The 57520-nt window shown below is 71.8% G+C and carries 47 protein-coding genes, 1 tRNA gene and 1 pseudogene (2 of these 49 running past the window's edge); 29 read left to right on the forward strand and 20 right to left on the reverse strand.

The genetic code is table 11. The features are described 5' to 3' along the window. Nucleotides 1–485, reverse strand: the 5' portion of a protein-coding gene (locus tag AB0J57_RS29665; protein WP_366131417.1) for a serine/threonine-protein kinase. Its footprint begins 1327 nt before the window's first position; 485 of the gene's 1812 nt are visible here — the first part of the coding sequence; its start codon is at nt 483–485; the stop codon falls past the left edge of the window. A gap of 172 nt (nt 486–657) precedes the next feature. Here AB0J57_RS29665 and AB0J57_RS29670 point away from each other — a divergent pair, with 172 nt between their 5' ends. The 3 genes from AB0J57_RS29670 to AB0J57_RS29680 all read left to right on the forward strand — a co-directional run bounded on the left by AB0J57_RS29670 (nt 658) and on the right by AB0J57_RS29680 (nt 2272). After that, nucleotides 658–1161: a DinB family protein gene (locus tag AB0J57_RS29670; protein WP_366131418.1), complete on the forward strand. Its 504-nt coding sequence runs from the start codon at nt 658–660 to the stop codon at nt 1159–1161. A gap of 216 nt (nt 1162–1377) precedes the next feature. Next, nucleotides 1378–1575: a MerR family transcriptional regulator gene (locus tag AB0J57_RS29675; RefSeq protein ID WP_366131419.1), complete on the forward strand. Its 198-nt coding sequence runs from the start codon at nt 1378–1380 to the stop codon at nt 1573–1575. A 103-nt stretch (nt 1576–1678) separates the two neighbouring features. Continuing rightward, nucleotides 1679–2272: a GNAT family protein gene (locus tag AB0J57_RS29680; RefSeq protein WP_366131420.1), complete on the forward strand. Its 594-nt coding sequence runs from the start codon at nt 1679–1681 to the stop codon at nt 2270–2272. On the opposite strand, the gene AB0J57_RS29685 is transcribed toward AB0J57_RS29680, so the two are convergent. Then, nucleotides 2262–4490 carry an MMPL family transporter gene (locus AB0J57_RS29685; RefSeq protein WP_366131421.1) on the reverse strand — a complete coding sequence of 743 codons (2229 nt, stop codon included), beginning with the start codon at nt 4488–4490 and terminating at the stop codon, nt 2262–2264. The two genes, AB0J57_RS29680 and AB0J57_RS29685, sit on opposite strands and share 11 nt — an antisense overlap. A gap of 166 nt (nt 4491–4656) precedes the next feature. Between AB0J57_RS29685 and AB0J57_RS29690 the strand changes: the two genes are divergently transcribed. Next, nucleotides 4657–5295 (forward strand): TetR/AcrR family transcriptional regulator, encoded by a 639-nt coding sequence (locus tag AB0J57_RS29690; RefSeq protein WP_366131422.1) that lies wholly within the window; start codon nt 4657–4659, stop codon nt 5293–5295. A 95-nt stretch (nt 5296–5390) separates the two neighbouring features. Beyond that, nucleotides 5391–5702, forward strand: a complete 312-nt coding sequence (locus AB0J57_RS29695) for a heavy-metal-associated domain-containing protein (RefSeq protein ID WP_366131424.1) — start codon at nt 5391–5393, stop codon at nt 5700–5702. Nucleotides 5703–6212: 510 nt separating this feature from the next. Here AB0J57_RS29695 and AB0J57_RS29700 read toward each other — a convergent pair. Beyond that, nucleotides 6213–7502: a citrate synthase gene (locus AB0J57_RS29700; protein ID WP_366131425.1), complete on the reverse strand. Its 1290-nt coding sequence runs from the start codon at nt 7500–7502 to the stop codon at nt 6213–6215. Nucleotides 7503–7679: 177 nt separating this feature from the next. After that, nucleotides 7680–9911, reverse strand: coding sequence for an ATP-dependent RecD-like DNA helicase (locus tag AB0J57_RS29705; RefSeq protein WP_366131426.1), 2232 nt, complete (start codon nt 9909–9911; stop codon nt 7680–7682). Nucleotides 9912–10116: 205 nt separating this feature from the next. Between AB0J57_RS29705 and AB0J57_RS29710 the strand changes: the two genes are divergently transcribed. After that, on the forward strand, nt 10117–11565 hold the full coding sequence (locus AB0J57_RS29710; RefSeq protein ID WP_366131427.1) for a hypothetical protein: 1449 nt from the start codon (nt 10117–10119) through the stop codon (nt 11563–11565). A 198-nt stretch (nt 11566–11763) separates the two neighbouring features. On the opposite strand, the gene AB0J57_RS29715 is transcribed toward AB0J57_RS29710, so the two are convergent. Genes AB0J57_RS29715 through AB0J57_RS29725 form a run of 3 tightly spaced genes read right to left on the reverse strand, consistent with a single transcriptional unit; the run spans nt 11764 to nt 14857 of the window. Beyond that, on the reverse strand, nt 11764–12543 hold the full coding sequence (locus tag AB0J57_RS29715; RefSeq protein ID WP_366131472.1) for a sugar phosphate isomerase/epimerase family protein: 780 nt from the start codon (nt 12541–12543) through the stop codon (nt 11764–11766). Between the two features lie 26 nt (nt 12544–12569). Next, nucleotides 12570–13709: a dihydrodipicolinate synthase family protein gene (locus AB0J57_RS29720; RefSeq protein WP_366131428.1), complete on the reverse strand. Its 1140-nt coding sequence runs from the start codon at nt 13707–13709 to the stop codon at nt 12570–12572. Then, complete coding sequence (locus tag AB0J57_RS29725) at nt 13706–14857, reverse strand: Gfo/Idh/MocA family oxidoreductase (protein ID WP_366131429.1); 1152 nt, start codon at nt 14855–14857, stop codon at nt 13706–13708. The genes AB0J57_RS29720 and AB0J57_RS29725 overlap by 4 nt, the downstream gene beginning before the upstream one ends. A gap of 173 nt (nt 14858–15030) precedes the next feature. Between AB0J57_RS29725 and AB0J57_RS29730 the strand changes: the two genes are divergently transcribed. The 5 genes from AB0J57_RS29730 (at nt 15031) to AB0J57_RS29750 (ending at nt 20384) form a co-directional block, all read left to right on the forward strand. Beyond that, nucleotides 15031–16095 carry a LacI family DNA-binding transcriptional regulator gene (locus AB0J57_RS29730; protein ID WP_366131430.1) on the forward strand — a complete coding sequence of 355 codons (1065 nt, stop codon included), beginning with the start codon at nt 15031–15033 and terminating at the stop codon, nt 16093–16095. 118 nt (nt 16096–16213) lie between these two features. Beyond that, entirely contained in the window at nt 16214–16990 is a 777-nt protein-coding gene (locus AB0J57_RS29735; RefSeq protein ID WP_366131431.1) for a sugar phosphate isomerase/epimerase family protein, read from the forward strand. Between the two features lie 169 nt (nt 16991–17159). Continuing rightward, on the forward strand, nt 17160–17747 hold the full coding sequence (locus AB0J57_RS29740; protein WP_366131432.1) for a hypothetical protein: 588 nt from the start codon (nt 17160–17162) through the stop codon (nt 17745–17747). 124 nt (nt 17748–17871) lie between these two features. Next, entirely contained in the window at nt 17872–19704 is a 1833-nt protein-coding gene (locus AB0J57_RS29745; protein WP_366131433.1) for a glycoside hydrolase family 3 N-terminal domain-containing protein, read from the forward strand. Between the two features lie 86 nt (nt 19705–19790). Next, nucleotides 19791–20384: a hypothetical protein gene (locus AB0J57_RS29750; RefSeq protein WP_366131434.1), complete on the forward strand. Its 594-nt coding sequence runs from the start codon at nt 19791–19793 to the stop codon at nt 20382–20384. 25 nt (nt 20385–20409) lie between these two features. Here the strand turns inward: AB0J57_RS29750 and AB0J57_RS29755 are convergent, their stop codons facing one another. From AB0J57_RS29755 to AB0J57_RS29785, 7 genes are all read right to left on the reverse strand, one after another. Next, nucleotides 20410–21840 (reverse strand): aminopeptidase, encoded by a 1431-nt coding sequence (locus tag AB0J57_RS29755; RefSeq protein ID WP_366131435.1) that lies wholly within the window; start codon nt 21838–21840, stop codon nt 20410–20412. An 87-nt stretch (nt 21841–21927) separates the two neighbouring features. Further along, complete coding sequence (locus AB0J57_RS29760) at nt 21928–22335, reverse strand: hypothetical protein (RefSeq protein ID WP_366131436.1); 408 nt, start codon at nt 22333–22335, stop codon at nt 21928–21930. Between the two features lie 94 nt (nt 22336–22429). Further along, the gene (locus AB0J57_RS29765; RefSeq protein ID WP_366131437.1) at nt 22430–26143 is read right to left on the reverse strand and encodes an ABC transporter ATP-binding protein; all 3714 of its coding nucleotides are present in this window, start codon (nt 26141–26143) and stop codon (nt 22430–22432) included. Between the two features lie 107 nt (nt 26144–26250). Further along, nucleotides 26251–27207, reverse strand: coding sequence for a serine hydrolase (locus AB0J57_RS29770; RefSeq protein ID WP_366131438.1), 957 nt, complete (start codon nt 27205–27207; stop codon nt 26251–26253). Nucleotides 27208–27284: 77 nt separating this feature from the next. Continuing rightward, nucleotides 27285–28967, reverse strand: a complete 1683-nt coding sequence (locus AB0J57_RS29775; RefSeq protein ID WP_366131439.1) for a thiamine pyrophosphate-binding protein — start codon at nt 28965–28967, stop codon at nt 27285–27287. 67 nt (nt 28968–29034) lie between these two features. Then, complete coding sequence (speB, locus tag AB0J57_RS29780; RefSeq protein ID WP_366131440.1) at nt 29035–30024, reverse strand: agmatinase; 990 nt, start codon at nt 30022–30024, stop codon at nt 29035–29037. 40 nt (nt 30025–30064) lie between these two features. Then, nucleotides 30065–31534: a sodium:solute symporter gene (locus AB0J57_RS29785; RefSeq protein ID WP_366131441.1), complete on the reverse strand. Its 1470-nt coding sequence runs from the start codon at nt 31532–31534 to the stop codon at nt 30065–30067. A 125-nt stretch (nt 31535–31659) separates the two neighbouring features. Between AB0J57_RS29785 and AB0J57_RS29790 the strand changes: the two genes are divergently transcribed. The 4 genes from AB0J57_RS29790 to AB0J57_RS29805 all read left to right on the forward strand — a co-directional run bounded on the left by AB0J57_RS29790 (nt 31660) and on the right by AB0J57_RS29805 (nt 35741). After that, nucleotides 31660–33096 (forward strand): PucR family transcriptional regulator ligand-binding domain-containing protein, encoded by a 1437-nt coding sequence (locus AB0J57_RS29790; protein WP_366131442.1) that lies wholly within the window; start codon nt 31660–31662, stop codon nt 33094–33096. 96 nt (nt 33097–33192) lie between these two features. Next, nucleotides 33193–34350, forward strand: a complete 1158-nt coding sequence (locus tag AB0J57_RS29795; protein WP_366131443.1) for an acyl-CoA dehydrogenase family protein — start codon at nt 33193–33195, stop codon at nt 34348–34350. A 5-nt stretch (nt 34351–34355) separates the two neighbouring features. Further along, nucleotides 34356–35231: an acyl-CoA thioesterase II gene (gene tesB, locus AB0J57_RS29800; protein WP_366131444.1), complete on the forward strand. Its 876-nt coding sequence runs from the start codon at nt 34356–34358 to the stop codon at nt 35229–35231. 15 nt (nt 35232–35246) lie between these two features. Continuing rightward, nucleotides 35247–35741 carry a hypothetical protein gene (locus AB0J57_RS29805; RefSeq protein ID WP_366131445.1) on the forward strand — a complete coding sequence of 165 codons (495 nt, stop codon included), beginning with the start codon at nt 35247–35249 and terminating at the stop codon, nt 35739–35741. On the opposite strand, the gene AB0J57_RS29810 is transcribed toward AB0J57_RS29805, so the two are convergent. Together AB0J57_RS29810 and AB0J57_RS29815 are read right to left on the reverse strand one after the other, a co-directional pair. Next, a complete protein-coding gene (locus tag AB0J57_RS29810; protein ID WP_366131446.1) occupies nt 35693–36460 on the reverse strand; it encodes a phosphatase in 768 nt (255 codons plus the stop codon). The genes AB0J57_RS29805 and AB0J57_RS29810 overlap by 49 nt on opposite strands. Before the next feature lie 68 nt (nt 36461–36528). After that, on the reverse strand, nt 36529–37119 hold the full coding sequence (locus AB0J57_RS29815) for a TetR/AcrR family transcriptional regulator (RefSeq protein WP_366131447.1): 591 nt from the start codon (nt 37117–37119) through the stop codon (nt 36529–36531). Between the two features lie 77 nt (nt 37120–37196). Between AB0J57_RS29815 and AB0J57_RS29820 the strand changes: the two genes are divergently transcribed. The 6 genes from AB0J57_RS29820 (at nt 37197) to AB0J57_RS29845 (ending at nt 44985) form a co-directional block, all read left to right on the forward strand. Beyond that, the gene (locus tag AB0J57_RS29820) at nt 37197–38813 is read left to right on the forward strand and encodes a carboxyl transferase domain-containing protein (RefSeq protein ID WP_366131473.1); all 1617 of its coding nucleotides are present in this window, start codon (nt 37197–37199) and stop codon (nt 38811–38813) included. A gap of 7 nt (nt 38814–38820) precedes the next feature. Next, nucleotides 38821–40764 (forward strand): acetyl/propionyl/methylcrotonyl-CoA carboxylase subunit alpha, encoded by a 1944-nt coding sequence (locus tag AB0J57_RS29825; RefSeq protein ID WP_366131448.1) that lies wholly within the window; start codon nt 38821–38823, stop codon nt 40762–40764. Further along, entirely contained in the window at nt 40761–41741 is a 981-nt protein-coding gene (locus tag AB0J57_RS29830) for a hydroxymethylglutaryl-CoA lyase (RefSeq protein ID WP_366131449.1), read from the forward strand. Before AB0J57_RS29825 ends, AB0J57_RS29830 begins: the two co-directional genes overlap by 4 nt. A gap of 3 nt (nt 41742–41744) precedes the next feature. After that, a complete protein-coding gene (locus tag AB0J57_RS29835; RefSeq protein ID WP_366131450.1) occupies nt 41745–42905 on the forward strand; it encodes an acyl-CoA dehydrogenase family protein in 1161 nt (386 codons plus the stop codon). 155 nt (nt 42906–43060) lie between these two features. After that, nucleotides 43061–44107 carry an ABC transporter substrate-binding protein gene (locus AB0J57_RS29840; RefSeq protein ID WP_366131451.1) on the forward strand — a complete coding sequence of 349 codons (1047 nt, stop codon included), beginning with the start codon at nt 43061–43063 and terminating at the stop codon, nt 44105–44107. 5 nt (nt 44108–44112) lie between these two features. After that, nucleotides 44113–44985, forward strand: coding sequence for a siderophore-interacting protein (locus AB0J57_RS29845; RefSeq protein ID WP_366131452.1), 873 nt, complete (start codon nt 44113–44115; stop codon nt 44983–44985). 63 nt (nt 44986–45048) lie between these two features. On the opposite strand, the gene AB0J57_RS29850 is transcribed toward AB0J57_RS29845, so the two are convergent. After that, a complete protein-coding gene (locus AB0J57_RS29850) occupies nt 45049–46680 on the reverse strand; it encodes a beta-N-acetylhexosaminidase (RefSeq protein ID WP_366131453.1) in 1632 nt (543 codons plus the stop codon). A 131-nt stretch (nt 46681–46811) separates the two neighbouring features. Here AB0J57_RS29850 and AB0J57_RS29855 point away from each other — a divergent pair, with 131 nt between their 5' ends. The 3 genes from AB0J57_RS29855 to glmS all read left to right on the forward strand — a co-directional run bounded on the left by AB0J57_RS29855 (nt 46812) and on the right by glmS (nt 49892). Further along, nucleotides 46812–47690 carry a DUF4429 domain-containing protein gene (locus tag AB0J57_RS29855; protein WP_366131454.1) on the forward strand — a complete coding sequence of 293 codons (879 nt, stop codon included), beginning with the start codon at nt 46812–46814 and terminating at the stop codon, nt 47688–47690. Nucleotides 47691–47765: 75 nt separating this feature from the next. Next, a complete protein-coding gene (locus AB0J57_RS29860) occupies nt 47766–48041 on the forward strand; it encodes a hypothetical protein (protein WP_064069380.1) in 276 nt (91 codons plus the stop codon). A 33-nt stretch (nt 48042–48074) separates the two neighbouring features. Beyond that, a complete protein-coding gene (gene glmS / locus AB0J57_RS29865) occupies nt 48075–49892 on the forward strand; it encodes a glutamine--fructose-6-phosphate transaminase (isomerizing) (RefSeq protein WP_366131455.1) in 1818 nt (605 codons plus the stop codon). A 100-nt stretch (nt 49893–49992) separates the two neighbouring features. Here the strand turns inward: glmS and AB0J57_RS29870 are convergent, their stop codons facing one another. Both AB0J57_RS29870 and AB0J57_RS29875 read right to left on the reverse strand, forming a co-directional pair. Continuing rightward, nucleotides 49993–50562 (reverse strand): GPR1/FUN34/YaaH family transporter, encoded by a 570-nt coding sequence (locus tag AB0J57_RS29870; protein ID WP_366131456.1) that lies wholly within the window; start codon nt 50560–50562, stop codon nt 49993–49995. Between the two features lie 151 nt (nt 50563–50713). Then, on the reverse strand, nt 50714–51235 hold the full coding sequence (locus tag AB0J57_RS29875) for a universal stress protein (protein ID WP_366131457.1): 522 nt from the start codon (nt 51233–51235) through the stop codon (nt 50714–50716). A 512-nt stretch (nt 51236–51747) separates the two neighbouring features. Here AB0J57_RS29875 and AB0J57_RS29880 point away from each other — a divergent pair. The 5 genes from AB0J57_RS29880 (at nt 51748) to AB0J57_RS29900 (ending at nt 56580) form a co-directional block, all read left to right on the forward strand. Then, nucleotides 51748–52068 (forward strand): hypothetical protein, encoded by a 321-nt coding sequence (locus AB0J57_RS29880; RefSeq protein WP_366131458.1) that lies wholly within the window; start codon nt 51748–51750, stop codon nt 52066–52068. A gap of 377 nt (nt 52069–52445) precedes the next feature. Then, nucleotides 52446–53702 carry a helix-turn-helix domain-containing protein gene (locus AB0J57_RS29885; protein ID WP_366131459.1) on the forward strand — a complete coding sequence of 419 codons (1257 nt, stop codon included), beginning with the start codon at nt 52446–52448 and terminating at the stop codon, nt 53700–53702. 85 nt (nt 53703–53787) lie between these two features. Next, nucleotides 53788–54387, forward strand: coding sequence for an oligoribonuclease (gene orn, locus AB0J57_RS29890; protein ID WP_366131460.1), 600 nt, complete (start codon nt 53788–53790; stop codon nt 54385–54387). Nucleotides 54388–54498: 111 nt separating this feature from the next. Then, nucleotides 54499–54571 (forward strand) — tRNA-His (locus tag AB0J57_RS29895). 119 nt (nt 54572–54690) lie between these two features. Continuing rightward, nucleotides 54691–56580, forward strand: a complete 1890-nt coding sequence (locus tag AB0J57_RS29900; protein WP_366131462.1) for a rhamnogalacturonan lyase — start codon at nt 54691–54693, stop codon at nt 56578–56580. A 1-nt stretch (nt 56581) separates the two neighbouring features. Here the strand turns inward: AB0J57_RS29900 and AB0J57_RS29905 are convergent. Then, nucleotides 56582–57520: pseudogene (locus AB0J57_RS29905) on the reverse strand (xyloglucanase); its annotated part runs 1031 nt beyond the window's last position; the annotation flags it as partial.

A 57520-nucleotide genomic window follows, 5' to 3' on the forward strand; every position in this document is an offset into this window, starting at 1 on the left:
TTCGCGGGTTTGACGTCCCGGTGCAGTACGCCGACCCGGTGCGCGGCGTCGAGCGCGTCCATCAGCTTGGCGCCGATCGCCGCGGCTTCGTGCGGCTCCAGAGTGCCGCGCTCCGTCAGCAGGTCGTCGAGCGAGCACCCTTCGACGAGCTCCATGACGATGACCGGCAGGCCCCGCTCCTCGGTCACGTCGTGCACGGTGACCACACCGCTGTGCCGTATGCGGGCGGCGGCCTGCGCCTCCCGCTGCATCCGGGTCCGCAGATCGGCCAGTTCGGCCGTGGAGGCGTCGGTGAAGGCCCGCAGGACCTTGACGGCGACCTCCCGGTTCAGCAGTTCGTCCACCGCCCGGGCGACCACGCCCATGCCACCGCGCCCGATCACGGAAGTCACCCGGTAACGGCCGCCGAGAACCTTTCCTATCAGCTCTCCGCCATTCGCTTCCCCCGTCGTCACCGCACGCTCCGTTCCATCGCTGTTCGCCATCCGTCAACCGGTGCCCCAAGCGTAGGGGCAGGCATACGGCGGGAGTTGGGCGGCCGCACCGGGCGGCCGGGCGTGACGAAGGGTGCCGCGCCCCCGGCCCCGGCGCCGGCCCGGGCCCGGCGTGACGGAAACCCCTCGACATGCCGGTGCGCCGCGGGGGATGCTCCTGCCGATGACACGCACCGATACGCCGCCCGCCTGGGATGAGCGCACTCAACTGACCACTTTTCTCGGCTACGTTCGCGCCACCGCGCGCGCGAAGTGCGAGGACTTGTCCGACGAGGCGGCCCGCAAGGCGCCGCTCCCCGGCTCACCGTTGATGACCCTGAGCGGCCTCATCAACCATCTGCGCTGGGTCGAGTACTACTGGTTCCAGGTCGTCTTCCTCGGCGAGGAGGACGAGGGCCCGTGGACCGAGGAGGACCCCGACCGCGAGATGCGCATCGCCGTCGACCTCCCGCTGTCCCGGATGCTCGACGAGTACGCCGAGCAGTCCGCGCGTTACGACCGCCTGGTTGCCGAACACGATCTGGACACCACGGCCCGGCGCGAGCGGAGCGACGGCAGCGCGGTGAACCTTCGCTGGATCCTGCTGCACCTCATCGAGGAGACGGCGCGCCACAACGGCCACCTCGACCTCCTGCGCGAGATGGCCGACGGGCGGAAGGGCGTGTAGCTCTTCGCGCGGGCCTCCTTTGTCACAGTGATCCCTGCCGTGTCACGCATATCTCCATTACGCGGACCTTCCGTCACAGCCGATCAACAGCCCCTTTCCGCCCTCACTCCCTGTCGTTCAACGGGCACAGGCTCAGTGATCGCCAGCGTCCACGCCGCGGCTCCCCCGACGGTCCTCCAGGGCCGCCGCCGTGGCGCGCGCAGGGAGGTGCCAAAGATGACGGACAGAAGGCTCTGGTCCTACAAGGAGATTGCCGCGCACATCCGGGTGCAGCCGGACACGGTCCGGTCGTACCGCAAGCACGGCCTGCTCCCGCAGCCCGACCACGTCGAGGGCGGGAAGCCCTACTGGTGCCCGGACACCATCCGCGTCTGGGTGGCCAACCGTCCCGGCAACCGGGGCCGGGCGGACTGAGGTTCGCGCTGTGGCCCGGCATCCGGCCCCGTACACCGTCAGGTACGGGGCCGGCCGCGTAAACGCGTTGCCCGCAAAGGGGACGGGCACGGAGGATCGCCGGATGAGCGACTTCTCCGTCAAGCCCACCCTCACCGGCGACAACGTCGTGCTGCGTCCGGTCACCGAGGAGGATGCCGCCGTGTTCGAGGAGATCCTCCACGACCCTGACGTGCTGACGTTCACCGGCATCCCTGCCGGCGAGCCGCCCCTCTCCCTCGACTACCTCCGTTCCTGGTACGGCTCCCGGGGCGAGCAGCCGGACCGGCTCGATCTCGCGCTGGTCGACCGGGGCTCCGGGGATGTGGTGGGCGAGCTGGTCTTCAACGAATGGGACGAGCCCAACCGCAGTTGCAACTTCCGCACCCTGATCGGGCCCCGGGGCCGCGACCGGGGCCTGGGGACCGAGGCGATCCGGCTGTTCCTCGCGTACGGCTTCGAGCAGCTCGGCCTGAACCGGATCTCGCTCGGCGTCTTCGCCTTCAACCCGCGTGCGATACGGGCCTACGAGAAGGTCGGCTTCGTGCGGGAGGGTGTGGAGCGGGAGGCGCTGCTGCACCAGGGCGAGTGGGTCGACTCCCTCTACATGTCCGTTCTGGCCCGCGAGTGGGCCGTCCACCGCGGTCACCCCGGGTCCGCCCCGTCCGTCACCTCCTGATGGCCGGCTCGGGCTCGCGCACCGGCGTCGCTGCCGGTGCGGGCCCCGGTGTGCCCTCGCCGTCGCCCTCGCTGAGCCCGAACCTGGCGTGCAGGGCGCGCAGCGGGGCCGGGGCCCACCAGGTGGCCCGCCCGGTCAGCCGCATCACGGCGGGGACGAGCAGGCTGCGCACCACCATCGCGTCCATCACCACGGCCAGGGCGACGCCGAGCCCGAGCATCTTGGTGTTCGTCACCCGGGACGTGCCGATCGCCACCATCACCACCGCCAGGATCACGGCCGCCGCGGTGATCAGCCCGCCGGTGCGCCGGAGCCCGAACCGGACGGCTTGCTCGTGGTCGCCGGTGGTGTCGTACTCCTCCTTGATCCGGGAGAGCAGGAACACGCCGTAGTCCATGGAGAGACCGAAGGCGACACAGAACATCAGCACCGGCAGCGTCGTCTCGATGTCCCCCGTGGGAGTGAAGCCCAGGAGCCCGGACAGGTGGCCGTCCTGGAAGACCCACACCATCGCCCCGAACATCGCCGTGAGGCTCAGCGCGTTCAGCACGACCGCCTGGACCGGTATCAGCACACTTCCGGTGAGCAGGAAGACCAGCAGCAGGGTGGCCACCACGATGGTGCCCGCCGCCCACGGCAGCCGGTCGGCTATGGCGTCCTTGGAGTCGACCAGCACGGCCGCCGACCCGGTCACCGAGGTGGTGAACGGTGCCTTCTGGCCGCGCAGCTCCCCGACGAGACGCTGGGTGTCCTGGGCGACCGCCTCCCCCTCGGGCTGCACCGAGAAGTACGCGTACGTCCCCGAGGTCACCGGCCCGTCCACCCGCAGCACACCCGGCAGGCCCGCGATCCGGTCGCGGTACTCGGCGTACTGGGCGGCGGTGGCCCGCCCCTCGGCGAGGACCTCCAGCCCGCCGCCCGGGCTGCCCGGGAAGCCGTCCCGTATGTGCTCCTGGACGATGCGGGACTCGGCGCTCGACGGCAACTGCCGGTCGTCGGCCGTACCGAACTTCACGCCCATGAAGGGCAGCCCGAGCAGCACCAGCCCGGCGGCCGTACCGACCGCGAAGAGGGGCGCCCGGCGCATCACCAGCGTCGCCGTCCGCGCCCACCCCGCACCGGGGTCCTCCCCCGTGCCGCCGGCCTTCCCCTTCCGCCGGGCGAACAGGGGCCGCAGGTCGAGTGCGTTGACCCGGTGGCCGAGCAGCAGCAGGGCGGCCGGCAGCAGGATCAGCGCGGCGGCGGCCGCCAGCAGCACCACGGCGATGCCGGCGTACGCGAAGGAGCGCAGGAAGTACTGCGGGAAGACCAGCATGGCGGCGAGGGACACGGCCACCGTCAGCGCCGAGAAGAGCACCGTGCGCCCGGCCGTCCGCAGCGTCGTCGCCACCGCCGCACCGGTGCCGGCGCCGCCGGCCAGCTCCTCTCGGAACCGCCGCACCACGAACAGGGCGTAGTCGATGGCCAGTCCGAGGCCGAGCGCGGTGGTCAGGTTCATCGCGAAGACCGATACGTCGGTGAACTCGGTGAGCCCGCGCAGCACGGCGTTGGTGCCCAGGATGGCGACGATGCCGATGCCCAGCGGCAGCAGGGCGGCGACGGCGCTGCCGAAGACCATCACGAGGAGCACGAGCGTCACCGGAAGGGCGATCAGCTCGGCCCGCAGCAGGTCCTCCTGGATGATGGTCTGCATCTCGTGCTGTACGGCGACGGGCCCGCCGATCGTGACCTCCACCGGCCCGTGCGTGCCCCGGAACGCGGGCCCCATCCGCTCCAGGGTCTCGCCCCGGCTCTTCTCGTCGCCCTCGATCCGCGCCGCGATGAGCGCCTCGCGCCCGTCCTCGGCCCTGAGCGCGGGCGAGCCCGTCTGCCAGTACGAGCCGACGCCGACGACCCCCGGCTCGGCGGCGAGCCGCTCGGCGAGGCGCCGCGCCTCGGCGGCGACCGCGGGATCGTCCACCCCCGCGCGCCCGCTGTCGACGAGGAGCAGGAGGTTGGGCTGCGAGGCGGGGAACTCCCGCTCCAGGGCTTTCGTCGCGTACGCCGACGTGGAGTCCGGGTCCTCCCAGCCGCCGCTCCCCATGCGGTCGGCCACCCCGCTGCCGGCGAACACCGCCAGCGCCGTGATCACCAGCCCGAGCAGCAGTGCCAGGCGCGGCCGCGCGGTGATGAAGCGTGGCGCGCCGCCACGGGCGGGCGGGCTGTTGACTTCGGACATGACGCGGTGTCCCCTTCACCGTGATCCGGGACCCGTGCCCCCGTGGCACGCGTCGCGGACCGTCCCGTTGCCATAGACTGGCAAACACGAGTGATCGCTCGCGTTTTCCAAGAATGCGAGCGACCTCTCGTGTTTGTCAACCACTCCGAGAAAGCTGGGGATTGACATGCCGGACGCCACAGTTCCGACCGAGGCCAAGCCGCGCCGCCGGCAGGCGCGGGGGGAGCGGCGCATCGCGCAGTTGCTGGAGGCCGCCGCCCAGGTGTTCGCGACCACCGGCTACGCCACCGCCAGCACCAACGCCATCGCCCGCGAGGCGAGCGTCTCCCCCGGCACGCTCTACCAGTACTTCCCCAACAAGGAGGCCATCGCCGTCGAGCTCGGCGAGCGCCTGCTGCACCGGATGCGCGAGGCGCACGGCCAGGCGTTCACACCGGCCAACTTCGACCTGCCGCTGCCCGAGATGCTGGACGCGATCCTCGACCCGATGATCGAGTTCAACTGCGCGAACCCCGCCTTCCTCGCCCTGATGCACGGCTCCGACGTGCCCGGCCGGATCACCGAGGAGCACGACGCGCTGCACGCCTCCCTCCTGACGCGCATCGAGGAGCTGTTCGGCCACTACGTTCCGGACATGCCCGCCGACGAGCGCGGCCGCATGGCCTCCATGGCGCTCGCCGTGTTCAAGGCGGGGCTGGTCCTGGTCCTCGCCCACGAGGGAGCCGAGCGGGACGCGTACATCACGGAGCTGAAACGGGTGATGTTCCGGTATCTCGACCCGGTCATTGGAATTCATACCCCCTAGGGGTATACAGTTGGGCGCGTCAGGGCGTCACGGCATACCTTCCGGGTCCCGCGTACCCCTGCCGCACCACGACTCCGACCGAAGGGGAGAACACCATGACCGCCGAGACGAGGACCGAGCTGCCCCAGGCCACCGGATCCTGCTGCTCACCCACCGGCTCCTGCCACGACAGCGCGGGCGACGTCCGGACCGGCGGCATCACCACGGTCTACGAGGTCAAGGGCATGACCTGCGGTCACTGCGAGGGTGCCGTGGCGGAGGAGATCTCCGCGATCGCCGGCGTCACCTCCGTCCAGGCGGTCGCCGCGACCGGGCTGGTCACCGTCGTCTCCGAGGCCGCCCTGGACGAGGCCGAGGTCCGCGCGGCGGTCGACGAGGCGGGCTACGAGCTCATCGGCCCCGCCTGAGCGCCCACGCGCCGCCATCGGAGCCCACAGGCGCCCGGCCGGTCCGGGCCGCACCGTGACGACGGGCGGCCCGGACCGGCCGTTGCCTTTCCTCCCCCTTTGGCGGTGACTGTCCGTCCCCGGTCCCGTAGCTGCACGTGATTTCACCTTCACGTGACTCACAGGACCTTCACAAAGAGACCTAGATCACAGATATTTGGGGGTAACCATTTGGACGGCTCGCGAGTCTAAATGGGCGATGCCACGAACGTCTTGGGGGACGTTCATGGGATGTCTTGGGGGACGTCCCAGGCAAGCGTTGGCCGGGGCACGTGCACCGGGGAGCTTTGAGCGGCCCTCCCGTACGTACGTACCCCGGCAGATCGCACGCGAGCTTCTGCTGTAACCGGCAGACGCCCGGACCCGGATCCCGTGGGGGGAATCCGTTCCGGGGAAATGGGAAGCGCCCCGCTCGCCGACCCGTGGGGGGATCGGCGGCGGGGCGCTTCTCGCTTGAGTCGGGGCGCTGCGTCAGCGGCTCTCGACCGGGACGAAGTCGCGCAGGACCTCGCCCGTGTAGATCTGGCGCGGGCGGCCGATACGGGAACCCGGCTCCTTGATCATCTCGTGCCACTGGGCGATCCAGCCCGGCAGCCGGCCCAGCGCGAAGAGCACCGTGAACATCTCGGTCGGGAAGCCCATCGCCCGGTAGATCAGACCCGTGTAGAAGTCGACGTTCGGGTAGAGGTTGCGCGAGACGAAGTACTCGTCGGCGAGCGCGTGCTCCTCCAGCTTCAGCGCGATGTCCAGCAGCTCGTCGGACTTGCCGAGCGCCGAGAGGACGTCGTGCGCCGCCGCCTTGATGATCTTCGCCCGGGGGTCGAAGTTCTTGTAGACCCGGTGGCCGAAGCCCATCAGCCGGACGCCGTCCTCCTTGTTCTTCACCTTGCGGATGAAGGAGTCGACGTCGCCGCCGGTGGCCTGGATGCCCTGGAGCATCTCCAGCACCGACTGGTTGGCGCCACCGTGCAGCGGGCCCCACAGGGCCGAGATGCCGGCGGAGATGGAGGCGAACATGTTCGCCTGCGACGAGCCCACCAGACGCACGGTCGAGGTCGAGCAGTTCTGCTCGTGGTCGGCGTGCAGGATCAGCAGCTTGTCGAGCGCGGAGACCACGACCGGGTCCAGCTCGTACTCCTGCGCCGGGACCGAGAAGGTCATGCGCAGGAAGTTCTCGACGTAGGACAGGTCGTTGCGCGGGTAGACGAACGGGTGGCCGATCGACTTCTTGTACGCGTACGCCGCGATCGTCGGCAGCTTGGCCAGCAGCCGGATCGTGGACAGGTGGCGCTGCTTCTCGTCGAACGGGTTGTGGCTGTCCTGGTAGAACGTCGACAGCGCGCTGACGACCGAGGAGAGCATCGCCATCGGGTGGGCGTCGCGCGGGAACCCGTCGAAGAACCGCTTGACGTCCTCGTGCAGCAGGGTGTGCTGCGTGATCTCGTTCCGGAAGGCCGCCAGCTCGTCGACCTTGGGAAGCTCACCGTTGATCAGCAGGTATGCCACCTCGAGGAAGGTGGAGCGCTCGGCGAGCTGCTCGATGGGGTAGCCGCGGTACCGCAGGATGCCCTGCTCGCCGTCCAGGTAGGTGATCGCGGATTTGTAGGCGGCGGTGTTGCCGTATCCACTGTCCAGGGTCACCAGACCGGTCTGGGCTCGGAGCTTCCCGATGTCGAAGCCCTTGTCACCGACGGTGCTCTCGACCACCGGGTAGGTGTATTCACCGTCCGCGTACCGCAGTACTACAGAGTTGTCGCTCACGTCATCCCTCACCGACGTAGTGCCTCTTCTTCGAGGTGCCCTGACTGTCTCTACCATCCCCCACTTGGCCCAGCAGAGTGCACTCGGGGTCGACCATTCGGCCAATTGGCGGCACTCAGTGCCGTCAACCTGCTCATCCTGCCCCCTTCGCCCCGGTTGCGAAAGTCCGGATGATCCTTAGGTGATGTTTCCCACCCGTACCTCACCTTTCAGCCGGTGTCGCAGTGAGGTGAAGCGCCGGCCGGCGGAGACCGTACGGACCGCCTGCCCGATCGCTTTGCGGGAGCCGACGAGCACGACGAGCTTCTTCGCGCGCGTGACGGCCGTGTAGAGGAGGTTGCGCTGGAGCATCATCCACGCCCCGGTGGTGACCGGGATCACCACGGCCGGATACTCGCTGCCCTGGGAGCGGTGGATCGTGACGGCGTACGCGTGTGCCAGCTCGTCCAGCTCGTCGAAGTCGTACGGCACCTCCTCGTCCTCGTCCGTCAGCACCGTCAGCCGCTGCTCGTCCACGTTGAGTGAGGTGACCACGCCGACCGTGCCGTTGAAGACTCCGTTCGTCCCCTTCTCGTAATTGTTGCGAATTTGAGTGACCTTGTCGCCGACGCGGAAGACCCTGCCGCCGAATCTCTTCTCCGGAAGGTCCGGCCGGGCGGGGGTGACCGCCTGCTGGAGCAGGCCGTTGAGCGTGCCGGCCCCGGCCGGGCCCCGGTGCATCGGCGCCAGGACCTGCACGTCCCGGCGCGGGTCGAGGCCGAACTTCGCCGGAACCCGGCGGGCGGCGACGTCCACGGTGAGCCGGCCGGCCTCCTCGGTGTCCTCGGTGACGAACAGGAAGAAGTCCGGCAGCCCCGAAGTGATCGGGTGCTGACCGGAGTTGATCCGGTGTGCGTTGGTGACGACACCGGACTGCTGGGCCTGCCGGAAGATCCGGGTGAGCCGCACCGACGGGACGGGGCCGTCCTCCGCCAGCAGGTCGCTCAGCACCTCCCCCGCCCCCACGCTCGGCAGTTGGTCGACGTCCCCCACCAGCAGCAGGTGCGCACCCGGTGCCACCGCCTTGACGAGCTTGTTGGCCAGGAGCAGGTCCAGCATGGACGCCTCGTCGACGACGACCAGGTCGGCGTCGAGCGGCCGGTCCCGGTCGTACGCCGCGTCCCCGCCCGGCTTCAGCTCCAGCAGCCGGTGCACGGTCGACGCCTCCGCGCCGGTCAGCTCCGCCAGCCGCTTGGCCGCGCGGCCGGTGGGCGCCGCGAGGATCACCTTGGCCTTCTTGGCGCGGGCCAGCTCCACGATCGACCGGACCGTGAACGACTTGCCGCACCCGGGGCCGCCCGTCAGCACGGCGACCTTCCTGGTGAGGGCGAGCCGCACGGCCTCCTCCTGCTCGGGCGCCAGCTCCGCCCCCGTACGGTCCGCGAGCCACGCCAGCGCCTTGTCCCAGGCCACGTCCCGGAAGGCCGGCATCCGGTCCTCCTCGGTGCGCAGCAGCCGCTGGAGCTGGGCGGCCAGGGAGACCTCGGCGCGGTGGAACGGCACCAGGTACACGGCCGTCATCGGCTGCCCCTCGGGGCCCGGCACCCGCTCCCGTACGACGCCGCCCTCCTCCTCGTCCGCCACCAGCTCGGCGAGGCAGTCGATGACCAGGCCCGTGTCGACCTGGAGGAGCTTCACGGCGTCGCCGATCAACTGCTCCTCCGGCAGGAAGCAGTGCCCCTGGTCGGTCGACTGCGACAGCGCGTACCGCAGTCCGGCCTTCACCCGCTCCGGGCTGTCGTGCGGGATGCCCACCGCCTGCGCGATCCTGTCGGCGGTGAGGAACCCGATGCCCCACACGTCGGCGGCCAGCCGGTAGGGCTGGTTCCTCACCACGGAGATCGAGGCGTCCCCGTACTTCTTGTAGATGCGCACCGCGATGGAGGTGGAGACGCCGACGCCCTGGAGGAAGACCATCACCTCCTTGATCGCCTTCTGCTCCTCCCACGCGGCACCGATCATCTTCGTCCGCTTCGGCCCGAGCCCCGGCACCTCGATGAGCCGCTTCGGCTCCCGCTCGATGACGTCGAGGGTCTCGATGCCGAAGTGCTCCACGATCCGGTCGGCGATCCGCGGCCCGATGCCCTTGATCAGGCCGGAGCCCAGATAGCGGCGGATGCCCTGGACGGTGGCCGGCAGGACCGTGGTGTAGTTCTCCACCGTGAACTGCCTGCCGTACTGGGGATGTGAGCCCCAGCGGCCCTCCATGCGCAGCGACTCGCCCGGCTGCGCGCCGAGGAGCGAGCCGACCACCGTGAGGAGATCCCCGCCCCCGCGCCCGGTGTCGACCCGGGCCACCGTGTAGCCGTTCTCCTCATTGGCGTACGTGATCCGCTCCAGGACCCCTTCGACCACTGCCAGATTGGACATGCCACGACGCTACCCGGCACCTCGGACAGCACGGCCGGCCTGTGGACAACTCCCGCGTCCCCTGACGAGCCCGGCCGGAGCGGCGGTGCCGGTCCCCGGCCGCGATCACCCGGTCAGCGGTGCAGGCTGCGCGGGGCCGGACGACGCGGCGCACGATGGTGGGCGTACGCCCCTGCTTCGCCCCCGGCTCAAGGAGTTGGTTCGTGTGGACCGGCGTCTGCGGCCGAGTGCGGCCCTGGCCGTGGTGTGCGCCGTGGCCGGCGCCGCCTGTTCCGGCGGTGTCGCGCAGCCGGCTGTCGGCCCGCCTGTCGCACCCACTTCCCCCGGCCTGGAGACGCTGGCGGAGTCGGTACGGAAGGACATCGCCAAGGTGTGGCCCCGGACCGGGCGCATCTGGCCCGGTATGGACTTCACCGACCACAACGTGCTGATCACCGACGGCAGGAAGACCTACGCCGTCGACAAGGACGGGCGCCGCGCGGTCTCGCCGGAGGAGCTGAAGCGGAACAAGGTCGACGTACCGCAGCAGGGCGGATTCGACGTGGTCTCCTGGCAGGGCAAGGACTCGGTGATCGTCAGACCGCCCGAGGGCCGGGCCGCGGAGAGCCTGAAGCAGGACCCCACCGGGCTGGGCAGCCCGGACGTCGCGTCGTACACCTTCGAACTGGCCACGCACGAGCAGTTCCACCCCTACGTCCAGCACGACAAGAAGGCGCCGTGGAAGTCCCTCGAGGAGGCGGAGAAGCGGGGCGGGGGCGCCCGCGACGAGCTCTATCCGCTCAAGGCCGAGCCGCGCATCCACCGCGCCATGATCTACAACAGTCTGCTCACCGCCTACGAGGACCCCGGCAGGCGCACCGAGCAGCTCGCCGCGGCTGCGTACTGGCACAGGGCGTGGACCGAGCAGTACCCGGACGAGGCCGAACAGTGGGCCTCGACGGACCTGCTGGAGGGAACCGCCAAGTACGTCGAGAGGGTCGCCGTCGCGATGGCCCGCTCCGACGACCCCGACAGCGAGAGCCAGGTGCGGGCGTACCTCGTCCGCACCCTCAAGCCGATGAAGGTCGCCGCCAAGGGGCTCGAACCGTACGCGATCGGCACCGCCGCGCTGCTGAACGCCGACGAGCTGGGCCTGGACGTGAAGAAGACCCTCACCACCGAGCCGGTCACCCCGCTCTCGCTGCTCCTCAAGAACGTCAGGCCGGCAGCGCGGCAGACCGCGCCGGACGACGTGGTCCGTGGCATCCGGAACAGTGTGGCGAAGACGAACGAGGAACTCGCGGGTGAGATCGAGCCGTTCGTCAAGGGGGTCCAGGACAAGCGGAAAACGGTCCTGATGCTTCCCGCCGACCGGGTCTCCGGCAGCCTCGGCGGCAAGGGCTTCTACACCACCGAAGAGCTGCCGATCACCATCGTCCCCGCAGCCCGGGTCACCTTCCGGCTCGCCTCCGGCACCATCACCCTCGACCAGGTCACCACCGGCGAGCTGATCCAGGACGACAACACCGCCTACTTCGCCGTCCCCCTCGACCCCGAGGACGAGAACGTCTCACTCAAGGGCAACCGGCTCACGCTCACCGGCGACGGCCTGACCGGCACCGCCACCGTACGGAGCACGATGGATGACGGGCAGCGTTTCCTCTACGCGCAGTAGAGCGCCCGGCCCTCCACCGGCAGGCCGGCCGGCGGCCAGGGCCCGGTCCGAAGACGTCCGAAGACGTCCAAGGACCGGGCCCCGCGCGCTCCCCCCATCAGGGCCTCCTCTGAATCCCCCCGGATTCCCCCCGGCTGCCCTGATGACAGATACGACACGTGCCGCACCACGAAGGTTGTACGGGCGGCGGCCGCGATGTCAGAGCACGTACCGCACGTACCGCCGCGCCGTCTCCTCCAGCACCTCGATCCCGTCCCGGGCCCACAGGCCGTCGTTGAACAGCTCCACCTCGATGGGGCCGGTGTAGCCGGCCGCGTCGACCAGTTCGCGCCACGCGCGCAGGTCGATGGTGCCGTCTCCGATCTGGCCGCGTCCGGTGAGGACACCGGCCGGCAAGGGGGTGGTCCAGTCGGCGAGCTGGAAGGAGTGGATGCGGCCTTGCGCGCCGGCCCGTGCGACGGCCGCCGGGGCCCGGTCGTCCCACCAGATGTGGTACGTGTCCACGACGACGCCCACCTGGGAGGACGGGAACGGCTCGGCCAGGGCGAGGGCCTGGTCGAGGGTGGACACCGCGCAGCGGTCGGCCGCGTACATGGGGTGCAAGGGCTCGATCGCGAGCCGGATTCCCCGCTCGGCGGCGTACGGGGCCAGTTGGGCGAGCGCGGCGGCGATGACGGAGCGCGCGGCCGACAGGTCCTTCTCCCCGGGCGGGAGGCCGCCGGAGACGAGGACCAGGGTGTCGGTGCCGAGGGCCGCCGCCTCGTCGACGGCCGCGCGGTTGTCGTCGAGGTCGGCGGCGGTGGTGAAGAAGCCGCCCCGGCACAGGGTGGTGACGGTCAGCCCGGCGTCGCGCACGAGTTTGGCGGTGGCCTCCAGGCCGTACTCGGCGACCGGCTCGCGCCACAGGCCGATGCCCGGGATGCCCAGGCGCGCACAGGCCCCGGTCAGCTCGGGCAGCGGCAGTTGCCTGACCGTCATCTGGTTGATGCTGAACCTGGTGAGACTCACTCGCCGACTCCGTACACCGTGAGCAGGGACTTCATACGGGACTCCGCCAGCGCCGGGTCCGGGAACAGGCCCAGTCCGTCGGCCAGTTCGTACGCCCGCGCCAGGTGCGGGAGCGAGCGTGCCGACTGGAGGCCGCCGACCATGGCGAAGTGGTCCTGGTGGCCGGCCAGCCAGGCCAGGAACACCACGCCCGTCTTGTAGAAGCGGGTCGGTGCCTGGAAGAGGTGGCGGGAGAGGGGAACGGTCGGGTCGAGAACGGCGCGGAAGCCCGCCTTGTCGCCGGTGTCGAGGCGGCGGACCGCCTCGGCCGCCAGGGGGCCGAGCGGGTCGAAGACGCCCAGCAGGGCGTGGCTGAAGCCGTGTTCGTCACCCGCGATCAGCTCGGGGTAGTGGAAGTCGTCGCCGGTGTAGCAGCGCACCCCGCCGGGGAGGCGGCGGCGCAGGTCCACCTCGCGCCGCGCGTCCAGGAGGGACACCTTGACGCCGTCGACCTTGTCGGGGTGCTCGGCGATGACCTTCAGGAAGGTGTCGGTCGCGGCGTCCAGGTCGGCCGAGCCCCAGTAGCCCTCCAGGGCGGGGTCGAACATCGGGCCCAGCCAGTGGAGGATCACGGGTTCGGCGGACTGGCGCAGGAGGTGGGCGTACACGGTGAGGTAGTCGTCGGGGCTCGTCGCGGCCGCCGCGAGCGCCCGGGAGGCCATGAGGATGGGCTGGGCGCCGCTCTCCTCCACCACCGCCAACTGCTCCTCGTACGCGGCCCGCACGGCGGCCAGGTCCGCCGGGCCGGTGAGCTGGTCGGTGCCGGCGCCCGCCGCGATCCGGCCGTCGGCCGCCCTCGCCTCGGCGCCCGAGCGGCGGATCAGCTCGGCCGCCCCGGCCCAGTCCAGGCCCATGCCGCGCTGGGCGGTGTCCATGGCCTCGGCCACTCCGAGCCCGTGCGCCCACAGGTGGCGGCGGAAGGCGAGCGTGGCGTCCCAGTCGACGGCCGCCGGGGAGTCGGGCGAGACGTCCGCGTACGGGTCGGCCACGACGTGGGCGGCGGAGAAGACCGTACGGGATGTCAAAGGTCCCCCGGGCGGAAAGGAGGCCGGTTCGGTACGCGGTTCGTAGGTGCCGTGCGGGAGCCGGATCGTCACAGCGACAGCTCCGGTACGTCGTAACGGCGGCCCTCGGCCGAGGACTTCAGGCCCAGCTCGGCGAGCTGCACGCCGCGCGCGCCCGCCAGGAGGTCCCAGTGGTACGGCTCGTCGAGGGCGACGTGGCGCAGGAACAGCTCCCACTGGGCCTTGAAGCCGTTGTCGAACTCGGTGTTGTCCGGCACCTCCTGCCACTGGTCGCGGAAGGCCTCGGTGGCGGGGATGTCCGGGTTCCACACCGGCTTGGGCGTGGCCGAGCGGTGCTGGACGCGGCAGTCGCGCAGTCCGGCGACGGCCGAGCCGTGGGTGCCGTCGACCTGGAACTCGACGAGTTCGTCGCGGTGGACGCGTACCGCCCAGGAGGAGTTGATCTGCGCGACGGCGCCGCCGGACAGTTCGAAGATGCCGTACGCGGCGTCGTCGGCGGTGGCGGCGTACGGCTTGCCGTGCTCGTCCCAGCGCTGCGGGATGTGGGTGGTGACGTGGGCGTTGACGCTGGTCACGCGGCCGAACAGCTCGTGGAGTACGTACTCCCAGTGCGGGAACATGTCGACGACGATGCCGCCGCCGTCCTCGGCGCGGTAGTTCCAGGAGGGGCGCTGGGCCTGCTGCCAGTCGCCCTCGAATACCCAGTAGCCGAACTCTCCTCGTACGGAGAGGATCTCGCCGAAGAAGCCGCCGTCGATGAGGCGCTTCAGCTTGAGCAGACCCGGCAGGAAGATCTTGTCCTGGACGACGCCGTGCTTGATGCCGGCGGCCTGGGCCATGCGGGCGAGCTCCAGGGCGCCGGCGGTATCGGTGGCGGTCGGCTTCTCGGTGTAGACGTGCTTGCCGGCCGCGATGGCCTTGCCGAGGGCGTCGACGCGGGCGGAGGTGACCTGGGCGTCGAAGTAGACGTCGATGGACCCGTCGGCGAGGACCGCGTCGAGGTCGGTGGACCATTCCGTCAGTCCGTGGCGGTCGGCGAGTGCGCGCAGGGCGTGTTCGCGGCGGCCGACGAGCACCGGCTCGGGCCACAGGACCTGCCCGTCGCCGAGGTCGAGGCCGCCCTGGTCGCGGATCGCGAGGATGGAGCGCACCAGGTGCTGCCGGTAGCCCATCCGCCCCGTGACGCCGTTCATGGCGATCCGCACGGTTCTGCGTGTCACGAAGGTCCTCCATGTGTGGTCGGCCCCGTCGCCTGTTGTCGGCCCGGTCGCCTGTCGCTTACGGGAGTCTTGCCCGGACAACGTCGTAGCAAGCGCTTTCTATCGGGGATGACGCTAGCCTGCCGACAGCGGCCCGTACAAGGGCCCGGTCCGACTCTCCTCGGAGGAAAGCGATGACAGTCACCCTGGCCGATGTGGCGGCGCGCGCCCGGGTGTCCCCGGCCACTGTCTCCCGCGTCCTCAACGGCAACTACCCGGTCGCGGCCTCCACCCGGGAGCGGGTCCTGCGCGCGGTCGACGAGCTGGACTACGTCCTCAACGGCCCCGCCAGCGCGCTCGCCGCCGCCACCTCCGATCTGGTCGGCATCCTCGTCAACGACATCGCCGACCCGTTCTTCGGGATCATGGCGGGCGCCGCGCAGACCGCGATCGGCGAGGGCGGATCGGGCCGGGCGGGCGGCGAGAAGCTCGCCGTCGTCTGCAACACCGGCGGGTCCCCCGAGCGCGAGCTGACCTACCTGACCCTGCTCCAGCGCCAGCGCGCGGCCGCCGTCGTCCTGACCGGCGGCGCGGTGGAGGACCCGGGCCACATCGCGGCCATGGCCGCCAAGCTGGCCAAGCTCGCGGACGCCGGGACCCGGGTGGTGCTGTGCGGGCGGCCGCCGGTGCCGGCGGCGGGCGACGCGATCGCGGCCGCGCTGACGTTCAACAACCGGGGCGGCGGCCGGAAGCTGACGGAGCATCTGCTGACGCTGGGCCACCGGCGCATCGGGTACGTCGCCGGGCCGGCCGAGCGCACCACCACCCGCCACCGCCTGGAGGGCCACCGCGCGGCGATGGAGGCGGCCGGGCTCGCCGGTGGCCTGGACCGGCTCACCGTGCACGGGCCCTACGACCGGCGCTCCGGCTACGACGCGACGCTGGAGCTGCTGCGCCGTGACCCGGACCTGACGGCGGTCGTCGCCGCCAACGACACGGTCGCGCTGGGCGCCTGCGCCGCACTGCGCGACCAGGGGCTGCGCATCCCGGACGACGTCTCCGTGGCGGGCTTCGACGACCTGCCGTTCTCGGTGGACGCGGTGCCCGCCCTCACCACCGTACGGCTGCCGCTGCACGAGGCGGGCGCGCGTGCCGGGCGGCTGGCGACGGGCACGGAAGCACCGCCGCCGGGCGGCATCGCGACGATCGCCGGGGAGCTGATGGTCCGGGCGTCGACGGGGCGGCCGCGCGGTCGGTGACCTGGACCGGCCAGGACGGGGCCGCCCCGGCACTCGTGATCCGCCATGTCCGGGCGCCTTGCGGGTACGTTCCACGGGAGTGAGACCGGACCCGCGCCGCACGAAGGAGCTCCCGACCGTGAAGTACGCCTTCTCCACCCTCGGTGTCCCCGGGATGCCGGTCCCCGATGTCGTCCGCCTCGCCGTGGACAGCGGCTACCAGGGCGTGGAGCTGCGCGCCCACCCCGAGGAGCCGGTGCACCCGGGGCTCGTGGCGCACGAACGGCGGGCCGTGGCCGAGGAGTTCGCGCGGGAGGGCGTCGAGATCCTGACGGTGGCGGGGTACGCGCGCGTGGCGGAGGCCGGGGACGACGAGCCCGTGTACGAGGAGCTGCACCGGCTCCTGTACCTCGCGGCCGACCTGGGCGCGTCGTACGTCCGGGTGTTCCCTGGCGGCGGCGACCAGGACCCGGCACAGGCGGACGCGACGGCGGCCCGGCGGCTGGGCGCGGCGGCGGAGGTCGCCGCGGACCTGGGCGTGCGGGTCCTGGTGGAGACCCACGACTCGCACCGCACCGGTGCGGACGTGGCCAGGATCGTGGGGGCGGTCGGCCACAAGCACGTGGGCGCCCTGTGGGACGTGATGCACCCCTGGTCGGCGGGCGAGGCCCCGGCGGCCACGCACGCGGTGCTGGCGCCGTACCTGGGCTACGTCCAGGTCAAGGACATCGCCTCGGCGGAGGACCCCACGCCGCTGTCCCTCGGCGCCGGGGTGCTGCCGCTCGCCGAGTGCCTGGCGCTGGTGGGCGGCGAGGGCTGGGCCTGCTGGGAGTACGAGAAGCGGTGGTATCCGCAGGCGGCCGACCTGCCGCCGCTGCTCACGGCGGGCCGGGAGCACCTGGCCGCGATCGCCTAGGCACTGCCACCCGCGTCGGCCCCTCCCGCGTCCGTGTGCTTTTCGGGCGGGCTCCGCACGACACGTCGTCACCCTGGCACGGGGATCGGGATCCGGGTGTGAACCTGTCGTGGCGTCCCCGGGAACCGGCCGGGGAGCCCTGCGGCCGTGCGCGAGAGGGAGTCCTATGGTGTCCAGACGCCGTTTCGTGCAAGCCGGCGGTCTGACCGCCGCCGCGTGGACACTGGGCGGGCCGGCGGCGCTCGCCGGGGCGCTGACGCGCGAACCTCCCCCTGTCGGGGACCACATCCCGGCCACGGAGCTGGGGAACACGGCGGACTGTCCGGTACCGCCCGGCCACGACCCGGAGGTCATCAGGACCGTCTACCGGGTCGGCGGCCAGTTGGGCGTCAACGACAAGGTCATGCTCGCCGGCTTCGAGGCCGGGTGGGTCGAGTCGCACATGAACAACCTCCCCTGCGGGCACCTCGACTCGGTCGGCGTCTTCCAGCAGCGCCCGAGTCAGGGCTGGGGCACGCGCGAACAGTGCATGGACGTCACGTACGCGTCCAACGCGTTCTTCACCCGGGCCGTCGAAGCCGACCGCGCCCATCCCGAGTGGACGGCCGGCCAGGTCGCGCAGAGCGTGCAGCGGTCGGCCTACCCCGAGCGGTACGACCAGGCCGAGGCGAAGGCCCGCGCTCTCCTGGAAGAGGCGCGGACGGGCGGCGGCGACCCGGTGACGACGGTGCCGGGGCCGTGGGCCGACGCCCTGTAGCGCACCGGGACCGCCCCACGCCTTTCCCGGCGCCGGATGCTCAGGTCCTTGACCTGGCAGTTACTTTCCGGCTATCCGTGACTCCTTGGAAGTTTCCTTCATCCGGATGGCCGGAAGGAGCACCATGCACCACCGAGCCACACCCACCACCCCCTCCAGACGCACCCTCCTCACCGTCACCGCCGCCACCGCCGCGGCCGCGGCCGTCGGCGGAGCGACCGCCCCCGCCGGGGCGGCGACCGGCGAGGACCGCCGCCTCAAGCGGCTCATCTCCCGTATGAGCCTGGAAGAGAAGGTCGGCCAGCTCTTCGTCATGCGGGTCTACGGGCACTCCGCCACCGCCCCCGACCAGGCCGACATCGACGCCAACCTCAAGGAGATCGGCGTCCGCACCGCCGCCGAGCTGATCGCCACGTACCACGTCGGCGGCATCATCTACTTCTCCTGGGCCCACAACACCCGCGACCCGCACCAGATCGCCGACCTGTCCAACGGCATCCAGCGCGCCGCGCTCGGCCGGCCGGTCCCCGTGCCGGTCCTCATCTCCACCGACCAGGAGCACGGCATCGTCGCCCGGATAGGGGAACCCGCCACCCTGATGCCCGGCGCCATGGCGCTCGGCGCGGGCGGCTCGCGCTCCGACGCCCGCCGTGCCGCCCGCGTGGCCGGCGCCGAGCTGGCCGCGATGGGCATCCGCCAGAACTACGCGCCCGTGGCCGACGTCAACGTCAACCCGGCCAACCCCGTCATCGGCGTACGCTCCTTCGGCGCCGACCCGCGGGCCGTCGCCGCTATGGTCGCCGCCCAGGTCAGCGGCTACCAGCGGGCGGGCATCGCCGCCACGTCCAAGCACTTCCCCGGGCACGGCGACACGTCCGTCGACAGCCACTACGGCCTGCCGACCATCACCCACACCCGCGAGCAGTGGAACACGCTCGACGCGCCGCCGTTCCGGTCCGCCATCGCCGCCGGGATCGACTCGATCATGACGGCGCACATCGTCGTCCCCGCCCTCGACCCGGCCGAGGACCCCGCCACCCTCTCCCGCCCCATCCTCACCGGCATCCTCCGCGAGCAACTCGGGTACGACGGCGTCGTCGTGACCGACTCGCTCGGCATGGAAGGCGTACGCACCAAGTACGGCGACGACCGCGTCCCCGTCCTCGCCCTCAAGGCCGGCTGCGACCAACTGCTCAACCCGCCCAAGCTGTCCGTCGCCTGGAACGCCGTCCTCAAGGCCGTGCAGAGCGGCGAGATCAGCGAGGCCCGCATCGAGGAATCGATTCTCCGCATCCTCCGCCTGAAGGCCAAGCTGGGCCTGTTCCACGAGCCGTACGTCACCCACGACTCCGTGGACCGCACCGTCGGCACCCAACCGCACCTCACCACCGCCGACCGGATCGCCGAGCGGACCACCACCCTGCTGCTCAACGACGGCGGACTGCTCCCGCTCAGCCCCACCGACCGGCCGAACCTCCTCGTCGTGGGCGCCGACGTGGCCTCCCCGTCCGGGACGACCGGCCCGCCGACCGCCACCCTGGCCGCCGCCCTCACCGAACTCGGCTTCACCACCCGGGTGCTGCCGACCGGTACCGCCCCGACCACCGCGAAGATCGACGAGGCGGTCGCGGCGGCGGCCGGCAAGGACGCCGTGGTCGTCGGGACGTACAACGTCTCGGCCACCAGCAGCCAGCGCACCCTGGTGTCCCGGCTCGCGGCCACCGGCGTCCCGGTCGTCACGGTCGCCATCCGCAACCCCTACGACATCGCACGCCTCAGCGGCCAGCGCGCCACGCTCGCCACCTACTCCTGGACCGACGTCGAACTGCGCGCCGCCGCACGGGTCATCGCGGGGCGGGCGCGGCCGGAGGGCCGGCTGCCCGTGCCCGTACAGCGCGCGGACGATCCGGCCCAGGTGCTGTATCCGATGGGCTACGGCCTGACGTACAAATCCTGACGTACAAATAGCGCAATACCCCCGGCGCATCTGGCGTGTGGCCGCCACGGCGGGTCACGCTGGGCGCGAGGATCTGGGGGTCCCACATGCGTCGGCGACGAACCATGGGCGCCCTGCTGCTGGCGGCGGCGCTCATCACCGGCTGTGAGCAGGCACGCGGGGGCGCGCCCGTCGGCTTCGAGGAGACCGCCACCGGCTACGGCGCGGTCTTCCTCGGCCCCGGCGAGTGCAGCACCCGTGGCCGGGACTTCCGTGAGGTGCCCTGCGGCAGCGAGCGGGCGGTGGCACGGGTGCTGACCCGGTACGCGGGGCCGCCGGCCGACGGGCCGGTCTGTCCCCGGACCACCGACTTCGTGCTGCACGTCTCCGAGAGCCGCCCCGCCGCCGACGAGGACGGCGACGGGGCGGTGGCGCAGGGCTACGCCTGCATGCGCAACCTCCGGCCGCCGCACCCGGGCGACCCCGGGGGCGGCGGCGGGCCGTACACGGTCGCCGGGGACTGCCTCTACGGCTCCCGCGAGGGCCAGGTGAAGGAGACGGCCTGCGACGGCTCCGGCGCGCGGCGGCCGGAGTACCGGGTGGCCGAGGCCGTGGAGCGGCGGTCGCGGTGCCCGGCGTGGACGGATCTGTACGTCGAGCTGGGCGGCGAGCAGCCGGTGGGCTGCGCGCGCCGGCTGTGAGCGGTACGCGCAGCCCCCGTGCGCCTCAGGGGCGCAGCGTCTGCTCGCGCTTCAGCTCCCGCTTGTCCAGACGCGGGTCGTACGTCGCCAGCGGCGCCGCGCGCTGCGCGTCGGCCGGTGCCACGCCCGCCCAGGCCAGGATGCGCGCCGTCGCCTTCGTACGCTCGGCCTCGGTCAGGCCCGCGACGTTCGCGCCGTGGTTGGCGCCCGGCGCGGTCATGACGTAGGAGTCGCGGGCGCCCTTGTCGACGCGGAACTTCTCGGCGCCCCACGGGTCGTTGCCGCCGTACACGAAGAGCATGCCGCGCCCCTGGGTGCGTACCCAGGTGTCGACGTCACGCATCACCCACGGCTTGAACCGCACGGGGATGTCGCGCGGCACGAAGTTGCGGGCGGGCTGGTAGCCGTACCGGGTCAGGCCCGTCAGGTGCTCCATCCGCATGCTGGGCGAGCCGAGTTCGGTGGCGGCCTGGTAGTAGTACGGGGTGTACGGGTCCAGGCCCTGGTCGGAGTAGAACGACCAGCCGGAGTACGTGTCGATGGTGTCGTACACGGCCTGGTCGGTGGCGGTGGCGGCGTCCGGGACGGAGGCGCAGTCGGCCTCGGTGTGGTACTGCCAGAAGCCCCAGACGAAGTCCAGGACGACCGCCTCGTACGCCCTGTCCAGGCTGCCGACCGTGTTGAAGGTCGCGCCCTCGGCCTCGGCCCAGGTGCGGAACTTCTCCTGGAGCGGCGCCCGGCGGACGAGCGCCTCGCGCTGGAGGGCGTTCAGCCGGTCGCGGCACTCTTGGGTGGAGACGCTCGCGAAGAACCGGTCGTACGCCGCGTCCTCCTTCTCCACCACGTCGTTGGGGGCCACGTACGCGACGACGCCGTCCATGTCGCGGGGGTAGAAGCGCTCGTAGTAGGTGGCGGTCATGCCGCCCTTGGAGGCGCCGGTGGCCAGCCACTTGCGGTCGTAGATCTTCTTCAGCGCGGTGAAGATCCGGTGCTGGTCGGAGGCGGCCTGCCAGATGTCCAGCTTGGACCAGTCGGCGGGCTGGGGGCGGGACGGGGTGAAGAAGCGGTACTCCATGGAGACCTGGTTGCCGTCCACGATCCGGGTCGGCTCGGCGCGCCCGGGCCGGGTGCTGACGGCGTATCCACTGGTGTGGAAGACGGTGGGGCGGCTGGTGTCCTTGTGCAGCAGGGTCAGGCGCTGCTGGAAGGTGCCCTTGGAACGGTCGCGGTGGTCGACCGGCTGGGTGTAGGTGAGGACGAAGTAGCGGTATCCGGGGTAGGGCTTCTCCTCGACCAGGGTCATCCCGGGTATCGCCAGGATGCGGTCCTTGATGTCGGTGGTCGTGCCGTTGGTCGTGCCGCTGTCGGCGGGCCCGGCGGCGGTGGCCGTGCCGGCCGCGCTCACGGTGCCTATGAGCACCACGAGAGACAGCAGCCATCTGAGCGCCTTGCGCATTCACCCTCCACGTGGGTTTGCGGTGGTCGCCGCGAACCTAGTGGGGTCAACGTGCTTGCCGCCAGACCTGATTGGGCCCCGGACCGGTCAGCAGAGGATCCATCCCGTGGAGGCGCCCTTGCCCGCGACCGCGCCGGACGCGCGCACGCAGCGGTTGAGGGCGTGCACGGTGACGGGCCCGGCCTGCCGGGTGAACGCCCCCGCGTCGACGGCGGCCCGTCCGCCGCGCGGCTGGATGGACACCGACATGGCGCGCCGGGCGCCCGGCTTCTTGGCGACGGTCATGGCGCACGCGTACTGGCGGTTCTTGTACACGCGCAGCTCGCCGGTGCTGAACGCCATCGTCTTGACGAGCCGCCCGGAACAGGCCGTGGCCGCCGCGTCGGCACGTGGCGTGCCGGGTCCCGCGAGGACGAGGAAGCCCGCGGCGACCAGCACCGCGAGCACGTGTATGAGCAGTCGTCCTGCCCTGGCCGTGGCCACCCCACCGAACACGTTTGCTCCCCTCCGCCTCATGAGCGTACGTGCGTACGACGCACTGGAGCGCCGAACGGTTGCCCGGAGGGCGGCTAGGCGCAACCGATGCGCGTCACGCCGTCGCCGCCGGGGTCTCCGCCGGGGCCTCGCCGATGAAGGTGCGCCACAGCTCCGCGTAGCGGCCGCCGCGGGCCAGCAGCTCATCGTGGGTGCCGTCCTCGGCGACGCGGCCGTGGTCCATGACGACCACCCGGTCCGCGCGGGCCGCCGTGGTGAGGCGGTGGGCGACCACGAGGGTGGTGCGGCGGCCGGCGAGGCGGTCGGTGGCGGCGTTGACCTGCGCCTCCGTGGCCAGGTCCAGCGCGGCCGTCGCCTCGTCGAGCAGCAGCACGTCGGGGTCGACCAGCTCGGCCCGCGCCAGGGCGATCAACTGCCGCTGGCCCGCCGACAGGTTCCGCCCGCGCTCGGCGACCTCGTGCAGGTACCCGCCGTCCAGCGTGGCGATCATGTCGTGGGCGCCGACCGCCCGGGCCGCCGCCTCCACCTCCGCGTCGGTCGCCTCGGGCCGCCCGTACGCGATGGCGTCGCGCACCGTCCCGGGGAAGAGGTACGCCTCCTGGGGGACGACCCCCAGCCGGTGCCGGTACGCGGTCAGGTCGAGGTCCCGCAGGTCGGTGCCGTCGGCGGTGACCCGGCCGGAGGTCGGGTCGTAGAACCGGGCGACCAGCTTGACCAGCGTCGACTTGCCGGCGCCCGTCTCGCCGACGAACGCGACGGTCTGCCCCGCCGGGATGCGCAGGTCCACGCCCGTGAGGGCCGCCTCGTCGTCCCCGTACGCGAAGGAGACGTCCTCGAAGGCGATCTCGCCCCGGAGGGAGGACACCGGCCGCGGCTTCTCCGGCGCCGCCGTGGACGTCTTCTCGCGCAGCAGTTCCTGCATCCGTCCCAGCGAGACCGCCGCCTGCTGGTAGCCGTCGAAGACCTGCGACAACTGCTGCACTGGGGCGAAGAACAGATCGATGTAGAGCAGGTACGCGACCAGGGCGCCGGTCGTCAGCGTCCCGGCCTCGACCCGCCCCGCGCCCACGATCAGCACCGCCGCGGCCGCGACCGACGACAGGAACTGGACGAACGGGAAGTAGATCGAGATCAGCCACTGGCCACGCACGCGTGCCGCCCGGTACTCGGCGCTGCGCGCCGCGAACCGCTCCGCGCCCGACCGCTCGCGCCGGAACGCCTGCACGATCCGCAGCCCGGACACCGACTCCTGGAGGTCGGCGTTGACGACGCTGATCCGCTCCCGTGCCAGCTCGTACGCCTTCACACTCGACCGGCGGAAGAAGAACGTGCCGACCACCAGCACCGGCAGCGTCGCGAAGACGACCAGCGCGAGCTGTACGTCGATCACGACGAGCGCGACCATGATGCCGAAGAACGTCACCAGCGACACGAACGCGGTCACGAGCCCGGTCTGGAGGAACGTCGACAGGGCGTCCACGTCCGTCGTCATCCGGGTCATGATCCGCCCGGTCAGCTCCCGCTCGTAGTAGTCGAGCCCCAGGCGCTGGAGCTGCGCGAAGATCTTCAGGCGCAGCGCGTACAGCACCCGCTCGCCGGTCCGGCCGGTCATCCGGATCTCACCGGTCTGCGCCACCCACTGCACCAGCACCGTCACCAGCGCCAGCGCGGACGCCGCCCACACGGCGCCCAGCGCGGCCTGCTCCACGCCCTCGTCGATGCCGTGCCGGATCAGGATCGGCAGCAGCAGGCCCATGCCCGCGTCGACCGCCACGAGGAACAGGCTGACCAGGAGCGCCGCCCCGAAGCCGCGCAGCAGCCTGCGCAGCCCGTAGGACTCCTCGGGCGTGACCGCCCGCGCCTCGTCGACCGCCGGGGTGTCCGTCGCCGGCGGCAGCGCCTCGACCTGGGCGAGCAGCTCGGGCGTGGCGCCCGGCGCCGCCGACTCCTCGACGGGCTGTTCCCGCTCCCACAGGGCGGGCGTGATGCCCCGTTCCGCGTCGAACTCGGCGTCCAGCTCCTCCCGTACCGTGCGGTCCTCGGGCATCTCCAGGGGCACGGCGTGGCCGGGCGAGACGCCGCCCAGCTCATCGGGGTCGGTCAGCAGCCGCCGGTAGAGCGCCGAGCGCCGCTCCAGCTCCTCGTGCGTACCGATGTCGGACAGCCGCCCGCCGTCGAGGACGGCGATCCGGTCGGCGAGGTTCAGCGTGGAGCGGCGGTGGGCGATCAGCAGGGTGGTGCGCCCGGCCATGACGGCCCGCAGCGCCTCGTGGATCTCGTGCTCGATACGGGCGTCGACCGCCGAGGTGGCGTCGTCGAGGAGCAGCAGCCTGGGGTCGGTGAGGATCGCCCGGGCGAGCGCGATGCGCTGGCGCTGCCCGCCGGACAGGGTCAGGCCGTGCTCGCCGACCTTGGTGTCGTACCCCTCGGGCAGGTCGTTGATGAAGCCGTCCGCCTGCGCGGCCCGGGCCGCCGTGCGGATCTCCTCGTCGGTGGCGTCGGGCTTGCCGTAGGCGATGTTGGCGCGGACGGTGTCGGAGAAGAGGAAGCTGTCCTCCGGTACGAGGCCGATGGCGTCCCGCAGCGAGGCGAGCGTCAGCTCACGCACGTCGTGCCCGCCGACCAGGACGGCGCCGTGCGTCACGTCGTAGAAGCGCGGCAGCAGCAGCGAGACGGTGGACTTGCCGCTGCCGGAGGAGCCGACGACGGCGACGGTCTCACCGGGGCGGATCTCCAGCGAGAAGCCGTCGAGGACCGGGCGCCCGTCCTCGTAGGCGAACGACACGTCGTCGAACTCGACGCTCGCGGGGGCGTCGGCCGGCAGCTCCTTGGTGCCGTCCTGGATCACCGGTTCGGTGTCGATGAGCTCCAGGACGCGCTCCACGCCCGCGCGTGCCTGCTGGCCGACGGTGAGGACCATGGCGAGCATCCGGACCGGGCCGACGAGCTGCGCGAGGTAGGTGGAGAACGCGACGAACGTGCCCAGGGTGATCTGCCCGCGGGTGGCCAGCCAGCCGCCGAGCGCCAGCATGGCGACCTGCCCGAGCGCGGGCACGGACTGGAGGGCCGGGGTGTAGCGGCTGTTCAGCTTGATGGTGCGCATCCGGCCGGCGAACAGCTTGCGGCTCGCCTCGCGGATCTTGCCGGTCTCCTGGTCCTCCTGCCCGAAGCCCTTGACCACGCGTACGCCGGTCACGGCACCGTCGACCACGCCCGCGACGTGCGCGGCCTGCGCCTGGGCGTACCAGGTGGCGGGGTGCAGCCGGGTGCGGCTGCGCTTGGCGATCCACCACAGGGCGGGGGCGACGGCGAGCGCGACGAGGGTGAGCGGCAGCGACAGCCACGCCATGACGACGAGGGAGATCAGGAAGAGCAGGAAGTTCCCGATGGTCATCGGGAGCATGAACAGCAGACCCTGGATGAGCTGGAGGTCGCTGGTGGCGCGGCCGACGACCTGCCCGGTGGACAGCTCGTCCTGCCGCCGCCCGTCCAGCCGCATGATCGTCCCGTACATCTCGGTGCGCAGGTCGTGCTGCACGTCGAGGGCGAGGCGGCCGCCGTAGTAGCGGCGTATGTACGTCAGGACGTAGACGGCGACCGCGGCGGCCATCAGGAGGCCGGTCCAGACGGCGAGGGAGCGCGTGCCGGCGCCGATGACGTCGTCGATGACGACCTTGGTGATCAGCGGGACGATGGCCATGACGGCCATGCCCGCGAGGGACGACCCGAGCGCGAGCACCACGTTGCGCCGGTACCGCCAGGCGTACCCGGACAGCCGTCGTGCCCATCCCTGCTCTGCCGCCGCCACGTGGTGCCTCCCGTTGTCGACCTCTGGTCCGATCATCCGATCGGCCTGATCTACCGGAAGGCACCAACGCGGACACGGACGGATTTCATCCCTCCGCTGCCGCCGGCCTAGCGCGGGGCGCTCACCAGGTCCTGGGCGGCACGGCCCGGCACGGCCGGGACGGCTTCCTGCGGGACGGCCGGCGGGACGAAGCTGTCGCTCCTCGCGGCGCCCGGGTTGAGGTCGGCGTGGACCACGCGCGCGACGGCCTGGATGGTGTTGATGCCGTCCTGCATGGTCGCGTTGTCGTGCGTGAGGACGGTGATCTGGTAGTTGTGCGCCGTGCCGGTGAAGGCGCCGATGGAGTGCACGCGCCAGCCGTGGGTGGCGCGCGGCAGCCAGCCGTTCTTCACGTGGATCTTCGCGGTGCTGGGGGCGCCGGCGGGGGTGCCCCACCGCTGGGAGGAGACGACCTTGTTCATCAGGTCGAGGATGTAGGCGCGCGAGGCGTCGGTGAGGACGGTGTTCTTCGCGGTGATCAGGGCCAGCAGCTTCTGCTGGTCACGGGCGGTGATCTGGGTGAGCCCCCAGTAGCCGCCGGAGCCGGGGACGGTCCTGGTCATGCCGGCCGCGGCGAGGAAGCCCTTGACCTTGGTCACGCCGAGCTGCTTCCACAGCGCGCTGGTGGCGTCGTTGTCCGACTTGGTGATCATGGCATAGGCGCGCGACTTCTCGGTCGCGGTCAGGGCCCGCTTGGACTTCTGCGCGTCCCACAGGAGGGTGGCGAGCACGGTCGTCTTGACCACGCTGGCGGAGTCGAACTGGGTGTCCGGCCGCAGGACGCAGCTCGTCTTGGTGACGCGGTCGTTGACGAGGATCGCGGTGGTGGACTTGCGGCCCTTGAGCGCGGCGTTGATGTCGTTGACCAGTTGGGCGGCGAGGCCCGCCTTCTGGGAGGTGCACGCCACGGCCGGTGTCGCGGCGGTGGCGGGTGTGACGCCGGCGGCGGTCGGCAGGAGCACCCCGAGGGCGACCGCGGCGCACAGGGCCCCGCGCCGGCGGCGGGATATGGAGAGTCTGTTCACGCATTCGATGACTCGGCAGGACGCGAAAAGTTGTACGCACGGGGCTCACCGGCCCGGTGAACCCCGTGCGGCTTACGTCACAGGTGGGTCGGCGCGAACATCTTCAGCAGGGCGGGCAGGACGACGACGGAAGGCCCGGACCGGGCAAGGGACTTCGCGAGGTCCTCGCGGAGGTCCTCCGGTGTGGTCCGTACGGCCGGGACGCCGAACGACTCGGCGAGCGCCACGAAGTCCGGGCGGGCCAGTTCGGTGCCGGTGGCCGCGCCGAAGGCGTCGGTCATGTACTCGCGGAGGATGCCGTATCCGCCGTCGTCGACGATCAGCCAGGTGACATTCAGTCCGTACTGCTTCGCCGTGGCCAGCTCGGCGATCGAGTACATGGCGCCGCCGTCGCCGGAGACGGCCAGTACCGGCCGGGTGGGGTCGGCCGCCGCCGCGCCGAGGGCGGCCGGGAAGCCGTAGCCGAGGCCGCCGGCGCCCTGCGCGGAGTGCATGGTGTTGGGGCGGCGGGCGTCGAAGGCGGACCAGGCCCAGTAGGCGAGGATCGTCATGTCCCAGAAGCTGGGCGCGTCGTCCGGGAGGGCGTCGCGCACGGCGGCGAGGACCTGCCGTTCCAGGGTGAGGTCCTGCCCGTCGATCCGGTCCCGTACCTGGTCCAGCACGGTACGGACGCGGTCGGCGGCGTGCTCGTCCGCCCTCGTGCCCACGGTTTCGAGGAGCGCGGACAGGGCGAGGCGGGCGTCGGCGTGGATGCCGAGGGCGGGGTGGTTGGACTCCAGCTTGCCGAGGTCGGCCTCGATCTGGATCACCCGGCCGCGCGGGGCGAAGGTGTGGTAGTTCGAGGACAGTTCGCCGAGTCCGGAGCCCACGACGAGGAGGACGTCCGCGTCCTCCAGGAAGTCGGTGGTGTGCCGGTCCTCCAGCCAGGACTGGAGGGACAGCGGGTGCTTCCACGGGAAGGCGCCCTTGCCGCCGAAGGTCGTCACCACCGGTGCCTGGAGGCGCTCGGCCAGGGCCAGCAGCTTGCCGGACGCGTCGGAGCGCACGACTCCGCCGCCCGCGATGATCGCGGGCCGCTCGGCGTTCGCGAGCAGGTGCGCGGCGAGCGCCGTCAGCTCGGGGCGGGGCGGGAGGTCCTCGGGGGTGGCGTCCATGGCGGTGACCACCGGCAGGGCGGTCCCGGCCAGCAGCACGTCCTGGGGGATCTCCACCCAGACCGGCCCGTGGGGCGCGGTCAGCGCTGACTCCCAGGCGGCGGCGATCGCGGACGGGATCTGCGACTGGGTACGCACGGTGTGCACGGACTTGACGATGTCGCGGAACGACGCCTGCTGGTCGCGCAGTTCGTGCAGGTAGCCGTGGCGCCCGCCGCCCAGCCCGGCGGCCGGGACCTGGCTGCCGATGGCGAGCACGGGCGCGCTGGCGGCGGCCGCCTCCTGGAGCGCGGCCAGCGACATCAGGGCGCCGGGGCCGGTGGACAGCAGCAGCGGGGCGGCCTCGCCGGTGATCCTGCCGTACGCGTCGGCGGCGAAACCCGCGTTGTTCTCGACGCGCAGGCCCACGTACCGGAGCTTCGAGCGGCGCAGCGCGTCGAACATGCCGAGCGCGTGCTGGCCGGGCAGCCCGAACACGGTGGTCGCCCCGAGCCCGGCCAGCGTCTCGACGACGAGGTCGCCGCCGGTGCGCCCCGGCGGGGGGTTCAGGGCGGCCTCGGTCTGCGCGGCGGTGGGCCGCAGCACCAGATCGTGGTCGTGGGTCACGTGGCGTCCTTTCGGTGGTGCGCCCGGGCGGGAACCGCCGGGCCGCCCCGCGACCCGGCGGATGAGGTTACTCCGCGGCGCCGGCGGTCCGCGCCGCCGCGATCTGGCGGGACATGATCGTCGTCAGCTCGTACGCCGTGTGGGAGGCGGCCACGGACGTGATCTCGGCGTGGTCGTACGCCGGGGCGACCTCGACGACATCGGCCGAGACCAGGTTGCAGGAGGCCAGGCCGCGCAGGATCTCCAGCAGCTCGCGGGAGGTCATGCCGCCCGCCTCGGGGGTGCCGGTGCCCGGGGCGTGGGCCGGGTCGAGGCAGTCGATGTCGATGGAGATGTACAGCGGCCGGTCGCCGATGCGCTGGCGGAGCTGGTCGGCGACCTCGTCGGCGCCGCGCCGGTAGACGTCGGCCGAGGTGACGATGCCGAAGCCCATCTTCTCGTCGTCGGTCAGGTCCTGCTTGCCGTACAGCGGGCCGCGCGTACCGACGTGGGAGAGGGCCTCGGTGTCGAGGATGCCCTCCTCGACGGCCCGGCGGAACGGCGTGCCGTGGGTGTACTCGGCGCCGAAGTAGGTGTCCCAGGTGTCGAGGTGGGCGTCGAAGTGGAGCAGCGCGACGGGGCCGTGCTTCTTGGCGACGGACCGCAGCAGGGGCAGCGCGATGGTGTGGTCGCCGCCCAGGGTCATCAGGCGGGCGCCGGTGCCGAGCAGCTCGTCGGCGGCGGCCTCCACGGTCTCGACGGCCTCGTTGATGTTGAACGGGTTCACGGCGATGTCGCCGCCGTCCGCGACCTGGGCCAGCGCGAAGGGCGAGGCGTCCTGCGCCGGGTTGTAGGGGCGCAGGAGGCGGGAGGCCTCACGGATGGCGTTGCCGCCGAAGCGGGCGCCGGGACGGTACGAGACGCCCGAGTCGAAGGGCACGCCGACGACGGCGACATCGGCGGTGCCGACCTCGTCGAGCCGCGGCAGCCGCGCGAACGTGGCGGGTCCGGCGTACCGCGGGATGCGGGACGAGTCGATGGGGCCGCGCGGGGTCACGCTCTCGTTGCTGCTGCTCATGTCCAAATGCCTTCTTTCAGTGACTTATCGACCTATAAGACTAACCGCGAGCCGGGACGGCCTCGGTCGTGTCGGTTTCGGGGGTGGCCTCGCGTCCCGCCAGGCGGGCCCGCCAGGCGGCGAGGACGGCCGCGTCGGTCGGCCTGGTGCACAGCGAGACGGCCACGTACGTCGCGAGCGAGGCCAGCAGGCCGTAGTAGATCGGCTGGTTGGCGAGGATGCCGTACACCGCCATCAGCCCGGTCACGGCGAGGCCGCCCACCACCACCGAGGCCAGCGCGCCGGCGGCGGTGCCGCGGCGCCAGAGCAGGCCGCCGAGGATCGGGACGAGCAGGCCGCCGACGAGGAGGTTGTACGCGACGGTCAGTGCCTCGACGACGTTGTTGAGGGCGATCGCGATGGCGATGACGGCCACGCCCATGATGAGGATGAAGGCGCGGTTGCCCTTGACCTCGTCCCGCTCCTCGCCGCCCGGCGTGACGGCACCTCGCAGCCGCGACCAGATGTCGTTGTTGGCCACGGTCGCGCAGGCGATCAGCGCGCCCGACGACGTCGACATGACGGCCGCGAGCGCCGCGGCGAGCACCAAGCCCCGTACGCCGATGGGCAGTTCATCCTTGACGATGGTCGCGAAGGCGTCGTCGGCGTTGGCCAGGTTCGGGTACATCACCTTGGCCGCCGTACCGATGACGGCGCCGGCGAGCGCGTACAGCAGGCAGTACGTACCGGCGACCGTGCCGCCCCAGCGGGCCACCTTGTCGTTGCGGGCGGTGAACACCCGCTGCCAGATGTCCTGGCCGATGAGCATGCCGAAGGTGTAGATCAGGACGTACGTGAAGATCGTCTCGCCGCCGATGCCGAGCGGCGCGAAGTAGTCGTCCGGCAGCCGCTCCCTCATCTCGGCGAAGCCGCCGGCCTTGACCACCGCGATCGGCAGGAGCAGGAGCAGCACACCTATCGTCTTCACCACGAACTGCACCATGTCGGTGAGCGTGATGGACCACATGCCGCCGAGGGTCGAGTACGCGACGACGATGGACCCGCCGAGCACGATCGCGAGCGTGCGGTTCAGGTCGAACAGGACGTCGAAGATCGTGGCGTACGCGATGGTCGAAGTGACCGCGAGCATCAGCGTGTACGCCCACATCACCACGCCCGAGATGACGCCGGCGCGGCCGCCGTAGCGGAGGTCGAGCATCTCGGAGACGGTGTAGACCTTCAGGCGGGCGATGCGCGCGGAGAAGAAGACGGAGAGGGCGAGCAGGCCCAGGCCGATGGTGAAGACCATCCAGGCGCCGGACAGGCCGTACGTGTAGCCGAGGCCCACGCCGCCGATGGTGGAGGCGCCGCCGAGGACGATCGCCGCCATGGTGCCGGAGTACATCCCCGGCCCGAGGCGCCGGCCGGCGACCAGGAACTCGGCCTTGGACTTGGCGCGGCGCATGCCCCACCAGCCCATCGCCAGCATGCCGGCCAGATAGACGACGATCAGCGTGTAGTCGACTGCCATGCGGGGCCCACTCTCCTTTGCCAATGGATGGCCGGGGCGTTCGTGGCACGACAGTAGGTGGCCGGAAAGCGACGCTGAAGTGTACGTTTCCTCCATTGCTCAGGTTTCGGATGGAGGAACCGTCCATGTCCGACGTGCAGCCAACCCCTCCGGGGCCCGCCATCCCCCTCACGGCCCTGCTCGCCCGCGAGGAGCTGGGGTTGCGGCTGATCGCCGGACCGGGCGAGGCCGGCATCCACTGGGTGCACACCTCGGAGATGGCCGACCCGTACCCGTACCTCCTGGGCGGCGAGCTGCTGATGACGGCGGGCGTGCAGCTCACCGACCCCGAGCGGTACGTCGCGCGGGTCGTCGCGGCGGGCGCGGCGGCGCTCGGCTTCGGGGTGGCGCCGGTCCACGACACGGTGCCGGAGGCGCTGGTCGCCGCCTGTGCCCGGCACGGGCTGCCGCTGCTGGAGGTGCCGCCGAGGACGCCGTTCACGGCCGTGGGGCGCGCGGTGTGGCGGCTGATGGCGGAGGCCCGCCACCGGGAGCTGCGCCGGGTGACCGAGGCCCAGCAGTCGCTCGCCACCGCCGCGGCGCGGCCCGCCCCGGTGCCGGCCGTGCTGCACGCGCTGGCGTCCCGGCTGGCGGGGCGGGCGGCGCTGTACGCGCCCGACGGCACGGAGTACGCGGCGGCGGGCCGCCCGGTGGAGCCGGAGGTCGCGGCGGCCCTGGCGCGCCTGGCCCAGGTGCCGCACACGGGCGGCCGCCCCGGTGAGGGTGCCGGCTCGGGCCCGGGCTCGCGCCCCGCCTCGGCGGCCGACACCGTGGGCGGCACCCACCTCGCCGCGTACGCCCTCGGGGGCGGCCAGGGCCTCACGCTGGGCCTCGCCTCGGAGCGCCGGGAGCCGGGCGACCACACGATCGCGGGCGTCGCGGTGGTCCTCCTGTCGCTGCTCACCGCCCCGCACCAGGGCACCGACGAGGCCACGCGCTCCAGCGCCCTGGTCCGCCTCCTGCTGGGCGCCGCCCCCGCCGACGTCGCCCCGCTGCTGGGCGGGGCCCCGTGGACCGTGGTGCACGCGCGCGGGGAGGGCCCGCCGCCACCGCTGGGCACGCCGCTGGTGGACGACCGGGACGGCGGCACCGTACGGGCGCTCCTGCCCGCCGGCCGGGACGTCGCCCCGCACCCGGGCTGGACCCTCGGGGTCAGCGCCCCGGTGGAGGCCTCGGAGCTGGGCGCGGCCGACCTCCAGGCGGCCCGTGCCCTGCGCCGCGCCCAGGCCGCGCACACCCCGCTGGCCCGGCACCGCTCCGGCGGGATCGGCACCCTGCTGGACCCCGACGAGGCGGCCGCGTACGCCCGTACCCTGCTCGCGCCGCTGTCGGAGCCCCTGCCGGAGACCTTGCGCGTGTGGCTGTCCCTGCACGGCAACTGGGACCGCACGGCCACGGCGCTGGGCGTCCACCGCAACACGGTCCGGCAGCGGATCGCCCGGTGCGCGGCGCTGCTGTCCATGGACCTGGACGACGCCGAGGTCCGCATGGAGCTGTGGTTCGCGCTGCGCTGGTCACCGTGATGGTTGTGACATGAACGACCCTGGACAGCTTCGGTGACTGCCCGGTAACTTCGGTATGAGCAAGCGCTTAGCCACAACGTAGCCAAGGAGGCGTCCGTGCGCCGTACCGTATTCAACGAGGACCACGAGGCGTTCCGGGAGACCATCCGCGCCTTCATCGAGGCCGAGGTCGTCCCGGTCTACGACGAGTGGTTCGCTGCGGGCCAGGCGCCGCGCGACTTCTACTACAAGCTCGGCGAGCTGGGCGTCTTCGGCATCAACGTGCCCGAGGAGTTCGGCGGCGCGGGCCTGGACACGCACAAGTTCGAGGCCGTCCTGTACGAGGAGACCTCCCGCGCGGGCGTCCAGTTCGGCGGCTCCGGCGTGCACGTGCTGCTGGCCCTGCCGTACATCAAGATGCTCGCCACCGACGAGCAGAAGAAGCGCTACCTGCCGAACTTCGTCACCGGCGAGGAGATGTGGGCCCTGGCGATGACCGAGCCGGGCACCGGCTCCGACGTCGCGGGCATGAAGACCACCGCCAAGCTCTCCGAGGACGGCACGCACTACGTCCTCAACGGCGCCAAGACCTTCATCACCGGTGGCGTCCACGCCGACCGCGTGATCGTCTGCGCCCGTACGTCCGCCCCCTCCGCCGAGGACCGCCGCTTCGGCATCTCCCTCTTCGCGGTGGACACCAAGTCCGAGGGCTACTCCATCGGCCGCAAGCTCGACAAGCTGGGCCTGAAGACCTCCGACACGGCCGAGCTGGCCTTCGTCGACGTCAAGGTCCCGGTCGAGGACCTGCTCGGCGAGGAGGGCAAGGGCTTCTACTACCTCGGCCACAACCTGGCCTCCGAGCGCTGGGGCATCGCCTTCGGCGCGTACGCCCAGGCCAAGGCCGCGATCCGGTTCGCGCAGCAGTACGTGACCGAGCGCACCGTCTTCGGCAAGCCGGTCGCCCACTTCCAGAACACCAAGTTCGAGCTGGCCGCCTGCCAGGCCGAGGTGGACGCCGCCGAGGCCGTCGCCGACCGCGCCCTGGAGGCCCTGGACGCGGGCGAGCTGACGCCGGCCGAGGCCGCCAGCGCCAAGCTCTTCTGCACCGAGGTCGCCCACCGCGTCATCGACCGCTGCCTCCAGCTCCACGGCGGCTACGGCTACATGAACGAGTACCCCATCGCCCGCCTGTACGCGGACAACCGCGTCAACCGCATCTACGGCGGCACCAGCGAGATCATGAAGTCCATCATCGCCAAGTCGATGGGCCTGTAGTCCCGGTGACGGAAGCGCTCGACGACCTGCTCGATCTGCTCGACCTGGAGCGGATCGAGCAGGACATCTTCCGGGGCGAGTCGCGCTCGGCGATCGTCCCGCGCGTCTTCGGCGGCCAGGTCGCGGCCCAGGCCCTCGTCGCGGCCGGCCGCACCGTCCCCGAGGACCGGCTCGCCCACTCCCTGCACGCGTACTTCCTGCGCGCCGGGGACCCGGGCGCGCCGATCGTCTACACCGTGGACCGCATCCGCGACGGCCGCTCGTTCACCACCCGGCGGGTCGTCGCCGTCCAGCACGGGCAGCCGATCTTCCACCTGTCGGCGTCGTTCCAGACGTACGAGGACGGCCTGGAGCACCAGGCGGAGATGCCGCCCGCGCCCGACCCGGACACGCTGCCGACGGCCGCCGAGATCCTCCCCCGGTACGCGGACCGGTTCGTCCACCCGGACACCGTGGACCGCCTCCTGGAGGCCCGGGCGGCGGTCGACCTGCGGTACGTCGAGGAGCCCCCGTACGGGACGGCGGGCGTGCGGCGCGAGCCGCGCTCCCAGGTGTGGTTCCGCACGAACGGCAAGCTCGCGGACGACCCGCTGCTGCACGTGTGCCTGGCGACGTACGTCTCCGACATGACGCTGCTCGACTCGGTGCTCCTCGCCCACGGGCGGGGCGGCTGGGCGGTCGGTGACGTGGTGGGCGCGTCCCTGGACCACGCCATGTGGTTCCACCGCCCCTTCCGGGCGGACGAGTGGCTCCTGTACGACCAGGAGTCCCCGTCGGCCTCCGGGGGCCGGGGCCTGGGCCAGGCCCGCATCTACACCCAGGACGGGCGGCTCGCCATCTCGGTGATCCAGGAGGGTGTGGTGCGCGTCCCGCGCGGGTGAGGTTTCCTAGGCGTCATGGAAACTCTGACGGGGGGAACGGCCCTGGCGCTGGCGGGAGTTGCGCTCGGCACGCTGGGCACGCTCATAGGCCAGCACCTGGCGACGCGGGTCGAGAACCGGCGCCACCAGTGGGAGCGGGCCGCCACCGAACGCGCGGAGCGGAAGGCGGCCATCATGGACTTCCTCGGCTCCGCACAGCGGATCGAGCTGGTCCTCGACAGCAGGAACCTCGGGCTGTCGGACGCGTGCGGCACCGACGAGGAGGCGCTGCACGACCTCTGGCTGGCGACCAAGGCCGTCGAACTGGTCTGCGCGAACGAGACCGCCGAGGCCGCCCGGGACTACGCCGGGGCGCTCCACGCACGCGTGCGCGGCGGCACCGCGAGCGCGGCACGGCCCGCCAAGCGGGAGCGGCGGGCCGCTTTCATGGAGGCCGCGCGGCACGAGCTGAGCGGCCCGGGTCAGAGGAGCCCGGCCGCGTCCAGGAGGTACTCCGTCATCGGCTCGTAGAAGCGCGGGTCCACCACGTGGTCGTCCAGCGGGATCGTGACCTGCATGGTGCCCTCGGCCTCGCCGATGAACAGGGCGGGGTCGTTGCAGTCGGCGTACCCGACCGAGTCGATCCCGCGCTGCCCCGCGCGGCCCGCCCACCCGTGGTCGGCGACGACCAGGTCGGGCTGCACGTCCAGGTGGTCCAGGATCGCGTTCATCGGCTCCGGCGAATGGGTGTGCCAAAGGCTCGCGCCGCGCTCGAAGACGGCGACGTCGGCGAACTGCACGACGTACCCCTCGTCCGCGATCAGCCCGCCCGGGATCCGCACGATGTCGCACCCGGCGCCGCGCAGGGCGGCGGCGGTTCTGCTGTGCACGTCCAGCAGCGCCCCCGGGTGCCCGGTCGCGAACAGCACCCGCTGCTTGCCCGCCGCGGCCTTCCGCAACCGCGCGGCCGCCCGCTCCAGCGCGTCGGCGGTCAGCTCCGGGTCGATGGTGTCCTGCCCGGCCCGGTGCGACGGGTCGTCGTTCACCCCGCACCGCTCCGCCATCACGGCGAGCACGTCCTGCTCGTCCGTCCACCGGTCCCCCAGCTCCAGACCGAGCCAGTAGTGGCGGTCGCCGTTCGCCAGTTTGCGGTAGTGGGAGAGGTTGTTGTCGCGCGGCGTGGCGACGTCTCCGGCGATACGGGTACGGACGAGGTGCTCGACGAGGGCGGCACGGCTGGGTATCGGCATGGCCCCATTGTGCCGCCCCAGCACGGTGGGTGGCGGGGCGGTTCCGCCCCGTGGACGTGTCGCGCGCCTCAGGCGCCCGACGAGTCCCCCAGCGAGCCGAACGCGCCGTGGGCCAGGCGGCGCAGCAGTTCCTCCATGGCCGTGCGGCCGAGGAGGCCGATGTGGGGGGTGGAGTTGAGCAGGCCGAAGACGGCGTGGACGGTGGCCCGGGCCTCCGCTTCGGGGGGTGCCGGGTAGAGCTCGCGGACCACGGCGACCCAGAGCTCGACGTACTGCCGCTGGAGCTGGCGGACCCTCTTTCGGTCGGTCTCCCGGAGGCGGTCCAGCTCGCGGTCGTGCAGGGTGATCAGGGGGCGGTCGTCGAGCGCGAAGTCGATGTGCCCGTCGATGAGCGAGCCGAGCAGCGCCTCGGGGTCGCCCGCCGCCTCCTGTACGCGTCGCCGGCCGCCGTCGAGGAGCCGCTCGCTGATGCCGACCAGCAGCTCGGCCAGCATGGCGTCCTTGCCGGGGAAGTGCCGGTAGAGGCCGGGGCCGCTGATGCCGACCGCGGCTCCTATCTCGTCGACGCCTACGCCGTGGAAGCCGCGCTCGGCGAAGAGGCGGGCGGCCTCCTTGAGGATCTGCTCACGGCGCGTCGGGGCGTCGGTCCTGGTGCTCATGGGATTGATTCTAGACAAGGCGGTTAGCGGTCGTTAACCTGATGGACATACGTTAACGGTCATTAACTGGGGGCATGATGCAGCAGGCGCCCGTGCTGACCAGCACGGCAGATCCGGCTTCCGCCGCCTGGCAGGCCAATGAGGCGGCGCACCACGAGCTGGCCGACGGGCTGCGCGCCCGGCTGGCCGCCGCCCGCCTCGGGGGCGGTGAGAAGGCCCGCGCCCGGCACACCGCGCGCGGCAAGCTGCTGCCGCGCGACCGCGTGGACACCCTGCTCGATCCCGGGTCGCCGTTCCTGGAGCTGGCGCCCCTCGCGGCGAACGGGATGTACGACGACCAGGCGCCCGCCGCCGGGGTGATCGCCGGTATCGGCCGGGTGAGCGGCCGCGAGGTCGTCGTCGTGGCGAACGACGCCACGGTCAAGGGCGGCACGTACTACCCGATGACGGTCAAGAAGCACCTGCGGGCGCAGGAGGTGGCCCTGGAGAACCGCCTCCCGTGCGTGTACCTGGTGGACTCGGGCGGTGCGTTCCTGCCCAAGCAGGACGAGGTCTTCCCCGACCGGGAGCACTTCGGGCGGATTTTCTACAACCAGGCCCGGATGTCGGGCGCCGGCATCCCGCAGATCGCCGCGGTGCTGGGCTCCTGCACGGCGGGCGGGGCCTATGTGCCCGCCATGAGCGACGAGGCCGTGATCGTACGGAACCAGGGCACGATCTTCCTGGGCGGCCCGCCGCTGGTGAAGGCGGCGACCGGCGAGGTCGTCACGGCCGAGGAGCTGGGCGGCGGCGAGGTCCACTCCCGCACCTCCGGGGTCACCGACCACCTCGCCGAGGACGACGCCCACGCCCTCCGTATCGTGCGGAACATCGTCTCGACGCTGCCCGCGCGCGGCCCGCTGCCCTGGTCGGTGGAGCCCGCCGAGGAGCCCAAGGTCGACCCGGCGGGGCTGTACGGCGCGGTGCCGGTCGACTCGCGCACCCCCTACGACGCGCGGGAGATCATCGCCCGGATCGTGGACGGCTCGCGGTTCCAGGAGTTCAAGTCCGAGTTCGGGCAGACCCTGGTCACCGGCTTCGCCCGGATCCACGGCCACCCGGTCGGCATCGTCGCCAACAACGGCATCCTGTTCGCCGAGTCCGCCCAGAAGGGCGCCCACTTCATCGAGCTGTGCGACCAGCGGGGCATCCCGCTCCTCTTCCTCCAGAACATCTCCGGCTTCATGGTCGGCCGGGACTACGAGGCGGGCGGCATCGCCAAGCACGGCGCCAAGATGGTCACCGCCGTCGCCTGCACGCGCGTGCCCAAGCTGACGGTCGTCGTCGGCGGTTCGTACGGCGCGGGGAACTACTCGATGTGCGGCCGGGCGTACAGCCCCCGCTTCCTGTGGATGTGGCCCAACGCCAAGATCTCCGTCATGGGCGGCGAGCAGGCCGCCTCCGTCCTCGCCACCGTCAAGCGCGACCAGATCGAGGGGCGCGGAGAGTCCTGGTCCGCCGAGGACGAGGAGGCGTTCAAGGACCCGATCCGCGCCCAGTACGAGCAGCAGGGCAACGCCTACTACGCCACGGCCCGGCTCTGGGACGACGGCGTCATCGACCCCCTGGAGACCCGCCAGGTACTGGGTCTGGCCCTGACCGCCTGCGCCAACGCCCCGCTGGGAGACCCCCAGTTCGGCGTCTTCCGGATGTGAGGGACTGATGTTCACGACTGTTCTTGTCGCCAACCGGGGCGAGATCGCGGTCCGCGTCATCCGCACGCTGCGGGCCCTCGGCATCCGCTCGGTCGCCGTCTTCAGCGACGCGGACGCCGACGCCCGGCACGTGAGGGAGGCGGACACGGCGGTACGGATCGGTCCGCCGGCCGCCGCCGAGAGCTACCTGCGGGTGGACCGGCTGCTGGAGGCGGCCGCGCGGACCGGCGCCGAGGCCGTCCATCCCGGGTACGGCTTCCTGGCGGAGAACGCGACCTTCGCGCAGGCGTGCGAGGACGCCGGACTGGTCTTCATCGGACCGCCGGCGTCCGCGATCGCCCTGATGGGCGACAAGATCCGCGCCAAGGAGACCGTGAAGGCCGCCGGCGTGCCGGTGGTGCCCGGCTCCTCGGGGAGCGGGCTGAGCGACGACGAACTGGCGGCGGCCGCCCGTGAGATCGGTATGCCGGTGCTGCTGAAGCCCTCGGCGGGCGGCGGCGGCAAGGGCATGCGCCTCACGCGCGTGGAGTCGGCCCTGCTGGACGAGATCGCGGCGGCCCGGCGCGAGGCGCGGGCGTCGTTCGGCGACGACACGCTCCTCGTCGAGCGGTGGATCGACCGGCCCCGGCACATCGAGATCCAGGTGCTGGCGGACGGTCACGGCAACGTCGTCCACCTCGGCGAGCGCGAGTGCTCGCTCCAGCGCCGCCACCAGAAGATCATCGAGGAGGCCCCCTCCGTCCTGCTGGACGAGAAGACCCGCGCGGCGATGGGCGAGGCGGCCGTCCAGGCGGCCCGCTCGTGCGGCTACCGGGGCGCGGGGACGGTGGAGTTCATCGTCCCGGGCGGCGACCCGTCCGCCTACTACTTCATGGAGATGAACACCCGGCTCCAGGTCGAGCACCCGGTCACCGAGCTGATCACGGGCGTGGACCTGGTCGAATGGCAGTTGCGGGTGGCCGCCGGGGAGCCGCTCGGGTTCACCCAGGACGACATCACGCTGACGGGCCACGCCATCGAGGCCCGTATCTGCGCCGAGGACCCCTCCCGGGGCTTCCTCCCGTCGGGCGGCACGGTGCTGGCGCTGAACGAGCCGCAGGGCGAAGGGGTACGGACCGACTCGGGCCTCAGCGAGGGCACCGAGGTCTCCAGCCTGTACGACCCGATGCTGGCGAAGGTCATCGTCCACGCACCCGACCGCCCGACCGCGCTGCGCAAGCTCCGGGCGGCCCTCGCGGACACCGTCACCCTCGGCGTCCCGACCAACGCGGGTTTCCTCCGCCGCCTCCTCGCCCATCCGGACGTCGTCACGGGCGACCTGGACACGGGCCTGGTGGAGCGGGACGTGGACGGGCTGGTCCCTCAGGGCGTGCCGGAGGAGGTGTACGAAGCGGCCGCGGCGGTACGGGAGGCCGAGCTTCGGCCCCGGCCGGACGCCTCCGGCTGGACCGACCCGTTCTCGGTACCCAGCGGCTGGCGGCTCGGCGGGGAGCCCGTACCGGTCACGCACTGGCTGCGCGTACCGGGACTCGACCCCGTCGCGCACCGGACGCGGGGCCACGCGCGCGTGACCGACGACCGGGTCACCGTCACCGTGGACGGCCTCACCCACACCTTCCACCGGGCCGGGACGTGGCTCGGCCGGGACGGGGACAGTTGGAACGTCCTGGACCACGACCCCGTGGAGGCGTCGCTCAGCCGGACCGCCCACGCGGGGGCCGATTCGCTCACCGCGCCCATGCCGGGCACGGTCACCGTCGTGAAGGTGGCCGTCGGGGACGAGGTGACGGCCGGGCAGGGACTGGTGGTCGTCGAGGCGATGAAGATGGAGCACGTCATCTCCGCCCCGCACGACGGCACCGTCGCCGAGCTGGACGTCACCCCCGGCACCACCGTCGCCATGGACCAGGTGCTGGCCGTGGTGATTCCCAAGGAGGAGGCGGAGGCATGACCACCGGAACCACCGGAACCACCGGCCCCAGCGGACTTCCCATGGCCTTCCCCGCGGACGGCCTGCCCGCGCGCGTGCGCATCCACGAGGTCGGCGCGCGCGACGGCCTCCAGAACGAGCAGGGCGTCGTCCCCACCGAGGTGAAGGCCGAGTTCATCCGGCGCCTCGCGGACGCCGGGCTGTCCACCATCGAGGCGACCAGTTTCGTCCACCCCAAGTGGGTGCCCCAGCTCGCCGACGCCGAGCGGCTCTTCCCGCTCGTCAGGGATCTCGAAGGCGTACGCCTGCCCGTCCTCGTGCCGAACGAGCGGGGGCTGGACCGGGCGCTTGCGCTCGGGGCGCGTGAGGTGGCCGTCTTCGCGAGCGCCACCGAGTCGTTCGCCAAGGCCAACCTGAACCGCACGGTCGACGAGGCGCTCGCCATGTTCGCCCCGGTCGTCACCCGCGCCATCGAGCACGGCCTCACGGTGCGCGGCTACCTGTCCATGTGCTTCGGCGACCCCTGGGAAGGCCCCGTCCCGGTCGACCAGGTCGTCGCCGTGTGCCGGCGGCTGAAGGACATGGGCTGCGACGAGCTGAGCCTGGGCGACACCATCGGCGTGGCCACCCCTGGCCACGTACAGCGGCTCCTCACCGCGCTGAACGAGGCGGGCATCGCGACGGACGCGCTGGCCGTGCACTTCCACGACACCTACGGCCAGGCGCTCGCCAACACCCTCGCCGCCCTCCAGCACGGCGTCACCACGGTCGACGCCTCCGCCGGTGGCCTCGGCGGCTGCCCGTACGCCAAGTCCGCCACCGGCAACCTCGCCACCGAAGACCTCGTGTGGATGCTCCACGGCCTCGGCATCGACACCGGGGTCGACCTCGGCCGGCTCACCGCCACGAGCGTGTGGCTGGCCGGACAACTGGGCCGTCCCAGCCCGTCCCGCACCGTCCGCGCCCTCGGCGGCGCGGCCTCCCACAAGGAGTCCTGAGTCATGTCCCTGGACCACCGGCTCTCACCGGAGCACGAGGAACTGCGCCGTACCGTCGAGGAGTTCGCCCACGAGGTCGTCGCCCCGAAGATCGGGGACTTCTACGAGCGCCATGAGTTCCCGTACGAAATCGTCCGCGAGATGGGGCAGATGGGCCTGTTCGGCCTGCCCTTCCCGGAGGAGTACGGCGGCATGGGCGGCGACTACCTCGCCCTCGGCATCGCCCTGGAGGAGCTGGCCCGGGTGGACTCGTCCGTGGCCATCACCCTGGAGGCGGGCGTCTCGCTCGGCGCGATGCCGGTCTACCGCTTCGGCACCGAGGAGCAGAAGCAGAAGTGGCTGCCGCGCATGTGCAGCGGGGAGATCCTGGGCGCGTTCGGGCTGACCGAGCCGGGCGCGGGCTCGGACGCGGGCGGCACCCGCACCACGGCCGTGCGGGACGGCGACGAGTGGGTCATCAACGGCTCGAAGTGCTTCATCACCAATTCCGGTACGGACATCACGGGCCTGGTCACGGTCACCGCCGTCACCGGCCGCACCCCTGAGGGCAAGCCGCTGATCTCCTCGATCATCGTCCCGTCCGGCACCCCCGGTTTCACGGTCGCGGCGCCCTACTCCAAGGTCGGCTGGAACGCCTCGGACACCCGTGAGCTGTCCTTCTCCGACGTCCGCGTCCCGGTGTCGAACCTGCTGGGCGAGGAGGGGCGTGGGTACGCCCAGTTCCTGCGCATCCTCGACGAGGGCCGGATCGCCATCTCGGCGCTGGCGACGGGCCTGGCGCAGGGGTGCGTGGACGAGTCGGTGAAGTACGCCAAGGAGCGGCACGCCTTCGGGCGGCCCATCGGCGACAACCAGGCCATCCAGTTCAAGATCGCCGACATGGAGATGCGGGCGCACATGGCCCGGATCGGCTGGCGTGACGCGGCGTCCCGCCTGGTGAGCGGTGAGCCGTTCAAGAAGGAAGCGGCGCTGGCGAAGCTGTACTCGTCGACGGTCGCCGTCGACAACGCCCGCGAGGCCACCCAGATCCACGGCGGCTACGGCTTCATGAACGAGTATCCGGTGGCCCGGATGTGGCGCGACTCCAAGATCCTGGAGATCGGCGAGGGCACGAGTGAGGTCCAGCGCATGCTGATCGCACGGGAGTTGGGCCTGTCGGCCTGAGCTCCGGCGTACGTCGCGGCCGCCGTCACCCGCAGACGGCGGCCGGCCGTGCTCCATCGCACACCGGGGCACCCTCTGGACAGCTCGTGAGGTTAGGCTAACCTACCTTCGACCTCGACCAGTGGCCGAATGCGGCCGTACGAAAGCGACTCGCCATGCCCAGCAACGCCCGAGCCACCCACCTCACCCGTCGCGGTCTGCTCGCTGCGGGCGGCGCCCTCGGGCTCGGTGCCGCGCTCGTGGCGTGCGGCGACGGAGGCAAGGACAGCAAGGGCTCGTCCCCGGCAGGCGAGAAGTCCGGCCCGTGGAAGTTCACCGACGACCGCGGCAAGAACGTCGAGCTGAAGTCCACCCCGAAGAACATCGTCGCCTTCATCGGCACCGCGGCCGCCCTCCACGACTACGGCATCGAGGTCAAGGGCGTTTTCGGCCCGACGACCGTCAAGGACCCGAAGACCGGCAAGGAAAAGGCCGACATCCAGGCCGGTGACCTCGACGTCACGAAGGTGAAGAACCTCGGCAACGTCTGGGGCACCTTCAACATCGAGGAGTACCTGAAGCTGGAGCCCGAGCTGCTGGTCTCGGCGATGTGGGACAAGGACGTGCTGTGGTACCTGCCGCCGCAGTCCCACGACAAGATCGTAAAGCTGGCGCCGACCGTCGCGCTGTGGGCCGCCAACACCACGATGCCCAAGGCCCTGGAGCGCCACGCCCAGCTCGCCGAGTCGCTGGGCGCGGACCTGAAGGACAAGAAGACGGTCGACGCCAAGGCCCGCTTCGAGAAGGCCGCCGCGCGACTGCGCGCCGCCGCGAAGGCCCGGCCCGAGATCCGCGTCATGATCGGCTCGGCCAGCGCCGAGCTGTTCTACGTCTCGCTCGCCAAGATGTCCGCGGACACCGCGTACTTCGAGGAACTGGGCGTGAAGTTCGTGCGGCCGAAGGTGAACGCCCAGGGCTACTTCGAGGAGCTGAGCTGGGAGAACCTCGACAAGTACCCGGCCGACATCATCATGATGGACAACCGCAGCCAGGCCATCCAGCCCGCTGACCTGAAGTCCAAGCCGACCTGGACGCAGTTGCCCGCCGTCAAGGCCGGTCAGGTCATCCCGCGCTTCACGGAGCCGATCTACTCGTACGACAAGTGCGCCGTCCTCCTGGAGGACCTGGCCAAGGCGATCGAGAACGCCAAGAAGGTGGCCTGAGCCGCATGTTCGGTTTCTTCCCCCTGAGGGTGGTGCGGACCCGGCGGCTCGGCCCGTCGATGGTGCGCGTCACCTTCACCGGGGCGACCGGGACGACCGGGACGACCGGGGCGCCCGGGGCGACCGGTGAGGAACTGAAGGACTTCGCCTCCGGAGGCCGCGACCAGAGCCTGTCGCTCTTCCTGCCGCACCCGGGCCAGCCGGAGCCGGTCATGCCGCCCCTGGAGGACGGCGACCTGTACGGCGCGCTCGGCGCGTGGCGGGCCATGCCCGACGACGTACGGGCGGTGATGCGCTCGTACACCGTGCGCGAGCAGCGCCAGGACCCGGACGAGGTCGACATCGACTTCGCCCTCCACGAGGACGGTGGCCCGGCGTGCCGCTGGGCGGCGCAAGCCTCGGAGGGCGACCGCGTGGTCGTCCTCGGCCCGACCGTCGCCGACAACACCGGTGTGCGTTTCCGGTTGCCGGAGGACGCGGACGAGGTGCTGATCTGGGCCGACGAGACGGCGCTGCCCGCCGCCTCGTCGATCCTGGAGTCGCTGCCCGCCGGGACGCGGGCGCGGGTGTGGCTCGAAGTCCCGTACGCCGCCGACCGCCTGGAGCTGCGGACGGAGGCGGACGCGACCGTCACCTGGCTGGTACGGGAGGAGGGCGCACCCGCCGCGGTCGACGCCGTACGCGCCGCCGGACTGTCGGGCACGGCTCCGTACGCCTGGATCGCGGGCGAGGCCGGTTCGGTCAAGGCACTGCGACGCCACCTGGTGGGCGAGCGCGGCATCGACCGCCGGCGCGTGACGTTCGTCGGCTACTGGCGCAAGGGCCTGAGCGAGGACGCCCTGCGCGAGACCCCTGACACGTCGGAGCAGGACGCCTGACTCCGGCGGCCGGCGCCCGGGTACGGTCCCCGGGCGCCGGCTCCTTTCCAGCCGGCTCTGTCCTTACTCCGTCCTCCACGGCACCTGCGGCGACCGGTAGAAGTCGACGCCCAGTGCCTCCAGGCGCGGCCCCTGCCCCGCGAGCCGCTGCTTGTACGCCTCCCAGTCGTGCGAGGCGGCCGGGGACCAGCCCAGCTCGGCGGCGCCGAGCAGCCTGGGGAACGCCATGTGGTCGATGTGCGCGTTCGACGAGACGGTCTCCGTCCACAGCGGCGCCTCGACACCGGCGACGGCCGAGGCGGGCGCGCCCGGGAGGTAGGTCGCCGGGTCCCAGTCGTACGAGCGCCGGACCTCGACGTAACCGGCCCAGGACAGGCCGAGCGGGGTGTCCTTGGTGTACTTCATGTCGAGGTAGATCCGGTCGGCGGGCGACAGGATCAGCCCGGTGCCGTTCTGCGCGGCCCGCGCCACCTGGGCCTTCTCGGCGTCGCTGGTGCGGTCCAGGCCCCAGTACTGGGCGAGGGCGCCCTTGGCGGGGGTCGCGCCGGTGAGCTGGTGCCAGCCGATGACGGTCTTGCCGTACTTCGCCACGACGGGCTGGACCTTGTCCATGAAGGTGACGTAGTCCTCGTGGCTGGTGGAGTGCGCCTCGTCGCCGCCGATGTGGATGTACCGGCCGGGGGTGAGCGCGGCGAGCTCGCGGATGACGTCGTCGACGAAGTCGTACGTGATGTCCTTGCCCACGCACAGGCTGCTGAAGCCGACGGCCGTGCCCGTGTAGAGGGGCGGGGCGACGCCGTCGCAGTTCAGCTCGGCGTACGAGGCGAGGGCGGCGTTGGTGTGGCCGGGCATGTCGATCTCGGGCACGACCTCCAGGTGGCGGGAGGCGGCGTGGGCGACGATGTCCTTGTACTGGGCCTTGGTGTAGTAGCCGCCGGGCCCGCCGCCGACCTGGGTGGAGCCGCCGTAGGTGGCCAGGCGCGGCCAGGAGTCGATCGCGATGCGCCAGCCCTGGTCGTCGCTCAGGTGCAGGTGCAGCTTATTGATCTTGTAGAGCGCCATCCGGTCGATGTAGCGCTTGACCTGCTCGACGGTGAAGAAGTGCCGGGAGACGTCGAGCATCGCGCCCCGGTAGCCGTACCGGGGCGTGTCGGTGATGGTGCCGCCCGCGACCCGCCAGGGGCCGCTTTGGCGGGTGTCCTCCTCTATGGAGGCCGGCAACTGCTGGCGCAGCGTCTGGACGCCGTGGAACAGTCCGGCGGGCGTGCGGGCGGTGACGGTGACGCCCCGGCGCCCGGACTCCAGCCGGTAACCCTCGTCGCCGAGCGCCGTCTCACGGCCGCTGAGCCGCAGCCGGATGCCACCGGGCCCCTCGTCGTCGTCCACGACGGGCAGCGCGTACCCGGTGGACGGCCGCAGCACGTCCGCGAGGTACGCCCCGATCCGGCGCGCCTCGCGCGAGTCGTCGTCCACGTGGATTCGGGTGCGGGCGGTCAGGGTGTACGGGCTGCCACCGGGGCGTACGGAGGCGGGTACGGGCACGATGTCGCCGAGCGGCCGGGGGCCCGACGCGGCGGCGGCCCGGCCGGGCGCGGCACCACCGGGCGCGGCCCCGATGCCGGCGGCCCCGGCCGCCACGACGAGCAGCAGGGAGCCGAGGAGGCGGAGGCGGGGGAACGTTCTGTGCTGTCTCACGAGCTGGTCCCTTCGACGGGCCTCGCAACTGTGGTGCAGAGCAACCGAACGGTCACCATGCGTACCGTGCGCCCCAGGACGGGTCAAGGTGTAGACCACTTCCCGTCGCCTCCAATGCCAGAATCCTCCCCATGACGGAGATCATCCAGAAGGACGGGACCTGGAGTTTCGACGGGGACGTCATACGTATCGTGCCGGGCGGCGACAAGAGCGTGGGGCTGCTGCGCAGGACGCTCGGCGAAGTGTCCGTTCCGCTGCGGGCGGTGGCCGGGATCTCGTTCGAGGCGGGGAAGAAGGCGGGGCGCCTCCGGCTGCGGCTGCGGGACGGCGCCTGCCCGCTGCTCCAGATCACCGGCGGCGGGCTGGCGGACGGCTCCGATCCGTACCGGCTGGCGGTGGCGAACGACCGCGGCGGGGTGGCGGAGTACTTCGTGGACGAGGTGCGCCGCGCGCTGCTGCTGGAGCAGGTGGAGACCGGTCCCGTGGACGCGTACCTGCTCCCCGGGCCGTCCCTGCCGATCACCGTCGGCGCTGGTGACGCCACGGTGACGTTCGACGGGGAGCGCATCCGCCTGGAGTGGAACTGGAAGACCGAGGAGTCCAAGGCGTCCGGGAGCGACCGCACCCTCGCGGTGGCCGATGTCCGGGCCGTGGAGTGGCTGCCGGCCGCCGGGCTGGAGAACGGCTACCTGCGCTTCCGGACCGACGGCACGGCGGCCGCTCCCCCGGCGCCCAAGTACGACCCGCACGCCGTGGAGCTGTGGGGCTTCCGCAAGGACCCGCTGATGGCGCTGGTCGGCGCCGCCGTGGTGGCGCGGCTGCCGCACCCGAACGCCCCGGTGGCCGCTCTTCCGGCGGCGGACGCGCCGCACACTCCGGAGCCGGCGCCCGCCGCCGACCATGACGTCCTGCTGCGGCGGCTGCGGGAGCTGGGCGAGCTGCACCGGACCGGGATCCTCACCGACGACGAGTTCGCCACCGCGAAACAGGCAGTTCTCAAGCAACTCTGACCAAAACGGACTCAGCCCTGCCCGATGTCGGGCAGAATTTTTGCCATCTGTACCCGTGTCCTTCACTATCTACGGGTGCTCGAACACCGCCCGTCGCACGACGACCTCATCGACCACCTGGTCCGCAGCACCGCGCTCCAGCGCGGTGAGGCCGCCCGGGTGGTGCTCGACGTGCTGGCGTACTTCGACGAGACGACCGAGGAGTTCGTCCGCCGCCGCCACCGCGAGCTGCAATCCGGTGGTGAGGTGAACGCCACGATCTTCGAGCGCATCGCGGCCGAGCTGCCGCACCGCGCCGTGGCGCCACCGGAGCTCTCGCTCCGGCAACTGCGCCGCATCGTCTACGGCTGAGCACACACCACGAACCTGGAGGGGCAACACTTTATGTGCGGAATCGTCGGTTACATCGGTAAGCGTGACGTGGCTCCGCTGCTGCTGGAAGGTCTGGCGCGGCTGGAGTACCGGGGGTACGACTCGGCGGGCATGGTGATCACCAGCCCGAAGTCCGCCGGCCTGAAGATGGTCAAGGCCAAGGGCCGGGTCCGTGACCTGGAGGCCCGCGTCCCCAAGCGCTTCACCGGCACCACCGGCATCGCCCACACCCGCTGGGCCACGCACGGCGCCCCGAGCGACATCAACTCGCACCCGCACATGGACCCCGAGAACAAGGTCGCGGTCGTCCACAACGGCATCGTCGACAACGCCCAGGAGCTGCGCGCGAAGCTCGAGGCGGACGGCGTGGTCTTCGCCTCCGAGACCGACACCGAGGTCCTCACCCACCTGATCGCCCGCTCCCAGGCCGAGACCCTGGAGGAGAAGGTCCGCGAGGCGCTCAAGGTCGTCGAGGGCACGTACGGCATCGCCGTCATGCACGCCGACTTCAACGACCGGATCGTCGTCGCCCGCAACGGCTCCCCGGTCGTCCTCGGCATCGGCGAGAAGGAGATGCTCGTCGCCTCCGACATCGCCGCGCTGATCGCCCACACCCGCCAGATCGTCACCCTCGACGACGGCGAGATGGCCACCCTCAAGGCCGACGAGTTCCGTACGTACACCACCTCGGGCACGCTGACCACCGCCACCCCCGAGACCGTGGAGTGGGAGGCCGCCTCCTACGACATGGGCGGTCACGACACGTACATGCACAAGGAGATCTCGGAGCAGGCCGACGCCGTCGACCGCGTCCTGCGCGGCCGCATCGACGAGAAGTTCTCCACCGTCCACCTCGGCGGCCTGAACCTGGACGCCCGCGAGGCCCGTGGCATCCGCCGCGTGAAGATCCTCGGCTGCGGCACCTCGTACCACGCCGGCATGATCGGCGCCTCGCTGATCGAGGGCCTGGCCCGCATCCCGGCCGACTCCGAGCCGGCCTCCGAGTTCCGCTACCGCAACCCGGTCGTCGACCCCGACACGCTCTACATCGCCGTCTCCCAGTCCGGTGAGACGTACGACGTGCTGGCCGCCGTCCAGGAGCTCAAGCGCAAGGGCGCCCGCGTCCTCGGCGTCGTGAACGTGGTCGGCTCGGCCATCGCCCGCGAGGCGGACGGCGGCGTGTACGTCCACGCCGGCCCGGAGGTCTGCGTCGTCTCCACCAAGTGCTTCACCAACACGGTCGTCGCCTTCGCGCTGCTCGCCCTGCACCTGGGCCGCATCCGCGACCTGTCGGTCGCCGACGGCAAGCGGATCATCGAGGGCCTCCGCCGACTGCCCGAGCAGATCCAGGAGATCCTCCAGGGCGAGGAGGACATCAAGAAGCTCGCCGCCGAGTACGCGGACGCCAAGTCGATGATGTTCATCGGCCGTGTCCGGGGCTACCCGGTCGCCCTGGAGGCCTCCCTGAAGCTGAAGGAGATCTCCTACATCCACGCCGAGGCGTACCCGGCCTCCGAGCTCAAGCACGGCCCGCTGGCGCTCATCGAGCCCGCCATGCCGACCGTCGCGATCGTCCCGAACGACTCCCTGCTGGAGAAGAACCGCGCCGCGATGGAGGAGATCAAGGCCCGCAGCGGCAAGATCCTCGCGGTCGCGCACCAGGAGCAGGAGAAGGCGGACCACACCATCATCGTCCCGAAGAACGAGGACGAGCTGGACCCGATCCTGATGGGCATCCCGCTCCAGCTCCTCGCCTACCACACGGCCCTGGCCCTCGGCCGGGACATCGACAAGCCGCGCAACCTCGCGAAGTCCGTCACCGTGGAGTAGACCGGGCGTGAGCGACCCCCCGGCGCGTGCCACCAACGCACCGGGGGGTCGCCCTTTTCGTACGGCCGGTGCCGCCCTTGCACCGGCCTCAGTGGCCGCTTCAGCCGGTGGCCGTCACACCCCGGCCCGCGGCGCGCCCGGAGAGGGTCGGCCACTTGGCGAGCGACGCGGTCGCGCCGTACCAGGCGCCGAGGCCCGCCAGCGCGGCGGCCCAGCCGCCGATACGCCCGAGCGCGGAGGCGTCCGCGAAGGCGCCGATGCCGGAGAGCAGCAGCGAGAGCGTCAGCAGCCCGTACACGCCCTGACCGAGCAGCCCGCTGCCGGAGGCGGCCGCGGTCAGCGTGAGCGACAGCATCGCCCACAGGACCATGAACAGCCCGGCGGCCTCGGCGGAGACCGCGCCGCCGTCCACGCCGTTGCCCCAGGCGAACCAGAAGGCGCCGAGGCCGGCGAAGGCGGTGCCGGTGCGGCCGTTGCCCGCGCGTAGTTCGAGGAGGCCGGCGACGAAGAGGGCGACCCCGCCGACCCAGGTGGCGAGGGCCGCGGCGTCGGAGGCCGCGACGTTGTCGATCACACCGGTGCCGCCGACGCCGTACGCCAGCAGAGTCAGACCGAGTGCGAGGTGGCCGAGAGTAGAGGTGGTGCTCCCCGCAGAGACGTCGTTGTCCACGGCGGGCTCCCTTCATGCTCATGTGCAGTTGTGCTGCTTCCCAGCCACCTGGATATACCCTTCACAAGCGCACAACCCACCTCGCGGGGCGGCCGAATTTCGCCTACGGGCAGGGAAATTGACGCCGTATCACCGGCGGATAACGGCAGGGCTACGGGATGACGACGACCGGCCGCTGCGCGCGCCGCGCGAGCCGTCCGGCGACCGAGCCGAACATGCGGCCGACGATCCCGTGCGTGGAGCCGACGACGATGGCGTCGGCCGAATACTCGCGGCCGACCTCCTCCAGCTCGTGGCAGATGTCCCCGCCGCGCTCGACGAGGATCCACGGCACCTCGGAGAGGTAGTCCGCACAGGCCAGCTCCAGACCCAGTACCTCGGTGCGGTGGTCCGGTACGTCGACGAAGACGGGCGGTTCGCAGCCGGCCCACACGGTGGTGGGCAGCCGGTTCGCCACGTGCACGATGATCAGGCCGGAGCCGGACCGCCGGGCCATGCCGATGGCGTACGCGAGTGCTCGCTCACTGGAGGTCGAGCCGTCGAAGCCGACCACCACTCCGTGCTGGAAGGCGGGGTCGCAGGAGTGACGCGTCTCTTCCGCCGCGAGGGGGTCGACCGGGGAGTCGGCGACCTTCCTGCGGTCCGCGGGTTCAGGGAATTCGTGACCGGCCATCGGTGTCTCGGCGAAGAAGGTCCTCTTGGGAAGGAGCAGGGGTACATCGGTCGGCGGCGGAGGTGTGTCCGGGAATCATCTTCCCAACCCCATACCCCCAAGGGTACGGCGGCACTCCTCCGCTGCCCAGTGCCCGCCACCCTGCTGCGGCGGCACACGGCGTTCCAGGGAGCATGCACGAGCCCGTCCCGTATGGCAATGCCGGATGCCCCTTACAGCGGTCCACGGCCCGGCCCGGAGCCACCCCGGCACCGCCCCGACGAGCCGCCAGGGGCCGCTGCACCGCCGCCAGGGCCGCCCGGGCGCCCGCCCACCGGCCCGTCCGCCCGCCGACCCCTGGGCGCCCGCCCCGCCGGACGGCCACCCCGCATCCCTCCGTAGCCGTACGGCCACGCTCCGCACTCACACTCTCCCCCAGCCCGGCCATCCGGACCCGGGGCAGTGACCGGGGCGGCCGGTCGTCGTTGGCCACACGGTCCGACCGGTCATACCGCAGCCAGCAGGGAGCCCCCGTGCCCGCACACCCGCCCGCCCCCGCCCCGTCGTCCGCGTCCGAGTCGGCGAGCGACGTGGTCCGCTGGGCGGCCTTCAGTTGCGCCCTGGTCCCCGTGATCCTCCTCGTGTACGGCACGTCCTTCGGCGGCGCCGCCGGGACCGCCGTCGGGCTGGCCGCCGTGACCGCCGCCTGCCGGGTGCTGCTGCGCCGCTCGGAGCGGATGGCCGAGGAGAGCCGGCGGCCGGCCGTCCCGCACCGCGGCGGCCGGCACTCGCGATCCGGCGCCGGGGCGCACCGCGGAGGCCGCCGCGGTGCGGGGTGTGCGCCCGTGGACTGACGCGTTCGCACACTCGCGCCCGTATGTTTTCAGCCAACTTCAGCGCACTGGCCGTTCCTTGCCAGAATGGCCTGCCAACCCCCTTGTCACCAGGCGAGAAAGGACCGACGGGGCCGCTCGCACCCTACGTGGATGGGCCATGCGCGCGAGGCGCACTTCCCTGCGGGGTCCGCGAGTGGAACGCTTCGTGATCGAATGCTTCGCGCCAAGTTGCCTTGTCGACATAGTGCCGAATACGGAACTTGTCGCTCCGGTGCCACGGGACACAGTAGATTCGATCATGACTATCGAAGACTGGGGACTCGTGCAAAACCGAGGGGAATCGTGCAGGAGCGACAGGACCTAGGAGACGCGAACACCGAGGGGGGCTTAGCGTCATGAGCCAGGACTCCGCCGCACCGGAGACCGGACGCAAACTGTCCGGCCGGCGCCGTCGCGAGGTCGTCGCAGTGCTGCTGTTCAGCGGCGGCCCCATCTTCGAGAGTTCGATCCCACTCTCGGTGTTCGGGATTGACCGCCAGGACGCCGGAGTTCCGCGCTACAGGCTGCTCGTCTGCGCGGGCGAGGACGGACCGCTGCGGACCACCGGCGGGCTCGAACTGACCGCGCCGTACGGGCTGGAGGCCATCAGCCGGGCCGGCACCGTCGTCGTACCGGCCTGGCGGTCGATCACTTCGCCGCCACCGGCCGAGGCGCTCGACGCGCTGCGCCGCGCGCACGAGGAGGGCGCCCGCATCGTCGGCCTGTGCACCGGCGCGTTCGTGCTCGCCGCCGCCGGTTTACTGGACGGGCGGCCCGCCACCACGCACTGGATGTACGCGCCGACGCTCGCCAAGCGCTACCCGTCGGTCCATGTGGACCCGCGGGAGCTGTTCGTCGACGACGGCGACGTACTCACCTCCGCCGGAACGGCGGCCGGGATCGACCTCTGTCTGCACATCGTGCGCACCGACCACGGGACGGAGGCGGCCGGGGCACTCGCCCGCCGGCTCGTCGTGCCGCCCCGGCGCAGCGGCGGACAGGAGCGGTATCTCGACCGGTCGCTTCCGGAGGAGATCGGCGCCGACCCGCTGGCCGAGGTGGTCGCCTGGGCGCTGGAGCACCTCCACGAGCAGTTCGACGTGGAGACGCTGGCGGCCCGCGCGTACATGAGCCGGCGGACGTTCGACCGCCGCTTCCGCTCGCTGACGGGGTCCGCCCCGCTCCAGTGGCTGATCACCCAGCGGGTGCTCCAGGCGCAGCGGCTGCTGGAGACGTCCGACTACTCGGTCGACGAGGTGGCCGGGCGCTGCGGCTTCCGCTCGCCCGTCGCGCTGCGCGGGCACTTCCGCCGCCAGCTCGGCTCCTCGCCCGCCGCGTACCGGGCCGCCTACCGGGCCCGGCGCCCGCAGGGCGACCCGGCGGGGCCGTCGGGTCAGCCGGGGCCGCCGGGCGTGGTGGAGTCGATGGTGCCGTCCCAGGTGCCATCGGCGGCGAGACGGGCGGCAGCGGCGTCCACCGCGACGGGCCCGGCGGCGGCCTCCGCGGCCCCGCCGGAACACGGGCACGGCCACGCGCACGGGTACGGCAAGCCGCACGCGGACGCCTTCACGGGCGGCCGGGCGGCCCTCCCGGGCCAGCGCAGCGCGCCGTAGCGGGCGCCCACCGCCATGGAGGGGCGGCCTTCGAGGGGAAGCGGACACGCATCCCCCCGGCGGCCGCCCCTCTAAGGTAGGACGCATGAACGATCGCATGGTGTGGATCGACTGCGAGATGACCGGGCTCTCGCTGACGGATGACGCACTCATCGAGGTGGCCGCACTGGTCACCGACTCGGAACTGAACGTACTCGGTCAAGGTGTGGACATCGTGATCCGCCCGCCGGACGCGGCGCTGGAGACCATGCCTGACGTGGTGCGCCAGATGCACACCGCCTCCGGGCTGCTGGACGAGCTCCCTTACGGCACCACCCTCGCCGACGCCGAGGAGCAGGTCCTCGCCTACGTACGCGAACACGTCAAGGAGCCCGGCAAGGCCCCGCTGTGCGGGAACTCGGTCTCCACCGACCGCGGCTTCCTGCTGCGTGACATGCCGACGCTGGAGGACTACCTCCACTACCGGATCGTCGATGTCTCCTCGGTCAAGGAGCTGGCCCGCCGCTGGTACCCGAGGGCGTACTTCAACAGTCCGGAGAAGGCCGGCAACCACCGGGCGCTCGCCGACATCCGTGAGTCCATCGCCGAGCTGCGCTACTACCGCGAGGCGATCTTCGTCCCGCAGCCCGGCCCGGACTCGGAGACGGCGAAGCAGATCGCCGCGCGCCACGTCCTGCCGGAGTAGCCCGGCCACGGGCGCCCGGGCACGTCACCCGGCCGCCCGAAAGGCGGGAGCGAGCACCCTCCCGGACCCTGTACACTTTTTCTCGGCCGGTCGGGAAAAAGACCGGTCGTGGTGGGTATAGCTCAGTTGGTAGAGCACCTGGTTGTGGTCCAGGATGTCGCGGGTTCGAGTCCCGTTACTCACCCTGATCGATCGAGGCCCCGGTTCATGGAACCGGGGCCTCGGTCGTTTCCCGGCAACATTCCCCCGCGTGGTGGCGACTGTGAGGTACGCAACACGGCCCTCGCCCCCACAGGAGGAATCGTGCACCACCCGCAGCACCGGATCCCCCGCACGAGACGTCGCCGTTCCGCCCTCATGGCCACCGCCGCCGCCTGTGCTCTGTCCGCCCTGCCCGCCGCCCCCGCCGGCGCCGCCGAAGCCACAGCGGCGGCCGCGGTCGCCCGGCAGGTGGAGCGGCTCGACCGGGGCGTCGTCAGCGTCCACACCGGGACCGGCAACCTGGTCGGCTGGCGCTGGCTCGGCACCGACCCCGACACGGTGGCGTTCAACGTCTACCGGGCCGGTACGAAGCTGAACGCCACGCCCCTCACCGGCGCCACCAGCTACTTCCACTCCGGCGCGCCCAGCCACGCCGACTACACCGTCCGCGCCGTCGTGGGCGGCGTCGAGCAGGGCGACTCCGTCCACGCCGTGCAGTTCCGCGCCGGCTACAAGGACGTGCCCATCACGCCGCCCGCCGGGGGCACGACGCCGGACGGGGTGGCGTACACGTACGAGGCGAACGACGCGTCCCTCGGCGACCTCGACGGGGACGGCGCGCTGGACTTCGTCCTCAAGTGGCAGCCCACCAACGCCAAGGACAACTCACAGTCCGGCCACACCGGCAACACGGTCGTCGACGGCATCCGGCTCGACGGCACCCGGCTGTGGCGGATCGACCTGGGGCGCAACATCCGCTCCGGCGCGCACTACACGCAGTTCCAGGTGTACGACTACGACGGCGACGGGCGGGCCGAGGTCGCCATGAAGACCGCCGACGGGACGGTCGACGGGACGGGCAGGGCGATCGGGAGCGCGTCCGCCGACCACCGGAACGCCAGCGGATACGTCCTCACCGGGCCCGAGTACCTCACCATGTTCAACGGCCGTACCGGGGCAGCCATGGGGACGGTCGACTACGTGCCGCCGCGCGGCAACGCGGCGTCCTGGGGCGACGGTTACGGCAACCGCGTCGACCGGTTCCTCGCCGGGACCGCGTACCTGGACGGCGCCCGGCCCTCGCTGGTCATGGCGCGCGGGTACTACACCCGGACCGTGATCGCGGCCTGGGACTGGCGCGACGGGCGGTTCACCCGGCGCTGGACCTTCGACTCCAGCTCCTCGACGAACGCGGGCAAGGGCTACGACGGGCAGGGCAACCACAGCCTGTCGGTCGCGGACGTGGACGGCGACGGGCGGGACGAGATCGTGTACGGGGCGATGACCGTGGACGACAACGGCAACGGGCTGTGGACGACGCGGCTCGGGCACGGCGACGCGGGCCATGTCGGGGACCTGAACCCGGCCCGCGCGGGGCTGGAGTACTTCAAGGTGTCCGAGGAGGGCTCCAAGCCCGGCTCCTGGATGGCCGACGCCCGTACCGGTCAGGTCCTGTGGCAGACCGCGTCGGGCGGCGACAACGGCCGGGGCGTCTCCGCCGACGTCCACGCCGGCTCGCCCGGCGCCGAGTCGTGGTCGGCCACCGACACCACGCTGCGCTCGGCGACCGGGGCCTCGCTCGGGCGGGAGCCGTCGAGCGTCAACTTCGTTAGCTGGTGGGACGGGGACACCACCCGTGAGCTGCTGGACGGCACCCGGATCGACAAGTACGGCACCGGTGGTGACACCCGGCTGCTGACCGGCGTCTCCGTCTCGTCCAACAACGGCACCAAGGCGACCCCGGCGCTCTCCGGTGACATCCTCGGCGACTGGCGCGAAGAGGTCGTCTGGCGTACGTCGGACAACCGGGCGCTGCGGATCCACTCGACCCCGTACGAGACGGGTACGAGGATCACGACCCTGCTGCACGACACCATGTACCGCACGGGGCTGGCGTGGCAGAACACCGCCTACAACCAGCCCCCGCACCCGAGCTTCCACATCGGGGCCGGGATGCGCACGGCACCCCGGCCGGCGGTGACTACCCCGTAGCGTCGCCGTAGACGATGCCGCGGCCGTTGGTCGCCACGTACACCCGCCCGTAGATGCGGGGGTCGCCCGTGATGGCGGCCCCCGTCCAGCCCCACTGGTGGGCGTCGTCGTTGATCCGCGTCCAGCTCTTCCCGGCGTCCGTGGAGCGGAAGATGCCGCGTACGCCGCCCACCTTGGCACTGGTGTAGAGCGCCGGGTACGCGGCGCCCGGGGCGGCCTTGCCGAAGCCGATGGTGTCGGCCCGCTCGACGCCGCCGAGCCTGGTGAAGGTCATGCCTGAGTCGGTCGAGTGCCACAGGCCGTACGTACTCGTCGTGGACCCGCCCGCCAGCCAGATGTCACCGCCCCGGCCGGGCACCGCCTGGAAGCGGACGTTCCCGCTGGCGGGCAGGCCGGTGGCCCCGGCGCTGAAGGAGATGCCGCCATCCGTACTGACGTAGAAGGTCCCGTTCTTGAAGCCGTAGAACTTCCTCGCATCGACCCGGTCGGCCTCCACGGTGGCGCCGGCCGGGATGCCCCGGGACGCGGTCCAGGAGGTGCCGAAGCCCGCCGTGGTGTGCACGGCCGCACCGTCCGGGCTCCACACGAACCGGCTGCCGTCGGCCGCCGCGGCGACCGTGCCGCCGCCGGAGACGCCGGAAGGCTCCTGACCCGCCCACCAGTTGGCGCCGTTGTCCGTGGAGAAGACGATGCGCGGGCCGCCGTCGAGGTGGCCGACGCGCACGACCGTGTTCGGCGTCTTCTCGGCGTAGTCGAGGCTGGTGGTGGAGGTGAAGTTGGGGGAGGTGAACATCATGGCCGGCACCTTGGTGACGTCGGTGTGGCGGAAGCCGCCGATGTCGCCGAGCGCGCTGATCAGCGGGGCGCCGGAGGGCGGCGAGACCAGGTCGTGGACGGCGGTCTCCTCCAGTCCCTGGACCATGGGCTTGATGGCGATCCG

It is taken from the genome of Streptomyces sp. NPDC049837, assembly GCF_040674455.1.
In the GTDB taxonomy this organism is placed as follows: domain Bacteria; phylum Actinomycetota; class Actinomycetes; order Streptomycetales; family Streptomycetaceae; genus Streptomyces.

What these genes read in the sequence shown, in the direction of transcription:
- AB0J57_RS29805 (WP_366131445.1), top strand. Translation starts at nt 35,247, where the DNA reads ATGGAAACTCTGACGGGGGGAACGGCCCTGGCGCTGGCGGGAGTTGCG.
- AB0J57_RS29830 (WP_366131449.1), top strand. Translation starts at nt 40,761, where the DNA reads ATGACCACCGGAACCACCGGAACCACCGGCCCCAGCGGACTTCCCATG.
- AB0J57_RS29810 (WP_366131446.1), bottom strand. Translation starts at nt 36,460, where the DNA reads ATGCCGATACCCAGCCGTGCCGCCCTCGTCGAGCACCTCGTCCGTACC.
- AB0J57_RS29845 (WP_366131452.1), top strand. Translation starts at nt 44,113, where the DNA reads ATGTTCGGTTTCTTCCCCCTGAGGGTGGTGCGGACCCGGCGGCTCGGC.
- AB0J57_RS29755 (WP_366131435.1), bottom strand. Translation starts at nt 21,840, where the DNA reads ATGCGCAAGGCGCTCAGATGGCTGCTGTCTCTCGTGGTGCTCATAGGC.
- AB0J57_RS29875 (WP_366131457.1), bottom strand. Translation starts at nt 51,235, where the DNA reads ATGGCCGGTCACGAATTCCCTGAACCCGCGGACCGCAGGAAGGTCGCC.
- AB0J57_RS29835 (WP_366131450.1), top strand. Translation starts at nt 41,745, where the DNA reads ATGTCCCTGGACCACCGGCTCTCACCGGAGCACGAGGAACTGCGCCGT.
- AB0J57_RS29730 (WP_366131430.1), top strand. Translation starts at nt 15,031, where the DNA reads ATGACAGTCACCCTGGCCGATGTGGCGGCGCGCGCCCGGGTGTCCCCG.
- AB0J57_RS29690 (WP_366131422.1), top strand. Translation starts at nt 4,657, where the DNA reads ATGCCGGACGCCACAGTTCCGACCGAGGCCAAGCCGCGCCGCCGGCAG.
- AB0J57_RS29670 (WP_366131418.1), top strand. Translation starts at nt 658, where the DNA reads ATGACACGCACCGATACGCCGCCCGCCTGGGATGAGCGCACTCAACTG.
- glmS (WP_366131455.1), top strand. Translation starts at nt 48,075, where the DNA reads ATGTGCGGAATCGTCGGTTACATCGGTAAGCGTGACGTGGCTCCGCTG.
- AB0J57_RS29675 (WP_366131419.1), top strand. Translation starts at nt 1,378, where the DNA reads ATGACGGACAGAAGGCTCTGGTCCTACAAGGAGATTGCCGCGCACATC.
- AB0J57_RS29745 (WP_366131433.1), top strand. Translation starts at nt 17,872, where the DNA reads ATGCACCACCGAGCCACACCCACCACCCCCTCCAGACGCACCCTCCTC.
- AB0J57_RS29790 (WP_366131442.1), top strand. Translation starts at nt 31,660, where the DNA reads ATGTCCGACGTGCAGCCAACCCCTCCGGGGCCCGCCATCCCCCTCACG.
- speB (WP_366131440.1), bottom strand. Translation starts at nt 30,024, where the DNA reads ATGAGCAGCAGCAACGAGAGCGTGACCCCGCGCGGCCCCATCGACTCG.
- AB0J57_RS29855 (WP_366131454.1), top strand. Translation starts at nt 46,812, where the DNA reads ATGACGGAGATCATCCAGAAGGACGGGACCTGGAGTTTCGACGGGGAC.
- orn (WP_366131460.1), top strand. Translation starts at nt 53,788, where the DNA reads ATGAACGATCGCATGGTGTGGATCGACTGCGAGATGACCGGGCTCTCG.
- AB0J57_RS29885 (WP_366131459.1), top strand. Translation starts at nt 52,446, where the DNA reads ATGAGCCAGGACTCCGCCGCACCGGAGACCGGACGCAAACTGTCCGGC.
- AB0J57_RS29680 (WP_366131420.1), top strand. Translation starts at nt 1,679, where the DNA reads ATGAGCGACTTCTCCGTCAAGCCCACCCTCACCGGCGACAACGTCGTG.
- AB0J57_RS29815 (WP_366131447.1), bottom strand. Translation starts at nt 37,119, where the DNA reads ATGAGCACCAGGACCGACGCCCCGACGCGCCGTGAGCAGATCCTCAAG.
- AB0J57_RS29715 (WP_366131472.1), bottom strand. Translation starts at nt 12,543, where the DNA reads ATGACGGTCAGGCAACTGCCGCTGCCCGAGCTGACCGGGGCCTGTGCG.
- AB0J57_RS29825 (WP_366131448.1), top strand. Translation starts at nt 38,821, where the DNA reads ATGTTCACGACTGTTCTTGTCGCCAACCGGGGCGAGATCGCGGTCCGC.
- AB0J57_RS29840 (WP_366131451.1), top strand. Translation starts at nt 43,061, where the DNA reads ATGCCCAGCAACGCCCGAGCCACCCACCTCACCCGTCGCGGTCTGCTC.
- AB0J57_RS29785 (WP_366131441.1), bottom strand. Translation starts at nt 31,534, where the DNA reads ATGGCAGTCGACTACACGCTGATCGTCGTCTATCTGGCCGGCATGCTG.
- AB0J57_RS29820 (WP_366131473.1), top strand. Translation starts at nt 37,197, where the DNA reads ATGCAGCAGGCGCCCGTGCTGACCAGCACGGCAGATCCGGCTTCCGCC.
- AB0J57_RS29695 (WP_366131424.1), top strand. Translation starts at nt 5,391, where the DNA reads ATGACCGCCGAGACGAGGACCGAGCTGCCCCAGGCCACCGGATCCTGC.
- AB0J57_RS29685 (WP_366131421.1), bottom strand. Translation starts at nt 4,490, where the DNA reads ATGTCCGAAGTCAACAGCCCGCCCGCCCGTGGCGGCGCGCCACGCTTC.
- AB0J57_RS29705 (WP_366131426.1), bottom strand. Translation starts at nt 9,911, where the DNA reads ATGTCCAATCTGGCAGTGGTCGAAGGGGTCCTGGAGCGGATCACGTAC.
- AB0J57_RS29750 (WP_366131434.1), top strand. Translation starts at nt 19,791, where the DNA reads ATGCGTCGGCGACGAACCATGGGCGCCCTGCTGCTGGCGGCGGCGCTC.